Source organism: Allomuricauda sp. R78024 (assembly GCF_044596045.1).
In the GTDB taxonomy this organism is placed as follows: Bacteria; Bacteroidota; Bacteroidia; order Flavobacteriales; family Flavobacteriaceae; genus Flagellimonas.
Genome location: NZ_CP138995.1, coordinates 922741 through 980411 on the forward strand (window position 1 = coordinate 922741; position 57671 = coordinate 980411).

Consider the following 57671-nt stretch of genomic DNA (forward strand, 5'->3'; position numbering starts at 1 on the left):
AGGAAATATAGACTTGGGTATTGCCAAGTTAAAGGATTTAAAACTCGCTCAGGGACCGCAAACTGCTTTTGCTTTAGGGGTAGAATATAGGAGTCCAAAATATTGGTGGATTGGAGCAACTACTAATTATTTAGCGAACAACTTTATAAATATTTCCACAATTACCCGCACGCAAAGTTTTCTGTTAGATTCTGATACTGGAGAGCGTTTTCCAGAAGCTACTGATGAAAATGTGACTCGTATTTTAAAGCAGCAAAAACTAGATGACTTTTATCTATTGAATGTAGTGGGAGGAAAATCATGGATAGTCAATAAAAAATACATTAGTGCATTTGTGAGTGTGAACAATGTCTTTGATCAAGTTTTTAAATCAGGGGGCTACGAGCAGAGCAGAAACGGAAATTATGGGCAGTTAAAACAGGATAATTTGAGTGGAACTCCCTCATTTGCGCCTAAATATTGGTATGGTTACGGAAGAACCTATTTTTTGAATTTGGCAATAAGTTTTTAATTAAGAACAATGGTTAAAAAGTCGATTTATATAGTGATTGTGCTCTGTTTCACATTTCTTTCTTGCGTAAAGAATAGTGATTTTAATGACATAGTAAATGGTTGTATTGATGACTTGGAAGCCAACGCCACTTTTGAGGAAGTGGAAGCTTTATATATAGAAGAGACGGTTCAAATTAAGGAAGATTGGATAATAGAAGGATATGTTATTTCCTCGGACAAAGCTGGAAATTTTTTTGGTGTGCTTCATTTTCAGGATCATCCTACAAATCCGGCACATGGTTTTCAAATAGAAATTGATTTAAGAGATTCACATTTGTTCTTTGAAGCAGGAAGCAGGATTTTGATAAAATTAAAAGGATTGTATTTGGGAAAAAGTGGAGAAGCGTTTAAACTTGGCGGCACCTTTACAGCGTTTGGAAATATCTCCGTAGGACGACTACCGGTATTAAAAATCCCAGAACACATTTTCCTGTTATGTAATAATGCCGATGAAGTGAAACCGGTTTTGGTAGATTTCGAGAATGTGGAAGATTTAAGGACCAATACTTTGGTGAAATTTGAGAAAATGGAGATAGTGGAGGAAGAATTGGGGAATTCTTTTGCAATTGCAAAAGAAGAAACCGAACGAGCTCTTGAAAATTGTGTTGAAAAGAAGATTGTTATTGTGAATAGTGGCTTTTCGGATTTTCAAAAGGAGATTTTACCTGAAGGGAATGGAACAATCACAGGAGTTTTGATAAAAAATGGAGACGAGTTGCAACTGATTGTTCGAGATTTAGAGGATATTAATTTTACGAATGACCGTTGCCCAGAAATCATAACGGAATTCACTTCAACAGCAATTTTTATTTCGGAATTGGCAGACCCAGATAATAACACGAGCGCCCGTTTTGTGGAGCTGTACAATTCAGCATCAGAACCTTTGGATTTAAACAAATGGATATTACGTCGTTATACCAATGATAAAACAGACATTAGCTCTACTATTGATTTATCTGGATTTGTAATTAATGCAGAAAGCACGTTGGTAATATCTCCCAATGCAAACGAGTTTGAACTAATCTATGGCTTTCCTCCTGACTTAGGTGTGTCAACAAACAGTCCTGCAGATTCAAACGGAGATGATAATCTGGAATTAGTGGATCCATTTGCCACTGTGGTCGATGTATTTGGAATTATTGGTGAAGATGGGTCAAACACCAATCACGAATTTGAAGATGGTAGGGCTGTCCGTAATGCTAATATTTTAGAAGGAAACCCTAACTATACCTTTGACGAATGGATTATTCATAATGATACAGGTGATGCCGGAACAACGAACCAGCCTCAAAACGCCCCAGAGGATTTTACTCCGGGGATAAGGGATTAATCTATTTAGAATTTAAAAAGGACGATAGTTAAACTTTTGTCCACCAACAGAAGCATCTGCCATTAAACCTGCTTTTGGCAAAGCAAAAACGGCAACCCCTTCTTTGTATTTGGCATTAAAAGCGATGCCAGATTTTAGTGCTACGGCAGAAGTCTCAGCAGCAAATTGGAACTTTCCTTCTTTAAAGCGCTCTAGGTCCACTTCAGTTTCAAAAAAGATAACTTCAATAATGGCCTGTCCTCCAGCTTGTAGCCCTACATTAAGTTTTTTAAGACCGGCCATACCAACCCTCTCACCTGCTTCATAGACTACACCATTACCGGAAGCACCTCCAATAATAAAACCTCCTTTACCTACATTTGGAAATAGAACATACCCTGCAGAATTCTCAAAGAAACGTTCAAGGCCACTATCTGCACTTAAAAGTGTCTTTTGGGCTTTTTTGGCATCGTTCACTATTTTTCTATCCTTCTTGGTCTGGGCGTTCGCGCTTGCCATCATCAATAACATTCCAACTAACACAAGAGACTTAAGTACTTTCATTTTATATGTTTAAAGTATATTGAGTGTAAAAGTAAAAAAATAGGCCCCTACTGTATGAGAAGAGGCCTATTTTTAGGGATATCTTAAGAACTATACTATTTCCCTTTGGGGAAAAGTTTATTGGCCATTATCTCTTCCATTTGCTTTACATGGCGTTCTGTGTGTCCGGCCATAAAGATGACTACCTGCAACCCATCAACGGTTCCAAAAGGTAGATCACTACAATAACGATTTCTTAGGTCATCCTGCGTGGTATTTACGTATTTAATGTGCTCATCCCTTTTATCCATAAAAGCCTTAACGGTAGCCTCATGAGAACCAAACTTACCACTTGGCTCAAAAGGTTCACCCGTTTTTACTTTATTACTTCGATCCACAATTATTCCCATAAGTTGATCATCTTTAAATTTTAGAGAGTCTTTCAATGCAGGGTTTGGACCGGCAGCAACGGTTTTTTGGATTAATCCACCAAAAGCATTTTCAGAAATAGCAAGGTGCTCCGCGCATTCCGCAATGGACCAAGCTTCTTCTTCTGGTTTAAAATTCAATTGTTCCTCAGTAAGTCCTTCAAGAACTTTAGCCATGTGGTCACGTGTTTCCATTAAGTGTTTAGTGGCCATTTTACGCTCATCATCAGTAAGCTTAAAAGTATCTGTACTAAAGCTAAAAAGCAATAGCGCAATCATTGGTAAAATTAGTTTTTTCATGTGTGATAGGATTTAAAATTAATTATGGGTTTATAGTGTTCTAATGTATAGACGGTTAAAGGTATTGCAATTGGACATGTTTGAAAATTATTTTACAAAAAGATAAACAAGTGCAAATATCAAATATACAGCATATTTATGCCATCATAGGGGGCATATGTGCCAAATGGAAGCGCAATTTATGCTAAAAACACTATTTATACAGGTATTCTCAAGACATAAAGAATACCTATGTTTTAATAGTATTTTAATATGAATTGCCTATAATGGGAGCAACTGTTTTCTTAATTTTATGAAGGCTTAAAAATCATATTTAAACAACAATACTATCATGAGTAAAAATGAAACAAAATCATCAAATGGAGCAAGTGGATGCCCATTTATGGGTGGAGCTTTAAACCAAAGTGCTGGGGGTGGCACATCTAACCGTGATTGGTGGCCAAACCAGTTAAAATTGAACATTCTTCGTCAAAATTCTTCATTGTCCAACCCAATGGAAGAGGATTTCGACTATGCTGAGGAGTTTAAGACTTTGGACCTACAAGCGGTAAAACAAGATTTATATGATTTAATGACCACATCACAGGATTGGTGGCCGGCAGATTATGGTCATTATGGACCTTTCTTTATTCGTATGGCTTGGCATAGTGCTGGTACATATCGTATTCAAGATGGTCGTGGAGGTGCAGGTTCAGGTTCTCAACGTTTTGCGCCCTTAAATAGCTGGCCAGACAACGGAAACTTAGATAAGGCACGTTTATTATTATGGCCTATCAAACAGAAGTACGGAAAAAAACTTTCTTGGGCAGATTTATTGATTCTTGCGGGTAACTGTGCATTAGAATCCATGGGCTTTGAAACATTTGGTTTTGGAGGCGGTAGAGAAGACATCTGGGAGCCAGAACAAGACATATATTGGGGTTCTGAAACAGAATGGATGGGAGATGACAAACGTTACTCTGGAGATAGAGAACTAGAAAACCCTCTTGGAGCCTCTCATATGGGCCTTATCTATGTGAATCCAGAAGGTCCAGGTGGACAACCTGACCCGATTGGTTCAGGGTATGATATTAGAGAAACCTTTGGCCGAATGGCGATGAATGATGAAGAAACAGTAGCCTTGACTGCAGGGGGTCATACCTTTGGAAAAGCTCACGGTGCTGCAGACCCAAATAAATATGTAGGGGCAGAACCTGCAGGTGCTCCTATTGAAGAAATGAGTATGGGTTGGAAGAACTCTTATGGCACAGGTGTTTTAGATGATGCAATCACCAGTGGAATAGAAGGTGCATGGACACCAAACCCAATTAAATGGGATCATGACTATTTTGAAGTGTTGTTGAACTATGATTGGGAATTGACAAAAAGTCCTGCGGGAGCACATCAATGGACGCCAACAGCAGCATCAAAGGCAAAAATGGCACCGAGAGCAGGTGATGCTTCTAAGGAACAGCCCCTGATGATGACAACAGCAGACATGGCGATGAAGATGGATCCTGCATATCTAGCTATCTCCAAACGTTTTCATAAAAACCCAAAAGAGTTTGAAGATGCCTTTGCACGAGCGTGGTTTAAATTAACGCACCGTGATATGGGGCCTATCGCACGCTATTTAGGGTCAGAAGTACCTTCAGAAGAATTGATTTGGCAAGATCCAGTTCCTGTGGTTGCCCATGAATTAGTTAATGATGCCGATATCGCAGCATTGAAAGCCAATATATTAGCTTCAGGACTTTCAGTATCTGAATTGGTATCTACAGCTTGGGCGTCAGCTTCAACTTTCCGTGGATCAGACAAAAGAGGTGGAGCCAATGGCGGACGTATTCGTCTTGCACCGCAGAAAGATTGGGAAGTCAACAACCCAGAGCAATTAGCCAAAGTATTGGATACACTAGGAAGAATTCAAAAAGAATTCAATAGTACTTCTGACAAAGAAGTTTCTATTGCTGACTTGATTGTTCTAGGCGGATCTGCAGGTATTGAACAGGCGGCTAAAAACGCTGGCAAGGATATAACAGTTCCTTTTACTCCAGGTAGAGGAGATTCTTCTCAAGAGCAAACAGATGTAGAATCGTTTGAAGCCCTTAGACCTTTGGCTGATGGATTTAGAAACTATATTACGCCTAACCATGCCACATCTGGAGAAGAATTGTTGGTAGATAGAGCGCAATTGTTAACGCTTACAGTACCAGAAATGACTGTTCTTGTTGGAGGATTGCGAGTGATGGATGTAAATCACAATCAATCTCAACATGGTGTTTTTACTAAACGCGCTGGATCACTGACCAATGACTTTTTTATAAACGTACTTGATTTGAGCACTAAATGGGAAGCCACCTCAGAAGCGGACAATGTATTTGCTGGCCGTGATCGTGCTACCGGAGAAGTAAAATGGGCTGGTACCCGTGCCGACCTTATTTTTGGATCTAATACAGAACTAAGAGCTATAGCTGAGGTTTATGCGTCAGAAGATTCTAAAGAGCGATTCTTAAAGGATTTTGTTGCGGCATGGACCAAGGTAATGAACCTAGATCGTTTTGATTTGGCTTAGTATTGGAATAGTATTGAAAGAAAATTAGAAAAAGAAAATTAATACATAAGACTGCCATAACCACTTACGGTTGTGGCAGTTTTTTTATACCTTTCCATAGCAAATGAACAAGAAAGAAGACTTTTTCAATCAAATAAGAAATGGCAACGTTACAGCGGTTGAAGAACTGTTAGGAACCAATATGGAATTGTTGGAATCGAGAGACGAAAGAGGTTCTACCCCATTAATTCTGGCTACATACTACGAGCATGAAAAAATTACTGAACTATTGCTAAAAAAAGGAGCTAAGATTGATTCCAAAGACGGATCAGGCAATACGGCATTAATGGGTGTATGTTTCAAAGGGTTTACCAGCATAGCAAAATTATTGATTGAAGCAGGGGCCAATGTTAACCAAACCAATGCCATGGGTGCCACCTGTCTTATTTATGCTGCCACATTTAATCGAATTGAGATTGCCCAGTTGCTCTTGGAGAACGGCGTAGATACTTCAACAAAAGATACAAGGGGAAATACAGCCTTGGATCATGCCAAAATGCAGGGCATAAAACCATTAATACAATTACTTGAAACCAAAGGTTAACAAACATATTTAATGGATTCAAAAGAACAACTCAACCTTGTTAAACGAATAAAGGCTATTTCCGAAACAGGTTTGGTGTATGCCACTGATCTATATGCTAGGGAACGATATGAGGAACTAAAGCAGATCAGTCTCAAGTTAATGGCCTACATGGCAGATTCGCCGATAGAAGTTCTACAAGATTTCTTTATGCCGGAAGAAGATTATCCTACTCCCAAAGTAGACGTAAGAGGTTTTGTTTTGAACGATAGAGATGAAATTTTAATGGCCAAGGAAAGTATAGATAGTAAATGGACCATTCCCGGAGGTTGGGCAGATATAGGAAATACACCATCGGAAATCGCCAATAAAGAAATTGAAGAAGAAACGGGAATAAAAACGGAGGTAGTAAGGCTTTTGGCTGTTTATGATAAGCAGGTGCATCCGCATCCTCCAGAGCCGTATTATATCTATAAACTTATTTTCTTGTGTAGAATAACGGGTGGAGGACTAAAAGCAGGTTTTGATATGCTTGGAGCTGACTTTTTTCCTTTGGATAATCTTCCAGAGCTTTCAGAAGATAGAATCTTGGAAAGCCAATTGAAGCATTTGTTCCAATTGACCAAAGCTTCAGAATCTGAGGTATATTTTGATTGAAAAAAATGTCAGGACAACTTAAAATAGCACTTGTACAATCCCACTTACTTTGGGAAAATCCTCAAGCAAATAGAGATGCCTTCTCTGAAAAAATCGACTCCATTACAGAAGAGATAGATTTAATTGTTCTACCAGAGATGTTTTCTACAGGCTTTACCATGAGTCCTGAAAACATTGAAGCCAAGGAAAGTGAGGAGACTTTAGAATGGATGCAACAACAGGCAAAAAAGAAGAATACAGCCATTGTTGGAAGTATGGTTTTTGCAGAAAATGCCAAAAACTTTAATAGACTGTTTTTTGTCTACCCCAATGGAGAATATAAAAGCTATGATAAAAAACATACGTTTACTTTAGCAGGTGAGGATAAAGTATACAAGGCCGGAAATAAAAAATTAATTATTGAATACAAAGGGTATAAAATCTGTCCTTTAGTTTGCTATGATCTTCGGTTTCCTGTATGGGCCAGAAATGTGGAAGATTATGATGTGCTTATTTATGTTGCCAACTGGCCCAAACCACGCATTGCCGCTTGGGATACCTTGTTAAAAGCACGAGCCATAGAAAATATGTCCTATTGTATAGGGGTAAACAGAATTGGTTTGGACGGACTAGGATATGAATATTCTGGGCATTCAGCGGCCTATGATGTGTTAGGACACCAAATAGCGTACTCAGAGAAAGAAGAAATTCTATATGCAACCTTGGATAAAGATCATATACATTCCACTAGAAATAAATTAAAATTCTTGGAAGATAGGGATCAATTTAATCTGTTATGATGAAGGTCTGCTCCAACTCCCAGTTAGCACGTACATCAATAACATCCGGATAGTAACTCACCTTTTCAGGCTGAAGTTTTTTAAGATAGCTCCCGGTATCCCAAACACCATTCCCATTATCATCAAAAATAACACGAATCATATACTTTCCTGGTTCCAAATTATTAAACTCAAGAACCTTGGGCACGGTTGCCAAAAGTTCACGTTGAGTTTCTCCCTGTTCATTGGTTAATTGTGCAATCAAAGGATAACGCACATTACCACTTATATTTACACTTAAGTTTCCAAAATCAGCATAACTGCCCACAGAAAAACTATAATCCAAAGTGTCATTTACCATCCCAAAAAAATCAGTAATTGCTCCTGGGAAAAAAGCAAAACGATATCGTTGATTGGGCTCAACATCAAAATCAAAATCGAACTTGTTGTTTATAGAATCTCGAGTATAAGTATACGGAGCCAATAAAGAGTCATTGAGTACCAGGCCAACTTGGGTGGTATCTAAACGAACCAATGGGGTATTGCCAAGAACACTAAAACTTTCTTCAAAATTAAATTTGCCCCTAACGCTAGAACTAAGTGTTATGGAATCTAGCGGCAGTTTTCTTGTTTTAACAGTGAAAGTGTCAATTCTTTGAAGTTTTTCATTGCTTATTTTGAAAATAATGGAATCCAAGTCTGTTGGAGTAAGCCAATAATGCAATGTATCCTTTTCCCTGTCTTTTAATAGTACTGTTTTTACAGAATCCGGTAGATTGGTCAAAGTCTCAATTTTAATATCTCTGTGGTCTCCCTGAAATCCAAATAAAATGTGGTTTTTGGCCACATAGCTAGGAACGGAAATATTATACCCCGGTTGTTCTAGAAACAGATTCAATAAATAGATAGAATCCGTTGGTATAGTGATTGTATCCTGTAAAAAACCAATTTTATCCTGTCTTTGGTCAAAGATGTTGTTTTTATTTACATCCTTGATCCCTACCATTGCATATTGACCAGCCTTAAGGTTTTTGAGTTCAAAAAACGGAAGACTATCCAGCGTATTTGTAATATAGTTGGGAGGGCTTTTATAAATAGTAGAATCCGTATAGGCCGTGTCTAGCTCATACAGCATTACACTTATAAATTCATCCGCTTTACGGTTAAAAGCATCTTTTACTGCTCCAGATACGGTTAAGGAATCTATATAGGAACCAGTTGAAAAAACATAGGTTAAAAAACTATTGGGATTACCTTCGTTATTATCAACAATACTTTGTCCAAAATTTAGTGTGTACGTCGTATTTTCTTTTAGCGTATCCTTCAGAATAACTTCAATGTACTTACTTGCCCCGCCTAGTGGTCTAACTTCAGGAAGATTTTTTAAAGGAGGTGATACAATAAGCTGGTTTTGAACGTCTTCCAGTTTGATGAATTCATCAAAATACAAGCGTATTTTTTTAGCCTTAAAATTGGTGGAGAAATTCTCAGGCTCGGTACGTAAGAGTTCCGGTGGAGTTTTATCTTCTGGCCCTCCTGTTGGGTTTCCCCTTTTAGCACATTGCCAAAGGGCCAAACCTATTAAGGTAAGAAAGATAAAGCTCAGTAGTTTTTTCAGGTATTGCATGTTAAAAACTAGTCTGGAACAAAGAAACAACTAATTTAAAAATTGAAAACAAGCATTAATAAAATTTAACCTCATGGAACCACAGCAATACTAAGGACAGAAATATCAATATTTCCAATTTGATGAAGTTTTTTTGCACAAGCTTCTATTGTAGCACCTGTGGTGATAACATCATCAACCAATAAAATATGGCTAAAATTAAATTTGGAAGAAGCATTCAACTGAAAAACTTCTTTTGTATTCTCCCAACGTAATTGTCTATCCTTTTTTGTCTGTGTTTTGGTATTAATGATTTTAGTAAGCACATCATCCCTATATTCTGCATGGATAGATGCTGCAATGTTTTTGGCAAACAACGCTACTTGGTTATACCCTCTTTTCTTTATCTTTTTTGGGTGCAACGGTACTGGAATTACAACATCAACATTTTGTAGCACCTTCTCATCTTTTAAAAGGGCACCATACCAATCCCCAAAAAATGCTCCAATTTGCTCCTGATTTCTATATTTTAAATGATGTAAGAGGTTTTTAACAACACCATTTTTGGTAAAAAACACGAAAGAAGCTGCCTTTTTTATAGGAATTCTCCCATAAAATATAAGGTCTACGGTATTCTCATCGGCATAGTTGTAATCGGTGAGTGGTAATTCATGTCGACAAACGGTACACAAAATGCTTTCTCCTCTGGATAATTGTGCATTACAACCAAAACAGACCAATGGCAATAGGATGTTATTAATATCGTTTAGTATCTTAGCCAACCTTTTTATATTCAAATCTTATTACATATTATAGTAGTGTATTAACCCATGGATGCCCAGGATAACAATTTCAACTACAAGATTATTTTTGCAGCACTAGTTGCTGTAATTGTGGGTATTCTCATAGCCTTCTACTACAGTTATGCGCAGTCAAAAAATCAAATGTCTTTTTTAGAGCAGGGAAAATCTCTTTTGGTGAAGGATTTAACGCTCATGAAAGCAGAGGTAGATCGATTGTCTGGACTTAATGAGGTTAATGATATTGAGTTGCAAACTTCAAGATTCAAGGTACAACAATTATTGGATTCCGTAGGCCGTCTGAATTTCAGTATTACTAAATTAAAAGAGACTCGTAAAGAGCTTCGTATGCTTGAGATCAAGTTTGATAGCTTGAAACTAAAGAACAACTTTCTCAGATACAACAACAGCTTATTGGCAAGCAGGTTTGAAGAAACGCGAAAGCAGTTGGAAGATGCAAGGGGAAGAGCAAACAATATGGAACAGGCCGAGTCTTTATTGCGAGAAACCAATAAAGAACTTAGCAGAGAGCTTAAAATTAAAAGCTACTTAAAACTGCAAGATGCTGAGGGCAGTGGGTTTAGATTAAGAGCAGGAAGACCTTTGAAAACCAATAAGGCATCCACAATAGAAAAATTAAGAGGCTGCGTCACCATTTTAAGTGATGAAACTGAAGATGGCGATGTAAAAGTGCTTTATCTACAATTCTTAGGCCCTGACATGGCCGTTATAGAAGATAATGCCAGTACTATTTCGGTTAGTGGTAATACCTACAGCAAAAAAGTAGAAATCGTTTACACGGGAAAAGAGATCAGCGTTTGTGATGCTATTACAGTTCCAGAAGCGTCCTTGCAAGAAGGAATTTACACCCTTAATGTTTTTGAGGACGAAAGACTTCTTGCTTCTACAGAATTTCAGCTGAAATAAACCTCTTCTTTTGGGGTAAAATTCTATTTTTGCCCAATGGCAAATCAGGAAGACATTTTTAAGAAAGTTATCTCTCATGCAAAGGAATATGGATATGTGTTTCAATCCAGTGAGATTTACGATGGACTCAGTGCAGTGTATGACTATGCGCAGAATGGAGCTGAGCTAAAGAAGAATATTCGTGAATATTGGTGGCAGGCCATGGTGCAGCTCAATGACAATATTGTTGGGATTGATGCAGCCATTTTTATGCATCCTACCACCTGGAAGGCATCTGGGCACGTTGATGCTTTTAACGACCCACTTATAGACAACAAAGACTCCAAAAAAAGATATCGCGCAGATGTTTTGGTTGAAGATCATGTAGCCAAGATAGAAGCTAAAATAGATAAGGAAGTTGCTAAAGCGGCCAAACGTTTTGGTGAAAGTTTTGATAAGAAGCAATTTTTAGAGACCAACCAGCGAGTGGTTGACTACAAAACAAAGGGAGATGGAATTCTAAAGCGCTTGGGCAAGTCCTTGGAAAATGAAGACTTAGCTGATGTAAAAGCTCTGATTGAAGAATTGGAAATTGCCTGTCCACTTTCAGGTTCTAAAAACTGGACAGATGTTAAGCAATTTAACTTAATGTTTGGTACTAAGTTGGGGGCTTCTGCAGATAGTGCAATGGACCTTTACCTTCGCCCGGAAACAGCTCAAGGTATTTTTGTCAACTTTTTAAATGTTCAGAAGACAGGCCGAATGAAGATTCCCTTCGGTATCGCCCAAACAGGGAAAGCATTCAGGAATGAGATTGTTGCACGGCAGTTTATTTTCCGTATGAGAGAGTTTGAACAGATGGAAATGCAATTCTTCATCAAACCAGGTACGCAACAGGAATGGTATGAAAAATGGAAAGAAAAGCGAATGAACTGGCACCTATCGTTAGGTATGGGAGAAGATAATTATCGTTTTCATGACCATGAAAAACTAGCACATTATGCGGACGCTGCTGCTGATATTGAGTTTAAGTTCCCTTTCGGATTTAAAGAATTGGAAGGTATTCATTCCCGTACTGATTTTGATTTGAGCCAGCATGAAAAATTTTCAGGCAAAAAACTACAATATTTTGATCCAGAACTTAATGAAAGTTATGTTCCCTATGTCTTGGAAACTTCAATAGGGTTAGATCGTATGTTTTTAGCTGTATTCTCTAACTCTTTAAAAGAAGAAGAACTGGAAAATGGAACAACGAGGACCGTTCTTAAACTTCCAGCAGTATTGGCACCGACTAAAGCAGCAATTCTGCCTCTTCTAAAACGAGATGGCTTACCAGAAGTTGCTCATAAACTTGTTGACGAGCTCAAATGGGATTTTAATGTGGTCTATGATGAAAAAGATGCGGTGGGGCGTCGTTACCGTCGTCAAGATGCGGCTGGTACTCCATTCTGTATTACAGTGGATCATCAAACCTTAGAAGATGATACAGTTACTATCCGTCATAGAGATACTATGGAGCAACAACGTGTGTCATTATCAGAAGTAAAAGAAATTATTACAAAGGAGGTTGATATGCGATACTGGTTACAACGTATTTAATCAAGCGAGTTATCCTGTAAGCTAAAACAAGCCGGTGATTTCACCATCCTCATTAACGTCAATACCTTCAGATGAGGGGCGTGCGGGTAAGCCTGGCATTCGCATGATATCACCTGTAATTGGGACCAAAAAACCGGCACCTACAGCTATTTCAATCTCTCTAACGGTAATAATAAAGTCTTTTGGTCGTCCCAAAAGTTTAGGATTATCCGATAGCGATTTTTGGGTCTTTGCAATACAAACAGGTAAATGGTCTAAGCCCAAATCGGAAATTTTCCGCAAATGTGCTTTCGCTTTTGAAGTATAATCTACATGCTCCGCACCATAGATTTCGGTGGCAATTGTGCTAATTTTATCCATAACACTAGAAGTCCAATCATACAAAGGTTTAAAATCTGAAGCATTGGACTCCACCACATCAATGACATGTTGTGCCAACTCCTCAGCGCCTTCCCCACCTTTGGCCCAAACTTCGGCCAAGGCCACTCGAACACCTTTAGATGAAGCCAGTTCTTTGATAACCTCAATTTCGGCATCCGTATCGGTAACAAACTTGTTAATGGCAATCACAGGAACTATATTGAATTTGGCAATATTTTCCAGATGCTTTTCCAAATTGGGCAGTCCTTTTTTAAGTGCTTCCACATTGGGCTCTGTCAGCGATTTAATATCCGCTCCGCCATGATATTTAAGAGCACGTATGGTAGCAGTAAGCACCACGACTTCGGGTTTTAAACCAGCACTTTGGCATTTAATATCAAAGAATTTTTCAGCGCCTAGGTCAAAGCCAAAACCAGCTTCGGTAACCGTGTAGTCAGAATAGGACATACCCATTCGTGTGGCGATTACGGAGTTGGTTCCTTGCGCAATATTGGCAAACGGCCCTCCATGGATGATTGCAGGATTCCCTTCTATGGTTTGCACCAAATTGGGTTTGATAGCATCTTTAAGCAATGCGGTCATGGCGCCTTCGGCTTTTAAGTCTTTGGCATAAATGGGATTTTTATCAAACGTATAGCCAATAAAAATGTTTCCTAGCCGCTCTTTTAGATCACTTAGGTTTTCAGCCAAACAAAGAATGGCCATGATTTCAGATGCCGCAGTAATATCAAAACCCGTTTCCCTGGGCACACCAGATGCGGTTCCGCCCAAGCCCACAATAACATGTCGTAGAGAACGGTCGTTCATATCCATAACTCGTTTCCAGCCAATGGTCCGTGGATCTAAGCGCAAAGACCTTGTCTTACTTTGAATATTGTTATCAACTACAGCGGACAAGAGGTTATGGGCTTTTTCAATAGCGGCAAAATCACCAGTAAAGTGAAGATTAATATCTTCCATGGGGAGTACTTGCGAATACCCACCACCAGTGGCACCACCTTTTATTCCAAAGACCGGTCCCAAAGAAGGTTCCCGTAAAACCACTGTAGTCTTTTTGTTTAATCGATTTAGGCCCTCGGTCAGTCCAATGGACATAGTTGTTTTTCCTTCTCCCGCTGGTGTTGGGGAAATGGCTGAAACCAGAATAAGATGACTTTTGTCCGCACTCTTTTTGTCGATTGCCTGCAATGGGATCTTGGCCTTATACTTCCCATACATTTCAATGGTGTCCGGATCTACTCCAAATTTTTTTGCAATTGTTGAAATGGGTTGAAGTGTGATGCCTTTGGCAATTTGCAGATCGGTCATTGAAAAGATGTTTTGAGTTAATTCCGAAGGCTTAAAAAAAAACTCCGTTTTATGACATACAATATACTATAATCATGTGATTATTTAATCTCGTTTGTTTCCTCTTTTCTTTTTAAAATAGGTTTTATCCGCTATATAAATGGTTTTCTTAACCTGACAATACACTATGGTTTGATCCTGATTGGTGAGTGAGGTGGTTTTAAGAATTTCCATCTCGTTTTGGAGCGCAATCTGATTTCTAATTTTTTCCAATTCTTCCAAGGTATACGTAAAATGGGCATAGAGATTTTCCTTTGCCGGACGTTTAAAGAACACCTCTGCAGATTTGTCCCAAACCACAAAGTCGGTACCAAGCAAATTGATCAATTGTACCATAGGAATTGGATCCACCGCAGAAAACATACTACCTCCAAAAATAGAATTGACATAGTTCCTGTTCTTGTAAGTAATAGGGAGTTTTATAGTAATACTTAATAAATCTTCTGAAACATGGATTATTCTCCCCGTACTTCTACGGTACATAGGGGATAGGTTGAACCCATATTTAAAGAGCGTATGCTTTTTTATAAACTTGGCGCCTACTTCTGCTAAATTTTGATACAGTGACATACAGTTTTCTAATTAGTGGGTTGAACGCGTATAAAGCGATAATGACCAATAATCTTAAAGTCAAAAAGCATGTCTTCCATAACCTGGCCACTTCCAATATTATGGACGATCAAATTCCGTTTGTTATCGCTTGATTTTTTATTTACAACAATACCAATATGGGTAATGGCACCTCTTAGATTCCAACACACAACGTCTCCCGGAAGATAGTCCTCAGCATTGGTTGATATTGGTTTTTCTGCACCTCTGCGTTTAAAGAAGGTCATTAGATTGGGTACCCTTCTATGGTCAATGTTTTTATCCGTAGTGCCAAGGCCCCAAATTTTTGGATAAAGATTAAAATTGGCCTTCATATCCTCGTGGACCAGTTGTTGGAGGTCAACACCTACTTTTCGATAGGCTCTAATTATAACATCAGTACAGACACCTTTGTTACTTGGGACATCTCCATTGGGATAGTCAATGGAAAAATAACTTGGGTCATAGGTTACGTCCTGTTTTGTTAATTCCAGAGCACTGTCGACCAAATCAACTTCTTCAATTACGGTTTGGGACCAAACAATATTGCAGAGGAATAATAGCAGTATCAAAAGTGTTCTTTTCATAGGCCTTATAAATGCTAAGATAACAAGCAAAGTAGTAAGAGGTTACACTTTAACGTTGGGTTATGAATAGGGGATTGTTTATAAACCCCCTGGTTATGTCATCTACCAACTTGTGATAATTGGTACACCTGCTCTCCCATTCCTCAACCAAATGCTGACATTGGGCTTCATTTTTCTCAGCCATGTCAATATAGCTTTGCATGGTGCTTAATTATAATCCTAATAATGGAAGGTGTTTTATACTGTGATAGGTCAACGCTGCTTTTATGCATTGTTTTAGTTCCGCTTCTGGAAGTTTGTCATCCAACTGAAAAACGATGGCTCGGTTTTTTTCAAAAGTAAACAAGTCCTTAAACACGGTTCTGAACGAGGGCACCAATTGGCTTGTGCATTTAAAATAGAGTGCGTATTGGTTTGGCGCTTTGGATTTCCAATCCATGCGTAGGGTGCTTCCTTTTTTAGCCAAATAACTGGGCTCTCCCCATTTGAGCGTTTCTTCTAAAGACTTGATTTCACCTACTTCCGTTGCCACTTCTAAAACCAAGGCACGTAGACGTTCCATTTGCTTTTGAACGGTATCAGGATAGCGATTAAAAACTGCTTTTACCTCAGGGTTGGATTGTAGTTGTATTGTTTTCATTTTGAATTCACCAAAATACCAATAATTTGTATTGGTACGAAAAGCTACGGCTAAGAATTGCTCTTTTATGTAAAAGGTAATTCTTTTGAAAGCGCAAAATATAGGATGTGGTGACGGTTTTGTGTATGAGAATTTTCCGTAGGAAAATCACATGTGGAAAATTGCAACTATCTTTACCATAGTATTATTCATCTGTTGATATTAATTATCCCTTCGCACAACTTTAGCGAATTGCTGAGGCTTTCTTTTTTGAGCCCTTATTTTGATCAATGAAACTCTAGTGGCCAACTTAATGCCTGATTGCTAGTAAGTAACTATCTAATAGTGATTTTAATCTTACGCATTGCTCATGTCATTACTCTGCAATTCGTTTCAATTCAAAAAAAAAATGGCTTTTTTACAAATGGGAGTTATTGGAACTTCAAAAAAAGAAGATGAAAGGCGCGTGCCTATTCACCCAGAACATTTAAAAAGACTTCCGGAACATATTCGCAGACAACTTATTTTTGAGAGGGGTTATGGCTTACCTTTCAATATACAAGACCAAGAAATTAGCGACTTAACAGGTGGAATAGCTTCACGAAGTGAAATATTATCCGACATTGGTTCCGCCATTATTGCCAAACCCATTTTATCTGATTTAGAAGAGCTAAAAGATGGTGGTACTATTTGGGGGTACCCTCATTGCGCCCAACAAATGCAAATTACACAAACAGCTATAGATAAAAAGTTAACCTTGATTGCTTTTGAAGATATGTATGTGTGGCATCCTAGCGGACAAATGGGAAGGCATACTTTTTATAAAAATAATGAAATGGCCGGTTATAGTGCGGTCATACACGCACTTCAATTAAAAGGAATAGATGGTCATTATGGAAACCAACGAAAGGTGATCATTTTTAGTTTTGGTGCTGTAAGCAGAGGCGCCATTTACGCCTTAAAAGCACATGGCTTTAGAGATATTACAATCTGTATTCAAAGACCGGACCATGAGGTTAGGGAAGAAGTGCTAGATGTACATTATGCTAGGGTTAGAAAAGGAAATGAGAACGAGCCTCGATTGATTGTTGTTGAACATGATGGCACAGAACGGCCGTTATTGGATTTAATACATGAATCTGAAATAATAATTAATGGAACGTATCAGGATACAGATGCCCCAATTGATTATGTAAAAGAAGATGAAAAATCTATGCTTAAACCCGGCACACTAATTATAGATGTGAGTTGTGATGAAGGCATGGGATTTTATTTTGCAAAACCTACCACTTTTAAAAATCCTCTCATAGCAATTGATAAAATTGATTACTATGCAGTAGATCATACACCAAGTTATTTTTGGGAAAGTGCTTCCAGATCCATTTCGGCCGCATTAATTGTGCATCTACCATCTGTGATATCTGGTCGCGAAAGTTGGAATGAAAACAAGACCATTAAAAATGCCATAAATGTTGATAAAGGTGTAATCATAAAAGACACTATTCTTAGGTTCCAGAATCGTAACACGGACTATCCACATAAAGTAAATGAGCTAGTGAACTAAATAGTTTACTTGATTTTAATTTTTTATCAATCACATAAGTCGCAGGAATTACTAGATAAGATGCGACCCGTTTATGTGAAAGCAAAACCAATCTATGATCACAGATATAAATATAAACAAGCCAGAACCTATTGTGTCTGGAAAACAATTAGAACTGTTTGATGGCGCTACAGACCCTAGGCTTGCAATCGAAATATTGGAAGCTGGTAAATCGGTATTAATAGCAGCTTTTTACAACAATGGATCGTTACTTCTTAAGGAGTTGCATAGACATCTTAAAAGAAAGTTACCTAACAAGTCTTTTCAGGAGCAACGTGAGTATCGGTCAGAATATCGTAAGCTGTCAAATCTTATTTTAATAGAAATTGCAGATCATAAATTGACAGTAAAAAAGTCACCTTCTATTGGTTGGTTAGAAAAACTTTATCCAGAAACTGGCGATTTCCTATTGTCCTTTCCTAAAGTTCAAGGCCTAAATAGTTCTTGGCAATGGTACCAAAATGGGATTTCCATTCCGGTATTACGAAATAAAGTACATCCATATTACGGCACTTATTTTCCTACTCGTTTTGATCATTTGAAACTCTTCGACAATTGGTTAAAACGTTATAAAGGACCTAAAAAGTCCGCAATAGATGTTGGGATAGGGAGTGGCGTACTTTCTTTTCAAATGATAAAATATGGGTTTCAGAAGGTTTTTGGCACAGACACAAATCCTAATGCGATTGTTGGACTAACAGAGTATATGGCAGATACCAAGTTGTCTAGAAAGATAGCATTAGATTTAGGACATCTTTTTGGCAAGTGGGAAAAGCAGACCGAATTGATTGTTTTTAATCCACCTTGGTTACCAGAACTCCATCATCTGGATAGAAATGACGAGGCTATTTATTACAATAAAAATCTATTCCCTGATTTCTTTGCAGGAGCAAAAAAAAGGCTGTTGCCTGAAGGAAAACTCGTCATCGTATTCTCTAATTTAGCTCAAATAACTAATTTGACAAAAGACCATCCAATAGAGAAGGAACTAGCTGAAGGTGGGAGATTTCAATTGGAAAAATGCTTTAAAAAAACAGTGAAAGCTGCTTCTGAAAAAACAAAGCGAGATCAACACTGGCGTTCTTCTGAAGAAGTAGAGCTTTGGGTTCTGATTAATAAGTAAGTTCTTCTTATGAAAGACTAGTCATGGTTTTTTATCATCATAAAAACCATGACTAGGGCTTCTATTTCATTTTTTTAATGGGCTCTGCACCTATATCTTCCAAAACAGCATTCACCTTTGGCAAATCTTTCTTTAAAACCCCATTTAGATTGCCAAGATGTTCTTCCAATTCTGCGGAAAGTTCTTTGTAAACTTTATACGCTCCGTTGGTGGGCTTAGCATCACCACTTTCAACACTACGCCTTAAGGATGCCAGTCGGTTATTCAGTTTTATTGGGAAATTCAAAGGATCTTGACCTGACTGATTTTTAACCTGATACAATTCTTCTTCAATTGCAGTGATTTTATTCAAGAAAGGAGTAATGGTCTTTTTGAGAGCTGAACTTGAGATTTTTTCCTTGTTGGTGTTAATTTTATTTTGCATTTCACGAATATGGATAACAGCTTCATTGGCGGAACTGGTCTTCTGCATAATGTTATTGGCCAGCTCAAACTGCTCTTTTAAATCAGCTTCTGTAATCCCTTTAAGATTAGGATCCATCGAAATGGAGAAAGGATACGTTTTCTCATAATCCTTTGTTTTCATTCTGATTTTATAAGTGCCCAAAGGAACTTTGGGACCCCTTTGAGGACGAGCACTCCAAATAATCATTCCTTCAAATTCAGTAGCACCGGGATATCTCAAATCCCAGGTAAAGGTATTAATGCCCTTCGCAGTAGTGGGTTTTGATGAGCCTCCTTTTTGCCACCATGGAATGTTGGGGTCTTCTTCATATTCAGGCTTGCTTCCAGTGAACGTATTGATGAGGTTGTCATTGGCATCCAAAACTTCAAAAGTGATGGTGTCCAATTGCTCTTTAAGATAATATTGGATAGATGCATCTTGGACACCTCTAATGGCATCCGAAGGTTTAAAAAGGACGGCAGCTTGATCTTTCATGTCGTCCTTATATTGCCTCAAGGGATGAATATCATCCAAAATCCAAAATCCACGGCCATGTGAGCCCAAAACCACATCATTGTCTTTAACCACTAAATCGCGGATAGGGGTATCTGGTAACTCTAATTGTAAACTTTTCCAGACGGCACCATCGTTCATAGAAAAATAAACACCATGCTCAGTTGCTAAAAACAGGAGTCCTTGCCTTACGGGATCCTCACGAATCGCTCTAGCAAAATGACCATCTTCAATTCCGTTTATAATTTTTGTCCATGTTTTGCCATAATCATGCGTTTTAAATACATAAGGCTGTCTGTCATCCACCTGATAGCGATTGGCGGCAACAAACAAGGTTCCCGGGCGATGTTTAGATTCATCTATAATACTAACTCTGGAGAATTTTGGTAAATCCTTAGGGGTAATGTCCTGCCAATTTCCACCTCCGTCTCTTGTAATATGTATTTTTCCGTCATCTGATCCGGCCCAAATAGTATTGATGTCATGGAAGGAGGGTGCCAAGGCAAAAACGGTCGCGTAGATTTCAGGGCCGTTCATATCCATGGTGATTATTCCTCCTGTTTTTCCTAAGGTAGTGGGGTCCGCATACGTTAAATCAGGGCTGATTTTCTCCCAAGATTGTCCATCATCCGTTGTTTTCCATACATGTTGTGAACAGGTATACATTACGTTGGAGTCCTGTGGCGCAAACATAATGGGGAAGGTCCATTGCCAACGCTCCGGAAGTGCTTCAGCAGGTTCGCCAGAAAAAAACCGAGGATATACCTGAATATCTCTAGATTGTCCATTGCTACGGTCATAGCGAGTCAATAGTGCGCCTTGGCTTCCCGCATAAAAAATATCCAGATTTTCGGGATGTTGGGTAATCCATCCACTTTCGCCACCGCCAACAGCATAGAACCAGCCATGGTTGGGTCCTCTTGCTTGCATATGGTCCCATCCGTCACTGGGCATAGCCAATGTACTGTTATCTTGTTGCGCACCAGCAACATGATAAGGCACATCGTTGGTTGCCATTACATGATAAAACTGTGTGGTCACGTAATCCTGTTCTGTCCAGCTCTTTCCTCCATTGATACTGACATTTCCACCCCCGTCGTTGGAATTGATCATACGATCAGGATTGCTGGGGTCTATCCATAAATCATGGTTGTCGCCATGTGGTGTTTTTATAATAGTGTCAAAGGTCTTACCACCATCTGTTGATTTATAAAATCTGGTATTGAGACCATACACCGTTTCTTTGTCCAAAGGATCGGCATAAATTCTAGAATAATAAAAGGCACGTTGTCTCAGTTTCCGCTCATCGTTGGTCCGTTCCCAGGTCTTGCCAGCATCATCTGAACGAAAAACCCCTCCTTCATTAGCTTCTACAATGGCCCAAACTCGATTTGAATCTACAGGAGAAACCGTTACTCCAATCTTTCCTATAGGTCCAGCGGGCATTCCAGCATTACCGGTAAGGTCTGTCCAAGTATCACCACCATCTACCGACTTCCATAGCTTACAGTCGCCGCCACCGCCCCACATTTTCCATGCTTTGCGTTGTACTTCCCATGTGCTGGCGTACAAAACTTTTGGATTATTACGGTCGATGATCAAATCTACTGCACCTGCTTTTGGACTTGCATACAATACCTTTTCCCAAGTTTCACCGCCATTTGTGCTTCTAAATACACCACGTTCTTCATTGTCCCCATAAGGATGACCCAAGGCCGCAACGTAGACAATATCTGGATCTGTAGGATGAATTCTGATGCGTGACACAGCTTGTGTTTCTTTTAGGCCTAAATGACTCCATGTTTTTCCACCATCAATCGTTTTATAGACACCATCACCTTGGGTAATGCTTCCGCGCAATTGCACTTCTCCCATACCAATGTAGACGATATCTGGATTGGTTTCGGCAACCGCCACAGCACCGACAGATGAACTGGTTATTTGGCCATCAGTAACGGCTTTCCATTCGTTACCTCCATCCGTGGTTTTCCACAATCCGCCACCGGTAGCACCAAAATAGTATTCGTTGGGTCTGCTTGGACTACCAGCACATCCTAAAGATCGTCCACCGCGATTTGGCCCAAGGTTACGCCACTCCAGTCCTTCATAAAAATTTTTATCAATTGTGGTTGATTCAGCTGTTGCTGTTTTGTCCTGTGCCAAAAGGGTAAAGGCACAACTTAGAAAAGCGAAGAGAAATACAATTTTGAGGTGTTTTTTCATTTTTGAAGGTGTTTTGCGTTGGTTCTGGAGAGCAAAAAAATGTTTCATGTAACGACCTACAAGATAAGATAATCAAGTGAAAAAAGATGAGAGAAGAGACTTTGGTTTTTCCTTAAAATCAAACGGGATTCTATTAATTTTTTCGTTGTGCTTTTATATAAACATCAATAAGGTCTGGGCGGTCATTTACAAAGCGAAGCGTGGTAAGCCCGTCCTCATTTTGAGAAATTATTGCCGGAATGGAAGATGTGGTCAAAAACCAACCCGAAGGGAGCACCACCGTGTTTCTATTTCTGCCAAAACTCCTATCCCACACCAATTGATTTTTATAGACCATGTAACGATTGGCATCAGTGTAGGTTTCAGTAATGCGAAGGCGTTTGGTTTCCCCTTCTTTTAGGGGATCATACCAGATAGCAACGACTTCTGTTTCTGGAGTGATTTCTGAATTGATGGTAATACCGCGTTTTGAAATTGCCTCTCCTTTTAAGGTTTCAACCTTCAATTCTTCCCCAGTATCCAAGATAATAGCAGAGGGTTTAGATGCCTTACTACCAGGTCTAACAACATTTATGTAGCGATCCATACCAAGTCTTGTTTCGGTATAATCGTGATATAACAAAAAGGAATGGGTTTCTGGTTGCTGTAAAAAATAAACGATGTCTCTGTTTTGAAATGCACGCTCGTTAAACTGCCAACCCAAACGTGCTTTAGAGGCATCTCTTCCGCTTCCATTTGTGGGCACATAACTTTCTTCTTGGGGCAATTCTATTTTTGAAGTGAGCTTTGTTGCTTTTATTGTTAGGGGCACTGCCTGCGCACCACGATTTAAGAAACTTACCTTAATACGGGCATCAGCTGTAAGTTGTACTTGTGATGGGTAATTGCAATGTGTTAACTCATAACCCGAAGGTAAAATAATGCTATTGCGTTTGATGCCCAATGATCTTGAAAATACAATGGTATTATCTTCACTAAAATAACTGGCAGGGTCTTTATAGGTTTTGTCAATACGTATTCTTGCCTGTCCGTTGTTAGAAATTGGTCGCGCCAAGGTCACTTGAAGGTAATCGGTATCTTCAGAAGCTCTGGCCAATCCATTTTGTGCAGCGGTTTTCCCATCTACAATTTCCCAGACCAATGTTTTTCCTGAAAAGAGATCCCAAACTTTGTTTACCTTGTGTTCGCTGCCTTTTCTGAGCGTGTTCCAGTAGTATTTTGCGCCAGAAGTTGTTCCACTTACATCATACACAATACGAAAAGATTGGGTGTCTGGTGCTAAAAGTTCGTATTGGGTATAGCTATCTGTCTGCGTTTGTTGTGCCTGTAAACAGAAGGAAAACAATAAGAGAAAAACGAAGTACGCTGTGGTTGATGTCTGTTTTATGCTCATGAATGGTTTTTAGTCTGTGGTTTAATTTTTAATTCTCCAAGGCGGGTTTAACCTGTTTTCTCCAGCATGATATAAGATGATTTGGTTTCCATCAACATCTTTTAATCTTGCTTCTCGCCAAAGCCAAGGCCTATCACTGGGCGGCTCGTCAAAAACGATTTCTTTTTGTGTGAGGGCGGCTATGTATTCATCCAAATTGTCGCACTCAAAATAGACATAAATGCCATCCCCTTTGGGCAATTGCTCCACCAAATGTATAGAAAAAGTGGCATGACCGTCTGGGCACTCAAAACGGGCATAATGGGGTAGGGCCTTTACGATTAGTTTTAACCCCAATTTTTCATAAAAGGGGATTGATTTTGTTAGATTTAAGGAAGGGACGGTTATTTGGTTGAGGTTCATTGTTTGTTTTTTACTGACTCTAGTAATTCCGAGTGGATTCGGATGTAGTCGAATCCGCCGTAATTGCGGTTATACCTTGTTGACAATAGTTTTTTAATTTTCAATTGTAACTGATTCAGTCGATAAGTCAATAATTAAATTATAAATTCCGTTTTTTTGGCTGTCATCAATTTTTCTTTTCCGCTTTTTTATAGAAATCGAGTATTTCGATTCGTCAATAAATATTAGGTTTTCAAAAATCAAATAATCAACTCTTTTATTTTTTAAGTTTTTCCAAATTCTATTGGTCAAATCGTGTTTGTAAACAAGTGACTTTAGTTTTTTTAAATCTTTTTTTGTTTCCATCAGGTCTTTCCTATATTTCCATTCCGAATTTTCGAATCCGCTCTTACTATCAATCAATTCCCAAGTTGCTCTATTATGTGTTTTTACACTGTCAACCAATTTTTGATTTACTCTACAGCCTGCGACAGAAACCTTTTCAATATTCCATTTTTGATTTACGGTTTGTTCCGCAATGTCAATTTCACGATGCGTTCCGTAAGTTAATATTCTATGTTTTCCTTGTTCATTTTCACCTTGTGAAAAGCTTTGAAAATGGGTGAAGAGAATAAGTAATATGATTAAGAATGTGTTTTTCATTAAATTATTGCCAACGGTTCGGCTATGATTTCGGCCTGGGAAATCCGGCAGCATTTTTCAGACAGGAATCAGGCCGTTTTAAAGTTAATGATTTTTGTTTTTTGAAAAATGTAAGGCTGAATTATAGCCATTGTTACAAGCAGCCTTTTATTTATTCCAGTTTTTTTACAACATTGTCCAGATAATCGACTACTAGATTAAAAGTGATTTTATTGTCTGGGAATTCTTTTTGCATGTCCTCCCTAAGTTGGATGAATGGTGTCAGAGCATAGCGGTTGTTCTCAATCCCGTCAACAACAGACAAGTAAAGAATGTAATTTCCATTTTCTTTTTTAACGTAAACGTATTTAGTTACCGCTTGATCAAAATATGTTGTTTTTGTAAGTCCATCGGCAATTTCATTTATCTCCGATACCGTAATGTTATTCTTGTCGAAAGCAATTTCGTGTTTCATGATTCCATAAGTGCGGGTATCTGTCCCGAAATCCCCTGATGAGTCAAGAAAATAGGCATATCCCAAAATCGGCAGGGTAGTAACAACAAGTCCAATTAAAGATACTCCGATTACCCTCCACCAATTATGCACTTTACCTCCTGCACGGAGATGTTCCTTTATTTTGTCTCCCTGAAAATGGATTACCAAGAAGTATGCAATGCCCGTATAAACAAGAGGAATTATTTGATTAGGTATATTGATGTTTTCAGGAATGGCGAAGGCAATAATAAAAACGACTATCGTCGTCAAAACTGCATAAGTCCATGACTTTTTTACCTTATCTAAATCCTTGAAAACTTTGAAGTTCTCAGCTATGAAATAACCAGCCACCAATGGTCCGCCGATAAATGTTCCAACCCAAAAAGCTTTGTCTTTAAATATTTTTTCTTGTGGTACTTGGTTAGTTGTTTGTTCTTCCATTTAAGTTTTGGTTGCTTGTAACGGTATTGTATATGGCACGTTGCCATATTGGTAGTTTTATATTATTCAGCCGTAACTGAGGTTTATTAGTAGGGGAGAGTTTAAAGTTAGCCAAATTTTGGCAATGTGCTATATACGTTGTTAGGCAACGTTTTTTATTCGTAATAGAGATATTCATATTCTATTACTTCTTCTCTTTTCCTATTTGCAAAGCCTTTCGCGTTAGTTATTCGCGTATTGATTTTACGCATTAATAATGTGTCTTTATAAATATACTCATACGTAAATGCTAAATCGTTATTATGATAGAATAACGTCTTAATCAGTCTGCTATCATTGTAATTATGGACTTTTCTTTGAAAATCATCATTTTTTATATCATACTTTTCTATTTCTTCAATGAGTTGACCATTTTCATTGTACATAAAAGTATGAATGCCTTCGTTGAATCGTGTCTTCGTGTAATCGGAAATTAAAAGATTGTCTTCATTGTATTTCTCGACAGTTTTCGAAATCTGAAGACTGTCGATTATTGTCCAAAGTTCTTTAGTCAGATATCCTTTGTCATCTTTATAAGAACGATAGAACTTCTCTTTTTTTCTTTCTAAGTCGATCACTTTACTTAATGTGTCTGAATTTCGTAAACGTGAGTCGATATAGCTTTTTAATGAATCAGAATTGTTGATTCTGTATATCTCTTTGTATATATTACGCGTTCTGGTTTTGGGTTTCGGCACACTTACTGTATAAGTCTCACGAAGATTATTTTCGGAATCATAGTCATAAATTGTCTTATTAAGCGTATAGTTTGAATGTGCGTAATAGCTAGATGTTTTTTTATCATTTGAGTAAAATTCTGCAGTTATCCACGTCATTAAATCATTATTCCAATCCTCAATAATTTGCGTTGTTTTATTAAAAGTCAATCTTCCTTTATTGTCGTAATTTTTTAGTCCGACAATCGTATCGTTTTGAGTTTGAATTTCAGATTTCAATGTTTTGTTTTCTACATCGCAAGAAGTGAATATTAAGATAATTGGTAATAAACATATGGTTTTATGCACGATGTTTTTTTAATGTTGCCTAACGGTTTTGTGTATGGCTCGTTGCGGGAAATCAGCTATGATTTTCCGCCGTAACCGAAAGATAGCAAATTGCAATGAATTCCGACTAGGAATTCAGCCGCAATGAGCTATACACGTTGTTGTAACACGTTTTTTATTCCGTTAAATATTTTATTCAATTCAATTTCTCGTTTTTCAATTCCGCCTATTTTGTCAATTTTCTGCCCGAATATTTTACTCCAAAAATTTCTCTTCGTAAAATCATAGGTGTAGTTAAAATTCGAGTCAAATTCCGCAATGTAAAGTTTGGATTTCAAGACTTTTCCATTCTTAATAAACTGAACTTCTTTTCCTTTAAGTCCTTTTTCGAGTATTGATATAATTCCATTTCGATTCCGTTCATTAAATTCCAATGCTGGATTTCCATAAGTTTTTCCGTCATCACTAAAATCGTGCTGATAGAAATATTCTCCTTCCACATATTTATTATAACCTGGAACTGTCGGATTGAAAATTTGCAAATAAATCAATAAGCCCTCTTTTAAATATCCAACTCTAATTACAGTCAGAGAGTTTTGGTCAGTCGATTTAAATGTCTCGATTTCGGTTTGATTTATTAATTCAGAAGTTGAGTTTTCAAATTGTCCGCTGTCAATTAAAACTTGGTTAATAAACTCTTTCCAATTTCTGAATTTCTGCATTTTCTTGATTTGGTCAAATGTGTTACAACTTGTTTATAAGGATGTAAAATACATCGTTATACCCCTAAATATAGTGGATAATCGCTGTATTTTGTAAGTGATATCTGTGATTTTAAAAGAAAAGGTTATTTCTTTAAAAGCATAGGCCGGTGCCAGAAGGTTAATTTATCCGGCCGTGGGCTTTTCTGTATCCAATATAAAAGCCAATATACTTCTAACATGGATCTTTGTGGTATCAAAAACAGGAACTGTAAAATCATCTTTTCCAATCAACATCGGAATTTCTGTGCAGCCCAATATAATTCCTTCAGCGCCTCTCTCTATTAATTGTTCTGAAAATTGCATGAACTGCTTTTTAGATTTTTCGGTAACAATTCCTTTACCCAACTCTTCTTTTACAATGTGTTGAATGGTATCTATAGCCGTTTTTCCCTCTGGTATGAGAACGGCAATATTGTTTTCTTCCAGTTTTTGTCTGTAAAAATCCATTTCCATCGTGAACTTGGTTCCCAATAGCCCAACCGTACGCAGCTTATCTTTTTTTATGGCATTTGCAGTACTGGAGACAATATGGATGATCGGAACATTAATTCTGGATTGGATTTCATCTGCAAACAAATGTGCGGTATTGGCACATAATGCAATTGCATCTACCCCGCTAGAAACCAAACTTTTGCAGGCATCATAGATGAGGTCAAAAGAATTTGTCCAGCCTTTTCTCTGTATATCAGCAAAATTTAGGGAGTACAGGATACATTCTACAGATTCTAAGCCTCCCAATTTTTGGTTGACGCCCTCATTTATATATTTATAATAATCCAGGGTAGAAGTCCAACTGATTCCCCCAACCAATCCAATTTTCTTCATTCAGTGTTTTATAAGTGATATCTGTGATTTTGATTAGAAAAGATATGCTATTCTTGCACCACCATAAAAGTTTCTGTCATTACCGGGATAAAAATAGCGGGGCAGAGCACCACCAAAACTGGAGGCATTAATCAGCACTGATTGAGCGTAATTCGTATCAAACAAATTGTTTGCTCCAACATTCAATCCTAGCGAAAAATGCGAAGATAAAGTGGTCTGGTAGGCTAGCTTGGCATTAAAGATATTAAAAGATTCACTATCCAAAGTATTGGCATCTGTTAGGGGAATCTTATCCACAAATTGGTGGGTAAGGTTCAGTTGCAGGCCATTGGTATGGCGCAAATCCAGACCAGAGGCAATCCTATTCTTGGGGACACCTGTTAACGGATTCCCGGAAAAATCATTTTCACCATCCACAAAATCCACAAAACTATGGTCGCTCAAGGTATAGCTGAGGTAAGGAGAAAGTACCATCTTTGGAGAAAGCCGCAACGCATATTTGACATCCACCTCTAAACCTTGGTGGCGCGTTTCACCAGCGTTCCTGCCAATAAATTGGTCTTCGCCCACCCGTTGGGCTACCAACAGATCATTAATGTTCATCCTAAATGCCGTGAGATTAAGGGATAATTTCTTTTTTAAAAGTGCAACATAGGCACCCAGCTCATAATTGGTCCCAGTTTCTTGATCAATATCTGGATTGATGACCCCATCCGGAGTCAAGGTTTCTTCTAAACTAGGATTGGAAAAACCACGACTTATATTGGCATACAACTTTCCTTTTGCAAACAGGTATTGGAGTCCCAAACTGGGTGAAAGAATCGTATTAAAATCCCGTTCTGCAGAAGTGTTTTCATCTCCTTGATTGAACAGATCTTGGAAATTATAGTTGGTCTTGTTAAGGTTGAGCCCTATTTGCGCAGAGAACGATGGTGTAAAGGGATATGTGAAAGATCCGAACAAATTTAACTGTCTTCTAAACTCACGGTTTCTGCTCAGGCGATCTCCTTGTAAACTTCCGTTACCATTGTTATCGCGAAACAGGTTCTGAAAAGTGCCCCAGTGGTATTCATCCTTATAAAGTTCTCCTCCCAAAGTGTATTGCGCCTTGCCCAAATTTCCTTCAAATTGGCTGCGCAATCCAAAACCGTTGGTAAATTCATCTAAAATATTAAAGGGGCGTGGCTCGTAGTGGTCCAAATACGAATAAAAAACACTTGTAGTATTCCTTAGGTTCTGATTGAATTCATGAGAATATGATATTCCTGCCAGGGTATATTTGTTTGCTTCAAAACCTTGTGCGGCCAACCAATTTCCCGCAGCTCTAGTAGGGTCTTCATCAAAATCTGTTTGATTAAGGGAACTGGGAATCTGGGCAGTGTAATCTATATAGTTGATCAATAGCCCCAAGCTGCCTTTGGAGCTAATTTTAGCGTTGGTATTCAGTAAAAAACCATCACGGTCAAAGTTGTTGTTTTGTCTGTACCCATCGGTTTCAAAATGATTGTAGCTAAAGGTTAAATCAAAGTTTTGCTGCGAATGTTGAAAGGAAAGATTCTCTTTTAGCATGCCATATGATCCTATGGTAAAACTATTGGCCAGTTTGGTCTCATCAACTTGTGGGCCTTTGGTGTCCAGTAAAATAGCCCCACCCAAATTGGCTCCAAAGGAGGTGGCTTTTGGCCCTTTAATGATTTCAATGGACCCCAGGTTTTCAAAATCGAAGGCCTCAATGGTTGATGATCCCGTGCCATTGGTAACGGGAATACCATTAAAGTACAAACGAAGTTTATCCGTGCCAAAGGGTGTTCGTGCACCCACACCTCTAATGGTAATGCGGTTTGTATTTAAAGCTCCAGAGAGAATATAAACTCCAGCCACCTGATTCATGGCGGAGGCAATATCTATAGGATTGAATTTTTCAAAAGTAGTAGGACCAATAGTTGAGGCAGCTGTAATTCCTGTTGCTTTCTTGGCAATTACATCTTCTATGAGAATGATTTCATCCAATTGGGTAACGGAATCTTTCTTGATTTCCTGTGCAACAAGCTGTGCAGTAAAAAGCAAAGATATGATTGAGAAAAGACCTTTCATGTAGTTATTGAGGTGATGTTAACATAGGATTTAAAATGTAAGCTACTTTTTTAGTCGAATTGTTTTTCCTTTTTTGGCACTTTCTCTTGCTGCATCCAAGATTTCCATCACTACCATATTGTTTTCCAAAGAAGAGAGGTTGTTGGGAGGAAGCGTAATTTTGTTTTTGACCACTGCTGCAAAAACGGAAAAGGGATCGTTCATGGGCGCTTGTCTTTCTTCAAGGGTAAATTGCTCTTCGCTAAAGCCATCATAACCTTCTGCCATACGAATACGTAGAGTGTTACGGTTATCAGCATAAATGGCTCCAGTTAACCCATAGATTTCCATGTCTTTTCTGCCCATGGGCCAGTTCCAAGAAGGCTCTAAAATCGCTTGCGAGTCATCATAAGTAAGGATGATAGTGGCATCATCATCTACCTTGGGATTATTTTCTGCCTGTAGTTGTTGGGTGACCGCAGTAACAGTGTTTGGTTTTTGCCCTTTTTTAAGCCAGGTCATTAAGTTGGCGCCATAGCACCCAAAATCCATGATAGCGCCTCCTCCGTTATCTTTTGGGTCCAACAACCAATCCAAAAATTCACTATTGATTCCCAGTTTGGCGGGCCCGCGATGCCCATCTCTTACTATGACTTTTCTTAAATCCCCTACTTCCCCCTGATCTAATAGTTCTTTTGCCTTATGGTTGGTGGGGTACCATGTGGTTTCATAATTGGTGAGTAAATGAATGTTATGTTTTTCTGCAAGAGTTTTCATTTGCTTGGCATGCTGTAAACTTACTGCCAATGGTTTTTCCACCATGACATGAATACCTTTTGGAGCACAGGCTTCAACTACTTCCAAATGTGCATAGATGGTCCCAAAGGCGGTGACTGCTTCGGGTTTTGTTGCAGCAATCATTTCTTCCAAAGTATTAAAGACCAAATCCATGGAATAACCATATTGTTTTGAATAGCGTTCGGCCAAATCTCGATTAGGTTCCACCATTCCTACAATTTCGATATCGCCAATATCTTCCCGACCTAAAACCCAATGCACATGCGTATGGGTAAGACCCGCTACGCCTATTCTAAGTGGCTTTTCTTGAGCTAGGCTTTTGGGGATATTCATAAGAAGGCAAAAAATAAAAACAACTGCATATCGAAGCATAAAATGATGTTTGAGAGAGAACTATAAAAATAGCAACTAATTCTATAGTTCCTTTAAAAAGGATGCTGTATCCTTTATGGTTGCAAATTCATCTTTAAGATTGGTCAATGCAATATTGTGAATTACTTCTGCACTGTATTTTTCTCCTGCAACTCCAATTTTATTGAAAGAAGCAGTGGCATCAGAAATTAATGTGGCATTAAACCCAAGATTGGAAGCCATTCTGGTTGAGGTAGAAACGCAATGTTCAGTTGTTAGCCCAACAATGACCACATCTGTAATCTTTTTGTCTTTGAGCTGGGACTCTAGATCCGTGCCTATAAATGCACTGTTGACATTTTTCTGTATAATTGGTTCGCCATCTTTGGGTTCAACTAAAGGGTTGAAAGCATTTCCTTTTTTAGTTGGATGCAATGGAGATTCAGGATTTGTGGAACAATGTTGAATATGAAATCTTGGTAGATCTTTTGTTCTGAAGGCTTCCAAGATTTTTTGACAATTGATTTCTGCCTGAGGATTGCTGCGTTCTTCTCCATAATAGTCCACTTCCTGTAAACCCAGTTGGAGATCAATTAATAATAAGGCTGTCATCTATAAAAATTAGACCTTAAAATTAAGGATTAAAACCTGAAGCCTACGGATAAACCCGCTCGATACATAAATGTATCCTGAAAATCTTCTGGGTTGACATTTCTACCAAATCCACCATGAATTTCCAAGGTGAATTTTTGACTTCGGGTTGCCCACTTGTTCCCCAAGCCCAGACCCAATGCTACTGTGCTGTACTCGTTGTCCCTGAATGCCAAAGGATCTCCTGTTTCATCATCTTCTCCGGTATAATAAAGGCCAAAAGCTTCGGCAAAAAAACCACTACGGGGTTGGTATCCAAAATATGCCCTAAAGTTGGCGCCAATTCCAAAATCCCCATTGTAATCCGTAGCATTGTTATCAAAATAGACGGTTCCTCCAAAACTGGTATCCTCACTTAAATAATATTCGTAAGAACCTTCTATAGTACTGGTAGCTATAAAAAGCCCAGCGTTAAATTTTATCTCGTGGTTATTGCTAAATGCCGGATACGCTTGGGCAACCATAAAACAACTAGAAAGCAAAAAGCCCAAAAACAATAAATTCTTCATGATAACGATTTTAAATCCAACAGGAATAATCAATTAGCGTTCCAAAAATCAAATTTAAAACATGTCCATCAAATAGTTCAATTTTAAAGAGCCAAACACATTGGTTATTTTTAGGGAAAATTTAAGGATGAAGATAGTATCGTATAATGTAAATGGAATTAGGGCAGCTTTAAACAAAGGTTTTATAGACTGGTTGCAAGCTGTGGGTCCAGATGTAGTTTGCTTACAGGAAACCAAAGCCATGAAGGAGCAGGTAGATGTGTCTTTGTTTGAGGCTGCGGGCTATAAACATCATTATTGGTTTAGTGCCCAAAAGAAAGGGTATAGCGGTGTTGCCCTATTATGTAAAGAGGAACCAGATCATGTAGAATACGGCACCGGGATTGACTATATGGATTTTGAGGGGCGAAATATACGAGCTGATTTTGGTGATATATCCATAATGAGCATGTACTTGCCATCTGGAACCAATATGGATCGCTTGGAATTTAAGCTTACTTATATGGCAGATTTTCATAAGTACGCCAATGAACTAAGAAATGAGAGGCCTAATTTGATTGTTTGTGGCGATTATAATATTTGTCATGAAGCTATTGATATTCACGACCCGGTCCGCAACAAAAATGTATCAGGCTTTTTACCTGTAGAAAGGGAGTGGATTGGCAACTTTATGGATGGTGGCTTTATCGATAGTTTTAGACATTTCAATGAAGAGCCGCACAATTATACGTGGTGGAGTTATAGGGCAAATTCAAGGGCGAATAATAAGGGTTGGCGTTTGGACTATGGAATGGTAAGCTCATCATTAAAAGATAGACTAAAGCGCTCGGTAATTTTGTCTGATGCAAAGCATAGCGATCATTGCCCAATCCTTTTAGAAGTAGAAAAATAACGTTTGCTTTAAAAGCCAGAAGTAAGGATTAAGTACTTTTGCAAGTCTAAAAAAATAGCTAGATGAAATACACCAGACTTCCACATACCGATATTAAGGTAAGTAAAATCTGTTTGGGGACCATGACATGGGGAAGACAGAATACAGAAGATGAAGGTCATGAACAAATGGACTATGCCTTGGAACAAGGAATCAATTTCTTTGATACAGCTGAACTTTATCCCGTACCTGCCAAGAAAGAACTCTATGCAGTGACTGAAGAATTTATAGGCAACTGGTTTAAGAAAACAGGCAATAGGGACAAAGTGGTCTTGGCATCAAAAATTGCCGGAAGAGGGGATTTTACCAAATTTATTAGAACAACTGGGTTTAGTAAAGAATCCATAATAAAAGCTGTTGAAGGAAGCCTAGAAAGACTTCAAACGGATTACATAGATCTTTACCAATTGCACTGGCCAGAACGGAATACCAATTATTTTGGACAGCGTGGATATAATGCCCATGCTTTGGATGGATGGGAAGATAATATCCATCAAATTCTGGAAACCCTGCGTGATTTAATCTCTGAAGGAAAAATAAGGCAGGTCGGAATTTCCAATGAGACCCCTTGGGGAGCTATGCGTTTTTTGGAAGAAAGCAAGGTGCATAGGAGTTTACCAAGAATGCTGACTATCCAAAACCCATACAATCTCCTAAACCGACTTTTTGAGGTTGGCCTTTCTGAGGTTTCAATGCGAGAAAATATTGGTTTGCTACCATATTCTCCGCTTGGTTTTGGGGTTTTGAGCGGGAAGTATTTGGGGGGATATAAGCCTAGGAAAGGAAGAGTAACTCTTTTCCCCAATTATAACAGATACAGTGGTAGTATTGCTAATTCGGCCACCGAAAAGTATCACAAATTGGCTGAGGACAATGGATTGAGTCTTGCCCAGATGGCTTTAGCTTTTGTAAACTCCAGACCTTTTGTAACCAGTAATATTATTGGTGCTACAACAATGGAGCAGTTAAAGGAAAACATTGGGAGCATAGATGTTGAACTTTCAGATGAGGTCTTGACCGGGATTGAGGCTATTCATAACGAAATTCCAAATCCAGCGCCTTAATTCACCTTATTCTAAAGCGTACGCTCTATATTCATCACCTGAGGCAGTTCCCATTTTACCACCTCCGCATGCGATGACCAAATATTGTATGTCATCAACTTGGTATGTTGCTGGGGTTGCATAACCCCCTGCGGGCAAATCATCTTGCCATAACAATTTGCCTGTTTTCATATTGAAAGCGCGGATTTTCTCATCTTTAGTAGCGGCAATGAACAAAACGCCTCCTGCAGTTATAACGGGACCACCATAATTTTCGATTCCAGAAACAGGAACGTTAGGGTCATTTAATTTTTCTTCATGACCCAAAGGAACCTTCCAAAGGTATTCGCCAGTATTTAAGTTGATGGCATTTAGGGTTCCCCATGGCGGTTTAACTACTGGAAAACCTCTATCATCCTTAAAACGTCCAAAACCAGAAAGGGCATAAGGAACATCCAATGTTATTTTTTCTGCCCTATGGTCAGTTTCTTTTTCAAGTTTGGTTAGAAAAAAAGTTATTTCATTTATTTCTTCTTCAGTTAGGTTAGGCATTGCCGGCATGGCACCTTTCCCCTTTTTCAGTGTGGTCTTAATAGAATCGGAACCCAATCGCAGATTTACATTTTGAAGTTCAGGAATTCCAGCTAACCCTTGAAGGTCTCCACCATGGCAGCGAGCGCAATGTATTTGTGTTAATGATTGGCCTAAATTCTGACTATCTGTGTTATTAGAGTTAAGAGCTTTCATTTTTACGATCCATGCCATTTCATTTGAATTCACATACATAACACTTGTGGTAGGGTCCAAAGCTGCACCTCCCCATTCTGCACCTCCATCTGCCCCTGGGTAAAGAACTACCCCAGTTGTATCAATAGGAACAAATTGACCTTGGGATGTAATTGAGTTAAATTTTTCTAGAACAGTAGGGGAATCATCGCTTCCGGCCTTGTCTACCAAATCATCCACAAAGGCTTTTCGGTTTGGGTCATACAAATCGTTTTCTGCGAGAACTTGTCTTGCGAATGGTTTTGGCTTTAGCGGCAAGGGTTGTGTTTCAAAGGCTTGTTCTCCACTTAATTTTGATTTGGGATATGACTTTTCTTCAATAGGGAATAGTGGCTCGCCTGTTACCCGATCGAATATAAATACGTGTCCACTTTTTGTTACTTGAGCCACCGCGGGAATATCTTTACCATCTCGTTTTATAGTCAATAAGTTTGGAGGGGCAGGTAAATCTCTGTCCCACATATCATGATGCACCATTTGAAAGTGCCACATTCGCTCACCCGTTTTTGCATTAAGGGCCAACAATGAATTGGCAAAAAGATTGGCTCCACTGCGATCACCTCCATACCAATCAAACGCTGCTGATCCTGTGGGAACATAGACGATGCCTCTTTCTGTATCCATTGCCATTCCTGCCCAGCTATTGGCTCCTCCAACACTTTTATAGGCATCTTTGGGCCATGTGTCATAACCAAATTCATCAGGTTGTGGAATGGTATGAAATGTCCATTCAATTTCTCCAGATAGGATATTGTATGCTCTTATGTGCCCTGGTGAAGAACCAGGACCTTCACCAACTCTTGTTCCCTGAATCAAAAGGTTTTTATAGATGGCACCAGGTGTATTTGAAACTACAGATAATTGTTCAGGGTCTCTTCCAAGGCCTTCCCTTAAATCAATGCTGCCTTCATTTCCAAAAGAAGTGATTGGTTTGCCATTCTCAACATCTATTGCAAATAACTTGGAGCCCGAAGTGAAAAATAGACGGCTTCCCTCATTTTTTTCAGATTTCCAAAAAACCAGACCCCTATTAACTCCCAGACCAGAATTATCTTTTAACGAAGGACTAAATTTCCAGATTTCCTTACCTGTTCCAGCATGAATGGCGAAGAGTTCAATTGCAGCATTTACTCCGTAAAGTATATTGCCGACAATTAATGGATTGGTTTGAATTTGTGTAGTTCTTTCTTCTTGAACACCACCGCTTTTATACTTCCAAGCCAATCGCAATCCACTAACGTTCAAAGTATCAATTTTATCCAAGGTGGAATAATGTGACCTTTCAGGGTCTCCAAGGTAATGTTGCCAAGTGGCATAATATTCCTTGTTATTTGAATTATTGGCAGTTTTGGTACAGCTGAGAAAAAGTATACCAATCAAAAAAATACAATAGATCGAAGCTTTCACGAGGATTGTTTTCTAAATATAAAAAGATAAGATATAGAAAACTAGTTGTGGTTAGAATAGTGAGCTTACCACATCTTCAATTTTGGAAACCAACTGTATTTGAATAGAAGTGTTTTTAAGACCAATTTTGTTGCTTTTGGAAACATAAATTTGGGTAAAACCTAGTTTTTCAGCTTCCAGAATACGTTGATCTACGCGCTGTACAGGCCTTATTTCTCCTGCTAATCCCACTTCTGCAGCAAAGCAAGTTCCCTTTTCAATAGGAATGTCCGCATTGCTAGATAAAATTGCAGCCAGCACTGCCAAATCAATAGCTGGGTCATCTACTGAGATGCCGCCTGTAATATTTAAAAAAACATCTTTTGCAGCTAATTTAAATCCGGCTCTTTTTTCAAGAACTGCTAAAAGCATGTTCAAGCGCTTGGCATTGAATCCTGTTGCAGATCGTTGAGGTGTTCCATACACCGCGGTACTCACCAATGCCTGTATTTCAATCAGTAAAGGTCGCATACCTTCTACAGTAGCTGCAATTGCAGTCCCACTTAGGTCTTCTTCGTTTTTGGAAATAAGGACTTCAGATGGGTTGTTCACTTCTCTAAGTCCGCTTCCTTGCATTTCGTAGATACCCAATTCTGCAGTGGAACCAAATCTGTTTTTAAGTGAACGAAGAATTCGGTACACATAATTACGATCACCCTCAAACTGCAATACCGTATCTACCATATGTTCCAAAATTTTGGGCCCGGCTATGGAGCCGTCTTTGGTAATGTGACCAACCAGAATTACTGGGATACTACTTTCCTTGGCAAATTTGATAAGCTCTGCGGTGCTTTCCCTTATTTGTGAAATGCTTCCTGCCGCGGATTCAATATAATCCGTATGTAATGTTTGGATAGAATCGATAACCACTAAGTCTGGTTCTAAAGCAGCTATTTGCTGGAATATATTCTGTGTTTTGGTTTCTGTAAGGATGAAGCAATTTTCACTGTTAGGGTGAATACGATCTGCACGCATTTTTACCTGTTTCTGACTTTCCTCGCCAGAAACGTATAAGGTCTTATAGGCTAGCTTAAGTGCTATTTGCAACAACAAAGTACTTTTTCCAATACCTGGTTCACCTCCCAATAAAATTAGGGAGCCAGGCACAAGTCCTCCGCCTAAAACCCTATTAAATTCTTGGTCTTGAGTATCTAATCTAATTTCCTTTTCGTTGGTTATTTCAGAAACGCGTAAAGGTGTTGAAGCTTTCTTTACTGAATTGGAGTTACTTTTCCAGCTCTTTTTCTCTTCTTTTTGAACCACTTCTTCCACAATGGTGTTCCATTGTTTGCAAGAAGAACATTGTCCAGCCCATTTAGCATGCTGAGCACCACAATTTTGACAAAAGAAAGCTGTTTTGATTTTAGCCATTAACCTTTTTGGTTTTGGCTAAAGATATTGATTTTGATGGATTGTTTGTAAAACCCCTTGTGCTAAAAATTCAGCGATTTAGTAACCAAAGTCGGCTTTTAACGCATCTATTTTTTCAAGTGCCATATCCTTGGTCAAAAAGTCAATTTCTTCCATTTGAAATGCCTTTTCAAATGTTTTGAATGCTTTTTTGGGTTCTCCCAATTCCTCATAGTATTCACCCTCAAAATAGAATCCGAGCATGGTGTCTGGAAATTGTTTCTTACAGAGTTCAGCCAAAGGCTTTAATGATTCAATATCTTCTTTTTTAAGGCAGGCAGCATAGATGGCCATAATGTCATTTAGTTCTACAGGCTTTTTGAAACCCAGGAGATTTTCTATCATATTATATCTGTCTTCCAGATATTTGAAAACAGGTTCATTAGAAGCTAGAATTTCAGTTTTATATTCCTTAGGGCTTATAGGTCTGAATATTTTAAAGACATTGTCAAAAGCTTTGCTTATGCCATAGGCGGCAATGGAGACATGGTCGGCATCATTATATTCATCAAAAAAATAGTGAAGCGTTTCCTTATCTATTGATTTGATTGCATTGTTCATTTGAAGTATTCGCTGTCTATCTTCTGTTTTTTCTTTTTCTAAAATAATATTGTAGAAAATCTCTTGGTTTAAATCTGACAGACGAGAGGGAACTCGACTTTCCATTTCTGTGGCCAATACGGGTGAAATAGACAGGTAAGAGTTAAAAAGTGATTTATCCTTAAAAAGGAAATAGTTGCCAAAATTTGCGGTTATATCGTAACCAGCAAACATTTTAAAGGGAGCAATGCTATAATTAGTTTCTAGGTAGGGAATTAGTTCTGTGCCAAGGAATTCATAAAATTGAGTTCCTTTCTCTGTGGGCAAACCTGTGGTTTGTTCAAAATCACAATCTTCCCATCTAAGGTCATTTTCCGCTTGATCAATTCCTACAATAATAGCTTGTGGCATTCTATGATGCCTGCTATAAAATTTTGCATTGGCCACAACAATATCAAAAAGATACTCCGCATCCAGTACAACGATTAGTGGGTATTTTTTCTCATCAGAATAATCTTCAGGAAAATAATAGGATACCCCTCTTCTTTCCTGAAGCTTGAATGATTCAAAAATCTCTTTTTTTATCTGTGCGCCAAGATTAAAACATAGTAGGCCTATTAGGAGAAATAGACATCTTTTCATTTGGTCAAGTTTTAATGTGGTAGGGGTTTACCGATTTCTATTCAATAACGGTAAGACAATAAAGGATATTGTGCCAAAAACAACCACCATTAGCGTTTGGGCCGTCCACATGATCCAACCATAAGCATCTCCAGAGGTTTTACTTACTCCGTAAACGGATAGTGCTGCAGTAACCACTATTGGGAAAAGTCCCAATCCGCCGTTTGTGGCAGCCATGGCAAAAGCACCTGCCACAAAAGCTACAAGAAATGCACCCAATGGGAGTTCGGTGGTTTCAGGCACGGTAAATTTGATGACCCAAAACATACCAATATAACAGGCCCAAATAAAGAAGGTGTGAAAAATAAAGGCGGCTTTATTCTTCATTTTAAAAATACTAAGCACACCATCTAAAAGCCCGTTTAGAAATGTTTTGATCTTAATGGCAAAATTGGAAGTTGACTTTTTAATTATTCGTATGGCAATATATAGGCCAAGGACTCCAACCAACAAAAGCAATAGGGAGCCTACCAGTCCTATTCCATTTTCCTGAAGAATCCCCAAGATGACATCGGTTTGAAAAAGAAGCGCCGCGGCTATAACCAACAAAAGCATTATCACATCAATAATTCGTTCTGTAACAATGGTGCCAAAGCCTTTTTCAAAAGGTACGCTTTCGTAAGTATTTAATGCAGTTGCCCTTAAAAATTCACCAGACCTAAGTACTAGTGTATTAGCGAAATAGCTTATCAAGATAATAAGAACGTTATTAATAAGCTTTGGTTTGTGGCCTAAAGGGGCTAAAAGGTAGTTCCATCGAATGGCTCTAGAGATATGGCTTAGAATGCCAATAAATATGGATAAAAAGACCCATACCAAGTCTGCGTTTTGGATGGATTCAAGAATCTTTTCCCGGTCCTCTGGTGAAGTTGAAGAAAAGGAGTAAAAAACAAGCCCTGCTCCAATAAGGATGGGAATTGCTATTTTTAGAATCTTTTTGAGAGAACTGTTCAAAATTAGTTCAAAAGGTTGGTCTCTTCATTAGGGAAAACCAATGCTGGATTAAAGGCTTTTGCTTCCTCAATGTCCATCCATGCATAGGTTATAAGTATTAATACATCACCCACTGCAACTTTGCGGGCGGCGGCTCCATTCAGCGTAAGTTCACCAGATCCTCTTGGGCCAGGAATGGCATAGGTTTCTAATCGTTCGCCATTATTGTTGTTCACAATTTGAACTTTTTCCCCCCTAACAATGTTTGCTGCATCCATTACATCTTCATCAATGGTTATACTGCCTATATAATTAAGGTCTGCTCCGGTAACTTTTACCCTGTGAATTTTAGATTTTACAACTTGTACTTGCATGGCGCAAAATTAATTAATTCAATCTTAGATTGTCTATTAAGCGAACGTCATTTGCGTAAACGGCTATAAACGCTCTGTATTTTCTATCTGCCTGCTTTTTAAGCATTGGAGTAAGTGTGTCTTCATCTGCAATTTCAAAATACTCTAATTTCAAAAAGGTATTTTGCTCAAACTGGGATTTAACCCACTCCCTAATATGATAAGCACTTTCCGTGCCAAATTTTGTCTTGGCAGTTAGTAGGGTATTGTAGACAAAACTTGCTTCTTCTCTTGTTTTTTTTGACAAACGCTCATTGCGGGAACTCATGGCCAATCCATTGGATTCTCGCTCTATAGGGCAACCGATAATATGATATGGCAGTTTCTTGGACTCCACCATTTTTCTAATAATCTGTAATTGCTGAAAATCTTTTTCCCCAAAATAGGCCCTGTCTGGGGAAACGGTTTTAAGGAACAATTCTACAATGGTTCCAACACCATCAAAATGTCCTTCTCTAAACTCGCCTTCCATTACCTTGTCCAATCCATCAAATTGGTAGGCCTGTGATTTTATACTGTTGCCATAGATTTCATCAGTAGAGGGGGTAAAAACAACAATATGCTTTGAAACGCTCTTTAATAGATTAAAATCTTGCTCTAGATTTTTTGGATATTTCTCCAAATCATCTTTTTTATCAAATTGTGTGGGGTTCACAAAAATACTTACAACTACCAAATCATTTTCTGAAAGTGCAGTTTTTACCAAAGAGATATGACCCTGGTGCAAAGCTCCCATGGTGGGAACCAAACCAATAGCATGGTTTTTGTTTCTTTCTTCTTGCAAGAAGGAATCAAGTTCCTTTTTTTGTTCAAATATGTGCATGTAGCGGTTCAAAAGCGTGCAAAAATACTATAAATACTGCTAATCGGCATAATTTTTGTATTTTTGCAGCTACGTTTTTCAGATAAGAAAAAGAAAGTGTTTATGAATGGTAAAAAGATATTGTTTGTATCTTCTGAATTAGTGCCTTACCTCCCAGAGAATCCAGTTTCCTTAATGTCTTACGAAGCGCCAAGAATGGTGAACAGTAATGGAGGACAGATACGAATTTTCATGCCAAGATATGGCAATATTAATGAAAGAAGACATCAATTACATGAAGTAATTCGTTTGTCGGGAATGAATTTGGTTATCAATGATATGGATATGCCCCTAATAATTAAGGTGGCATCTATTCCTAAAGAACGAATCCAAGTTTATTTTATTGATAACGAAGAATATTTTAAAAGAAAAGCAACTTTTGAAGACGCTGAGGGAAATTTGTTTTCGGACAACGATGAGCGCGCAATTTTCTTTGCAAAAGGAGTTGTTGAGACAGTCAAAAAACTAAATTGGTCACCAGATATCATTCATGTCCATGGATGGATGGCTTCATTACTTCCACTATACCTTCGGAAATATTATGCTGATGAACCTTTGTTTGCAGACAGCAAAATTGTGACCTCCGTTTACGGTAAAGGTTATGAAGGCGAATTGGATAATGAAATGATGAACAAAATTGCTTTTGATGGCATTCCGGAGGAAAATATTTCTTCACTCTCCGCGCCTGACTATAATAATTTGTTAAAAGTAGCAGTAGATTATTCTGATGCGATTATTTTAGCCTCGGAAGAGATTTCGGATGAACTGAAGAATCACATTGCAAATCTTTCCAAACCTGTACTGCCCTACGTTTCGCTTCAAGAGGCGGAGGACGCGTACACAAATTTCTATAAAGCAGAAGTTTTAAAATAAATTGCATGAAATTTTCTAGGATTATTAAAGTTTCAGCTTTGGTTGGGGCCTTGTTTGTAATAGCAACTTCTTGTGAAGAAGAACAGTTGGGTACTATTGGGGAAGGAGTAGTAGCGGGAGAACCATTTACAACGGGTAGAGAGGTATTTGATGTTTTTGCTTTTAATAAAGGGATAACAGCAGTACAGACCAATCGTTTGCCATTATATCAACTAGGGACTTATAATGATCCGGTTTATGGAAAAAGGAATGCAAGCATTGTATCCCAAGTTACTTTATCGGCGGTAAATCCTACATTTGGAGATTCATCTCAGGCTACTGAAGATGGTGCTGACACGGACAATATTGATAGCACAATTCCAGAAAATGAGACGGTTACAGAAGTATTCTTGTTTTTGCCGTTTCAACAGGCGGCATCTGCATTCAGAGATGCTGATGGGGACGGGGTTGATGATCAATTTGATGCTGATCCCGCTGATCCAAGTTCGGATACGGATGGAGATGGAGTAACAGATAATGATGAGCGTATTATTGGATCAAACCCTTTAGATGACTCTGAAGATGGCACTGGAGATGATTTTTTGTCCAACACTTTTCCAAGAAGATTTGATTTGGACAGTATTTATGGTTTGCAGACCCCTACTGATCTAATGGATCCTGTAATCGAAGGGTCTGTTAATTTAAGAGTTTCTCGGTCTACATTCTTTCTTAGGAATTTGGACCCCAATACAAATTTTGAAGAAGCACAAGAATATTTTTCAAATCAAGACTTTTCGGGTTTTGTGTCCGATGTGTTTTTTGATTCAGATATGGATGGCGCACTTGATTTTAGTAATCAAGAAACCATAATCCCTGTGGCAAAAGTAGATGATCCAGATACAGATGTTGATGAGACCAAACAAGTTGGAGATAGAATACCGCCTGGGCTTCGAATTCCATTGAATACTGCATTTTTTCAGGAAATTTTGGATAAAGAAGGGCAATCAGAATTACTGAGTCAAGCAAATTTTAATGACTATTTCAGGGGAATTAACATTTCAGGAGCAGATATGGAAGAATTGATGTTTCTGCTTGATTTGAGACAGGCTAATATCACCATTACCTATAATTTTCAGGATTATAACACTACAGAGGAGGAGGTAGAAACTGTGGAACGGGATTTTGTTCTAAACCTTCTTGTGGGTACTAATACTGGAGGCCTTATAGGGAATGCTGTGAATACATTAACTGATGCTGTCTTTCCAGGAGAAATATCCGCTGCTTTGGATAATGGCGAAAATGCTTCAAGAATATATGTTAAAGGTGGGCCTGGAACAATTACTGAGATAAGACTTTTTGGAGAGGACGAGGATAGTCAAGTGCGAGGGCAAAACTTTATAGATGAGATAAAGGCTAACAATTGGATTATTAATGAAGCTAATTTAGTTTTTTATGTTGATGAGGAGGCCTTTTCTGGAATAGATGCAGACGAACCCGTTAGATTATATCTCTACAATGAGGAGACAAGTCAACCTATTTACAATCCTTTTAATGAAAATCGAACAACCGATGATCGTGCCAATGAGTCTTTACGCACCTATTTGGGTTATGATGGGATACTTGAAAAGGAGAATGATAAAGGAGTAAAATATACGGTAAGAATAACAGACCATATCAACAATATTATAATTAGAGATTCTACTAACGCCAAATTGGCTTTAACCACAACCTCCAATATAAATATAGTTACCGTAACGGAAGCAATGGGAGCAGAAGGAGTAGTAAACATGCCAATTATGTCTACCGTAAATCCACTAGGAACAGTTCTTTTTGGTGGTCAAGTAGAGGACTCAAATATGGATAAAAGATTGAAACTCGAAATTCTTTATACTGAGGCCAATTAGAAATACCTTTTACAGAGTTTTTTGGTCGTACAGCATATAGAATTGCTAACTTTCCCCCATAGATTTTAACTTTGTGCTTTTAAACTTAATTTTTTAAGACGTTTTTATGTGTGGAATTGTAGGATATATAGGTCATAGGGATGCTTATCCCATCATAATGAAAGGCTTACAACGACTGGAATATCGTGGTTACGATAGTGCGGGGATTGTTTTGTATGATGGCGAGGACACACATCTCTCCAAAACAAAAGGGAAAGTAGATGACCTTAGGAAAAAATCTGAAGCTACTATTTCCACAAGCGGGAAATTAGGTCTTGGACATACTAGATGGGCGACACATGGTGTACCTAATGATATAAACTCCCACCCACACTATTCAAGTTCTGGTGATTTGGTTATCATTCATAATGGAATCATAGAGAATTATGAGTCCATAAAAAAAGCGCTCATAGCCCGTGGGTATTCTTTTGAATCTGACACGGACACTGAGGTTTTGGTAAACCTTATTGAGGAAATCAAGAAAAAAGAAGGAGTCAAACTTGGAAAAGCAGTTCAGATAGCGCTCAATCAAGTAGTTGGGGCCTATGCAATTGCTGTTTTTGATAAAAATAAACCAGACGAGATAGTAGTTGCCAAATTAGGTAGTCCATTGGCTATAGGAATTGGTGAGAATGAATATTTTATTGCTTCGGATGCTTCTCCATTTATAGAATTCACTAACAATGCTGTGTATTTGGAGGATGAAGAAATGGCCATAATCCGTATTGGAAAAGAAATTAAATTGCGTAAAATTAAAGATGATGCAATTGCCTATCCAAATATTCTTGAACTTCAAATGAATCTTGAAGAGATCGAAAAAGGTGGCTATGATCATTTTATGCTTAAGGAAATTTATGAGCAACCAAGAGCAATTTTAGATACGTATAGAGGAAGACTTTTAGCAGATCAAGGCATCGTTAAAATGGCCGGTATTGACCAAAATCTAGAAAAATTTCTGAACGCAAATAGAATCATAATTGTTGCTTGTGGTACTTCATGGCATGCTGGATTGGTTGCAGAATATATTTTTGAAGACTTGGCAAGAATTCCTGTTGAAGTTGAATACGCCTCTGAGTTTCGATACAGGAATCCTGTCATAACAGAAAACGACATTTTAATTGCAATATCCCAGTCAGGGGAGACTGCAGATACTTTGGCTGCTATAAAATTGGCAAAAGAAAAAGGAGCCTTTGTTTTTGGAGTTTGTAACGTAGTGGGATCCTCTATAGCAAGGGAAACACATGCTGGGGCATATACCCATGCAGGTCCGGAAATTGGAGTGGCATCTACCAAAGCTTTTACTACACAAATTACAGTTCTTACGCTAATTGCACTAAAATTGGCAAATGAAAAAGGCATCTTTTCTGAGTCTAAATACCATGAATTTTTAACAGAGCTGGAAAGTATTCCCGCTAAGGTGGAAAGGACATTACAATCTAACGAAATTGTAGAACAGATAGCAGAGATATATAAGGACTCTACTAATTGTCTTTATCTGGGGAGAGGATATAATTTCCCAGTGGCCTTGGAAGGAGCACTTAAGCTAAAGGAAATTAGTTATATTCATGCAGAAGGGTATCCTGCAGCAGAAATGAAACATGGTCCAATTGCATTGATAGATGAACAAATGCCCGTAATTGTTATTGCTACTAAAAAAGGACATTACGAAAAAGTAGTAAGCAATATTCAAGAGATCAAATCGAGGAGCGGTAAGATTATAGCCATAGTTACAGAAGGAGACAAATCGGTTAAAGAATTGGCGGATCATGTAATCGAGGTGCCAGAGACTTCAGAAAGTCTTACACCACTGCTTACAACAATACCACTACAGTTGCTGTCTTATCATATTGCTGTCATGAGAGGTTGTAATGTGGATCAACCCAGAAACCTGGCTAAATCGGTTACTGTTGAGTAACTTTCCAAAATGACAAAAAATCAATAAAAGCACTGATAACAGTGCTTTTTTTTGTTAAAAATGCAGCTAAACCATAGTTTTTATGGCAAAAAAGTATTATGCATGCATAATTTTTTTCAATTTTGTAGAAATCAAATGAAAAAAAATGTATCTTCCGCATCCAATACTTAACATATACTTAAATCAAAATTAACTCTAATTCAAAGCTAATGAGAAGACTAATAATCATTTCCCTCATGCTGTTTGGTGTTATCTCTTATGCGCAGACAACAGTACAGGGAAAAGTAGTTGATGAAAACAATGAGCCTATCCCGGGAGCCAATGTAGTCTTGGTAGGAAAGGCAGAAGGAACCACTACCGATTTTGATGGGAATTTCACTTTTAATACATCAGAACAACCTCCGTTTTCACTTCGTTTCACCAGTATAGGATTTTCTAATTTAATAATGCAAGTCACTTCCAATAATCAGACACTTTCTGTAACATTGAGTGAGGCATCTACGCTTTTGGACGAAATTGTAATCTCGGCTTCCAGAACTCCGGAAAGAATTTTTGAATCTCCCGTTTCAGTTGAAAGATTTGGATTGAAGGAAATCAAGAATACAACCGCTGAATCCTTTTATGGTGGTTTACAAAATTTAAAAGGTGTAGATATCAATACAAACAGTTTAACCTTCCAATCCATAAATACAAGAGGTTTTGCAGCGTTTTCCAACAATAGGTTTTTACAGCTTGTAGATGGTATGGACAACTCCGCTCCAGGTCTAAACTTTGTTTTAGGAAACTTGGTTGGTATGTCCGAACTTGAAGTGCAGAGTGTTGAGATTCTTCCGGGAGCTTCTTCTGCATTATATGGAGCAGGCGCCTTCAACGGTATTTTGTTCATGCAAAGTAAGAGTCCTTTTGATTTTCAAGGAATCAGTGCCTATGGAAAAACAGGATTGACATCGCAAGATGCCGCAGGAGATAATAACTACTATGATTTTGGTATTAGAGTGGCTCATGCATTTAGTGATAAGGTAGCAGTTAAAGCAAATTTGTCCTTTCTAAAGGGTGAGGACTGGCATGCGGTAAATACTACGGATTTAGCTAATTTAGGAGCTGATAGAACAGACCCTAATTACAATGGGCTTAATATTTATGGTGATGAAGTAACCACGCTTTTAAATTTTGATGCTGCTGCTGGATTCCCAACTGGCACAGTTGGTACAGCTAATGTTTCTAGAACTGGCTATGCAGAAAATCAATTGGTGGATTATGATGCGGAAAGTGTTAAATCTGACTTTTCTGTTTTCTATAGACCTTTTGCAGATGATTTTGAAATTATCTACAATGGAAGAGTGGGTAGAGGAAACACTATTTATCAAGGAGCTAATAGGTACTCGGTAAAAAACTTTATCCTACAACAACATAAAATTGAGTTCAGAAACAAGAATTTCTTCTTAAGAGGATATATTACTACAGAGAACTCCGGAGATTCATATGATACCCGTTTTGCGGCAATTAACGTGAATAACAGATGGAAGTCCAATACACAGTGGTTTACAGAATATGCCGGAGCTTATATACCAGCTTTCTTAGGGGGTATTCAGCAGGGAGGTCTTACTAGAGAGCAGTCATCTGTTCAAGCGCATGCAGCGGCTAGACAAGCAGCAGATACGGGAAGACTTGTTCCTGGCACACCTGAATTCCAAAGTGCATTAAATTCTGTTATTAGTGATGGAGATTTGACAACAGGAGCAAAATTTATAGATAATACTAAATTCCGTCATGTAAATGGTAATTATAACATAGCACATCTTATAGACGACTGGGCAGATATTCAAATAGGAGGTTCTTTTAGGGAATATGAATTAAACTCTGGGGGAACAATATTCACCGATCTCGATGGGCCAATTAAATATAATGAGTATGGTGCCTATGTTCAATTGCAAAAGAAGTTCATGGATGATCGAATTAAGTTCACAGGCTCTGCTCGTTATGACAAGAACGAATTCTTTGATGGCTTTTTGTCCCCAAGGCTTGGTTTATCCTATACTGCCGGGGGGAAGAGAAATCATAACATTAGAATTTCAGCTCAGCAAGGATTTAGAAACCCTACAACGCAAGACTTGTTTATTGGTTTAAATGCTGGCTCTGCTATTTTAGTTGGTTCGGCTCCTTCAAATTTGGATAGAGATGTCAGAACATTTGATGTAACTCAAAGTGGTCAAGATTTGATCGGGCAATCCACTGTGGACATTGTGGGACGTGCTGCATATGAAAATGCATACTCATTAAATTCAGTACTAGCAGGAGCGCCTGAAGTTGCAAATACTTCCATAATCAAACCAGAAGAGATTACAGCTTTTGAGGCAGGATATAGAGGGCAAATAGGAAGATTCACGGTAGATTTAAGTGGATACTATAATAGGTACAAAGATTTTATCTCCAACGTAACTGTATTGGTTCCGTTTTATGGAACTGCAGGAGATGGTGGACTTTCATTGCTTGCTTTGCAAAATGGAGATAGACAGCCATATCAAACCTATACCAATGCAGAAGTTGATATTGATTCTTGGGGAGGTACTATTGGAGTAGACACCAAGGTGATGGGCAATTTTGATTTAGGTGTTAATTATACCTATGCAGAATTTGATTTTGATAAAGCAAGGTTCCCTGATTTTGAAACCAATTTCAATACTCCAAAGCATAAAGTGAAAGCTTCTTTTGGAAACACTGCACTTTTTGAAAACTTTGGATTTAATGTAAACTATAGATGGAGTGATAGCTTCTTCTGGGAGGCCACCTTCGCAGATGGAGACGTTCCTGCATATACTGTGTTGGATGCTCAAATTAATTATTCAGTTCCAAGTATAAAATCAATTTTTAAAGCTGGTGGTTCAAACCTTCTTGGAGATGAATATTTTCAAGCTGTTGGTACTGGTAACATAGGTTCAATCTACTATGTGTCTTGGACAATTAACCCATAGCATACGACTTTAAAATACATTCAAAGGCACTGACAAAATCAGTGCCTTTTTTGTTGCTAAAAAAAGGGTTTAGAAGTTTCACTTTAAAAATGGAAAAGTATATCTTTGCAGCCGGAAAAAAAGCTGTTTTTTCTTTCGTATTCAATTAAAAATAAACACAGTAATGTCTAAAGTTACAGGTAAGGTTGCACAAATTATAGGCCCGGTCATTGACGTTGAGTTTGAGTCGGGAACAGAAATCCCAAAGATTTATGATTCTCTTGAAATCAACAAAGCTGATGGTTCCAAGTTAGTACTGGAGGTTCAATCCCATGTTGGTGAAAATACGGTTCGTACCATTTCTATGGATTCAACGGATGGTTTAAGCAGAGGAGTTGATGTCCATGCTACGGGAAGTGCAATTCAAATGCCTATTGGCGAAGATGTTTATGGACGTCTTTTCAATGTGATTGGAGACGCGATTGATGGAATGGAGAACTTACCGAAAAGTGGTGACAATGGACTTCCAATTCACAGAGAAGCTCCAAAATTTGAAGACCTTTCCACTTCTACCGAGGTACTTTTTACAGGGATCAAAGTAATCGATTTGATCGAGCCTTATGCAAAGGGTGGTAAAATTGGATTATTTGGTGGTGCTGGCGTTGGTAAAACTGTATTGATTCAGGAATTGATTAACAACATTGCAAAAGGACACGGTGGTTTATCCGTATTCGCAGGTGTTGGGGAAAGAACAAGAGAAGGAAACGATTTGCTTCGTGAGATGTTGGAATCTGGTATTATTAAATACGGAGATGATTTCTTGCACTCTATGGAAGAAGGTGGATGGGATTTATCCAAAGTAGATAAAAAAGCAATGAAAGAGTCTAAAGCGACTTTCGTTTTTGGACAGATGAATGAGCCTCCTGGAGCACGTGCTCGTGTTGCTTTATCAGGATTGACAATTGCTGAGTATTTCCGTGATGGCGCCGGAGACGGTCAAGGAAAAGATGTACTTTTCTTTGTGGATAATATCTTCCGTTTTACACAAGCGGGGTCAGAAGTATCTGCCCTTCTTGGAAGGATGCCTTCTGCAGTAGGTTACCAACCAACTTTGGCCACAGAGATGGGTGCCATGCAAGAAAGAATTACATCAACAAAAAGAGGTTCCATTACATCTGTACAAGCGGTTTACGTACCTGCGGATGATTTAACGGATCCTGCTCCTGCTACAACCTTTGCTCACTTGGATGCTACTACGGTACTTTCTCGTAAAATTGCTGAGCTAGGTATTTATCCTGCGGTGGATCCATTGGATTCTACTTCAAGAATTTTGACTGCTGAAGTTTTAGGAAAAGAGCATTACGAATGCGCGCAAAACGTAAAAGAGTTGTTACAGCGTTATAAAGAGCTTCAAGATATTATTGCCATCCTTGGTATGGAAGAACTTTCAGAAGAAGATAAACTGGCAGTTGGTAGAGCAAGAAGGGTGCAACGTTTCTTATCTCAACCTTTCCATGTTGCCGAGCAATTTACCGGTATCCCTGGGGTATTGGTGGATATTAAGGATACTATCAAAGGGTTTAACATGATTATGGATGGTGAATTAGATCACTTGCCAGAATCTGCCTTTAACCTAAAGGGAAGTATCCAAGATGCTATAGAAGCTGGAGAAAAAATGTTGGCTGAAGCTTAAGATATGTATTTAGAAATTGTATCACCAGAAGCCACTTTATTTGCAGGTGAAGTAACCTCGGTTACTGTACCAGGTATAAATGGCGAATTTCAAATGTTGCAGAATCACGCACCTATCGTTTCCTTGCTTCAAGAAGGAGATGTTAAGGTTCAGGGGGATATTACCATTGATGAAGATTTTCAAAACAAATTTTCCAAAGGTCCAAATGGAGAGACTGTTCTTTCCATTTCCAGTGGAACAATTGAGATGAAAGACAACAAAGTAATCGTCTTAGCGGATTAAGCTTCACAACAGAATATAAAGAATAAAAAAGCCGCTCATTTGAGCGGCTTTTTTATGTCAAAATAATAAGGGACCACTCTTTCCCTTCAGAACTGTATCTTTTTAGTTCAGTAAAGCCAACAGCCTCATGTGCATGTAAAGAACGTTGATTTTTAGCATCGACTTCGGTTATTATGGTGTCAAAACCCTTTGGAAGTTTTTCTTTCATGGCTTTATATAACCCCCTAGATACACCTTTGCCCCTATATTCTTTTGAAACACAAATTTGACCCATAACCATATAGTTACAGTTGTTTTGTACCACCTTGTTGATTTCATAGAACATGGGTTTTAAAACTTCAATGGAATTGGCAAACCTGGGATGCATGCTTAGCGCATAACCAACAACCTTTCGTTGATCTATGGCAATAATATGAGGACATTCATCATGCATTTCTTTTAAAAATGCTAAAGAATGTTCTACAGTTAAAAAACCTTCATGCTCTTTTTCTTTAGCAGTGAGGTTTTTAGGTAGATTTAGTTGTTGGAGTAAAAGAATTTCCTCAAGCTGCGCAAGCGTTGAAGTCTGTTCATAGACAATCATCTATTCTGTTTTAAGCCACTCTTTTCGTTTTTGCAACATTTCTGCGGAAGGTTTTTGCTCTGTATCTTCTAGTAAACGGATTGAATAGCTAGGATTAGGTTCCAGAATCAAAATAGTGGCCTTCGTATTTCCAAAGCGTGAAAAGTTAACCTCCAAGGAATCACCTATACTAAATTGGTTAAGATAATCATCAAACTGTTGCCCTTCAGAAAAGGGAATGTTATTGATGTTCATAATTACATCTCTTTTGGCCAGTTTAGCTTTGTAAGCAGGACTTCCAATTTTTGGGTTTCTTCTGATACGCCCTTCTTTACCGTCTTCGCTCATAGAAACAGAGGAACCAAAATATGGCCTGTCTTTACTTTGTTGCAGTATTACACCAACAGATTCGAAAAGTGTGGTATAATCCGGCATTCCACTTTGGTACATGTACTTATTGAAAAAGCCATCTCCAAAAGGTTTACCCGCATATTGGTTTAACACCGTATGCAAATTGTCAATGGTATATGGGACTTCTTTTTGTCCATATTGTTGCCAAACCAACTTCATAAAATCATCTAGATTCAGATCTTTTTGCCGGAGGGATAAATCCAAAGCCAACCCCAAAACACTGCCGTATGAATAATAGGATATGAATGTGTTTTCCCGATTCACAGGATCGACTGAAGTAGCAGCATCTACAAAAGGAGCTTGATAGCTCATTTCAATAGGGTTGAAAAACTGTCGTGCCGGAGAATTCCACACATAATTGAAGGTTCCCGCTATACCCTCAACATATTCTTTTGAAGAGATTAACCCAGCCCTACATAAGATTAGATTGGTATAGTAGCTTGTAAAACCTTCTGCAAACCAAAGTTCACCACTCATGTTCGCAGCTTCAAAATCAAAAGGTTCCAAAGTTTTAGGACGTATGCGTTCAACATTCCATGCATGAAAAAATTCATGGGATATCGTTCCAATATTACGTTCCATTCCACCATTTGCCAAACTACGGGTACTTGTCAATATTGTAGAGTTTCTATGCTCCATACCATCGCCGGAAGCATTAGGGATATAGCATGCTAAAAAGGTATAGGTGCCATAGTCAAAATTTGGTAGTTCACCATACACTTCTTTTTCAGCCAAAACTATTTTCTTTACTTTTTCAAAATAGATGTCAGCCTCAGCTTCTGTACCATTATGGTGCAAAGCCAGTTGAATTGTTTTTGAATCCAACTCAAAAGATTTAAGGGTAAAATTACTTAGCTCGGTAGGACTATCCATAAAATAATATAGATTTGGTGCCATATAAGTAGTACCGGATACTAAGGGCAACTGAGTGGCAATTTTCCAATTAAGGTCTTTCCTAACATTAAAAGTCACTTCAATCTTACGTTTGTTAAGTTCTGGAACATACATAAACGTTGCAGGAATGTTCAGATGCGCATGAGTCTCATCAATTTGAGAATAGGTACCGTCCCCACGGTTGGCGAATAAAATGTATTCTATATTTATGGTGCCATCATGTCCCGTAACCTTCCATTCGTAAGGGTCAGGCCTGTATACTTTTAATAAATTGCCCTTACTGTCTGTAGCTTTAAAGCCGTATACATTTTTTGCAAATTCGTGGAGGGCGTATCTTCCAGGGGAAGTCCTGCTCATTCGTAACGAAACGGTATCCATATCCAAATCTGAAAATGTCGCATTGATAGATGCTTCATGGTGAACGGCATTCTCAAATGAAATTTCGTACGTATTGGTTTGAGCCACTACGACCAGAACTGAAAGTAGCGCAAAAAAAGAAAAAAAGGTCTTCATTTTCTTATAAGTTAGTAAGTGACTAAAAATACTATTTAAAAATAGTAAATGCTAAATTTGCGCTATGGAGAAACTGCCAAAAAAGCTACAGTCAAAACTATCTGAAAGGTTGAAGGATGGCTCAATGCGTAGCTTACAGACAAGTGGTGGGTTAATTGATTTTTCTTCAAATGATTATTTAGGCTTTTCAAGCAAAAAGGCTATTCTTGATGCTACTACCGCTAAGCTTAAAGAAAGTAATCTTCAGGAGAACGGCGCTACGGGGTCTCGATTGCTTACCGGGAATCATAGCTTGTACAAGCAGCTTGAAGACTTTTTGGCAGGGTATCATAACTCAGAATCAGCTTTGGTATTTAACTCTGGATATGATGCCAATATTGGATTCTTTTCCTCAGTTCCGCAACGTGGAGATACCATTCTGTATGATGAATTGGTACATGCCAGTATTAGGGATGGAATTAAAATGAGCAATGCGAAGAGTTATAAATTCAAACATAACAATATTGATGACCTTCGTGTTCATATTGAACGTATTCAAAATAGGAACGATTCAGAAATTTACGTTGTCACCGAATCTGTTTTTTCCATGGACGGGGATTCCCCGGATTTAGAAGCACTGACAGATTTTTGCACCAAAAAAGATTGCTATTTGATAGTGGATGAAGCCCATGCAACAGGAATTTATGGAAATGGAAAGGATTTGGTCAGCCAATTGGGATTGGAAGAAAACGTTTTTGCCAGAATCATCACGTTTGGGAAGGCTCTGGGAAACCACGGAGCAGCTGTTTTGGGGAGCAATGATTTAAAGGCCTATTTGGTCAATTTCGCACGAAGCTTAATTTATACTACAGCACTTGCACCACATGCAGTGGCTTCTGTTTTGTCCGCATATCGGTATTTGGAGTCTTATGGTAAGGAAGAAGGTTCAAGACTAAAGGAAAATATCAAGTACTTTAAAGAACAGGTTCAACTTTTAAGCATGGAGGCTAGGTTTATTGAGAGTGACTCGGCAATCCATTGCTTGGTATTACCAGGAAATGAAAAAGTAAAGCAAGTATCAAAATATTTGCAAACTGAAGGCTTTGATGTAAAACCAATTCTCTCTCCTACAGTAAAAATTGGACAAGAACGATTGCGATTTTGTTTGCATTCGTACAACACAAAAGAAGAAATATCGCGAGTTTTGTCAATAATAAGAAATCTTATAAAATAATGGTGCAAGAATTTCATACACTTGGCTCTTTTGAATTCCCTGCGGATGTTCAAATCATTAAGGGAAGACTAGAAGCGGAGGGCATTCCTGTTTTTTTAAAAGACGAGAACACTATTAACTCAGACCCTTTAATTAGTGGCGCCATAGGTGGGGTGAAATTACAGGTTTATTCAACCGATAAGGAACGAGCTAAGGCTATTTATGATGCAATACGTAACTATGCTACAGACAACGAAGGGAATCCTGTTGTCTGTCCCAATTGTAAAGCAACCAAATCTGAGACATATTATTCTAGAAACAGTATATTTTACAAACTCTTTCCCTTTTTTGAGCCTAAAAAATACAAGTGCGCTCAATGTAATTTTATTACCAAACCATTATAATGAAAGTTTTTATTACAGGTATATCTACTGATGTTGGAAAGACCATTGCATCAGCGATAGTAGTTGAAGCCCTTAAAGCGGATTATTGGAAACCGGTACAAGCAGGAGATTTAGAATATTCCGATAGTCATAAGGTTGAAGAACTGATTTCAAACAACAAGACAAAAATCCACAAGAACAGCTGTGCATTGAATACCCCAATGAGCCCACATGCTGCCGCTGAGATAGATGGAATTACCATTGAGATTGATAAAATCAAAGAACCCAATACGGAAAACCATTTGGTTATTGAAGGAGCAGGTGGGTTGTTGGTGCCATTGAATGATTCTGATACCGTTTTTGATTTGATTAAGCCCGACTATAAGGTCATTGTAGTGTCCAGACATTATTTAGGGAGCATCAACCATTCACTTTTGACCATAGAAAAACTTCAAGAAAGAAACCTGAAAATCGGAATCATTTTCAGCGGAAATAAGTACCCTACAACAGAAAGTATCATTTTAAAGAAAACCGATGTTACCTTTCTTGGGCGAATTAATGAGGAGGAAGTTTTTGACAAGGAAGTTGTTAAAAAGTATGCTTTACAATTTAAATCAGCCTTGGAGTCATTATAACCTTTGGTAGATTAAACCCCTATCTATGGTTTTAATTAATTTGTAGTGTTTTTCCAGATAATCATCGATATAGGAATTAAAATCCTCTAATTTTTTATCAAAAATCTTTTTCCCCTTTCTGGCTATTATTGTTTTGGGGCGTATTTCCTCCAAAATGTAATGTAGTTCCTCAATTCCTGTCTCCCTGGGGTTTTTCATAAATGGAAAAAGTTCGTCTCTAGTTATACTACTGGGGTGTGTAGCCGCTTTTGTGGGGGGTGTTTCGTCTAAAACCCAATAACCGATATGATATTCCGTAAAAAAGATGTTCTTCGTTTCTATTTCATTTTCAACAATGTATTTTGGAACATCAATTCCTTCGCCATTATAAAAAGAGCCCTTTTCCATTTTGTTGGAAATAATGTTCACATATTCTACATAAGCTTCCACGGGAAGAAGTACGAAAAGAAAAACAATAATAACAGTGTACTTTTTCTTGATTAATGGAAGCTTGCTTATGGCTATGCCAGCCGCAATAAGAATAAAAGGATACAACTGTATAAGATAATGTCCATTTACCTTTCCAGCTTGCATGAACGAGAGCAAAATGCCAATAGTAATTACCGTTAAAAGTTGCAGTGGTTTAGATTTAAAGTCAATTACTTTTGAGGCAAACCCAGCATACAAAAGCCCAAGAATAACAAAAACGAAAGGAAGCGTTTTAATCACAGAATGCTGTTTTGAACCAGAATAGGCCAGAGGAGCTTCAAAAATGGATTGCCACCAGACAGTAATCTCTCCTTGTAAATAATATGGAACGAGTGTTAAGGCAATAAGAAATGCAAATCCAACACCCATAACAAAAAGCCTTTGGAAACAATGCCAAAATTGCTCTTCTTTAACTGCTTTCCAAACAAAATAGATTCCCAGTGCGAGTAAAGGGTAAGCCATATTCAATTTGGACATTACGGAAAGTCCAAAAAGAATCCCTGCTACAAAATACCAAACATGCTGCTGTTTTGAAAGTAAAATGTACACTCCTATCACAAAGAACATAGTGCAGATATGCTCAGACATTACCCCTTGAAGACTACCGAACATACTTTGAAAAAGAACACAAAAAACTGCACACCAAAAGCTCACTTTTTTAGAAGTGATTTTGGTTCCAATTCCGTATGTGAACAGAGCAGTTACGGCAACAAGAACAACTCCAGCTAAACGAATCGCAATAAAACTTTTCCCAAACACTGAAATAACAATAGCAAAAAATAAAAATGTAATGGGGGGTTTAAGGTCCCAAAGCTGTGTATAGGGTAAATGGCCATTAATCCATGATTGCGCCATAATAATAAATGTACTTTCATCTCGATCAATATAGTCTCTAAAAAAGAATGGGAATCGAACAAAAAAGGCAACTAAAAAAAGAATAAAAAAAACTGTTCTCCAATTTAAGTTTTGGTAGTTGAGCCTAAGAAATGAATTGGTGTTTTTAAGCACTTTAGGGATTAAATTTTTTGTGTTTTAATTGCCATCTTTGCAAGATAGATAAATTGAAGCGTTTGACTAATCCAACAGTATTGGAAAAATTATCGGATAGAGATAAAAAACACCTTTGGCATCCATTGACCCAACATAAGGTTCATTCAGAAATGTTGGCAATCTCTAAGGCAAAGGGAGCGATTCTATATGATGAAGGTGGAAAGGAATACCTAGACGGTATTTCTTCTTGGTACACGTCTATGTATGGGCATTGCAACCCTTATATACTAGAAAAAGTTGGAGCACAGATGCAACAATTAGATCAGGTTGTATTTAGCGGCTTTACACATGAACCTGCGGTAAAACTATCTGAAGAATTGATTAAGGTTCTTCCGGATAATCAAGAAAAGCTCTTCTTCTCTGACAACGGTTCCACCGCCACTGAAATTGGAATTAAGATGGCCCTGCAATACCATTTTAATAAAGGTGAAAAACGAAATGTGTTGTTGGCATTTGAGGAAGGATTTCATGGCGATACTTTTGGTGCGATGTCTGTTTCTGGCCTTTCCGTTTAT

At 38.2% G+C, this 57671-nt stretch carries 52 protein-coding genes (2 of these 52 only partly in view); 22 read left to right on the plus strand and 30 right to left on the minus strand.

What is annotated here, in order from left to right; translation table 11 throughout:
* Together SJY44_RS04110 and SJY44_RS04115 are read left to right on the plus strand one after the other, a co-directional pair.
* Positions 1–511 carry the 3' end of a TonB-dependent receptor gene (locus tag SJY44_RS04110; RefSeq protein ID WP_396591381.1) on the plus strand. 2222 nt of this gene lie to the left of the window's left edge, so 511 of the gene's 2733 nt are visible here — the last part of the coding sequence; the start codon falls outside the window, past its left edge; the stop codon is at positions 509–511.
* Between the two features lie 9 nt (positions 512–520).
* A complete protein-coding gene (locus tag SJY44_RS04115) occupies positions 521–1882 on the plus strand; it encodes a DUF5689 domain-containing protein (RefSeq protein WP_396591382.1) in 1362 nt (453 codons plus the stop codon).
* Between the two features lie 12 nt (positions 1883–1894).
* Here SJY44_RS04115 and SJY44_RS04120 read toward each other — a convergent pair whose 3' ends face one another.
* Both SJY44_RS04120 and SJY44_RS04125 read right to left on the minus strand, forming a co-directional pair.
* Positions 1895–2425, minus strand: coding sequence for a hypothetical protein (locus SJY44_RS04120; protein ID WP_396591383.1), 531 nt, complete (start codon positions 2423–2425; stop codon positions 1895–1897).
* A gap of 95 nt (positions 2426–2520) precedes the next feature.
* Complete coding sequence (locus SJY44_RS04125; RefSeq protein ID WP_396591384.1) at positions 2521–3132, minus strand: DinB family protein; 612 nt, start codon at positions 3130–3132, stop codon at positions 2521–2523.
* A gap of 331 nt (positions 3133–3463) precedes the next feature.
* On the opposite strand from SJY44_RS04125, the gene katG reads away from it, so the two are divergent.
* The 4 genes from katG to SJY44_RS04145 all read left to right on the plus strand — a co-directional run bounded on the left by katG (position 3464) and on the right by SJY44_RS04145 (position 7681).
* Positions 3464–5683, plus strand: a complete 2220-nt coding sequence (katG, locus tag SJY44_RS04130) for a catalase/peroxidase HPI (RefSeq protein ID WP_396591385.1) — start codon at positions 3464–3466, stop codon at positions 5681–5683.
* Between the two features lie 103 nt (positions 5684–5786).
* The gene (locus tag SJY44_RS04135) at positions 5787–6266 is read left to right on the plus strand and encodes an ankyrin repeat domain-containing protein (protein ID WP_396591386.1); all 480 of its coding nucleotides are present in this window, start codon (positions 5787–5789) and stop codon (positions 6264–6266) included.
* A 12-nt stretch (positions 6267–6278) separates the two neighbouring features.
* Positions 6279–6902: an NUDIX hydrolase N-terminal domain-containing protein gene (locus tag SJY44_RS04140; RefSeq protein WP_396591387.1), complete on the plus strand. Its 624-nt coding sequence runs from the start codon at positions 6279–6281 to the stop codon at positions 6900–6902.
* Between the two features lie 5 nt (positions 6903–6907).
* Complete coding sequence (locus SJY44_RS04145; protein WP_396591388.1) at positions 6908–7681, plus strand: amidohydrolase; 774 nt, start codon at positions 6908–6910, stop codon at positions 7679–7681.
* On the opposite strand, the gene SJY44_RS04150 is transcribed toward SJY44_RS04145, so the two are convergent.
* Together SJY44_RS04150 and SJY44_RS04155 are read right to left on the minus strand one after the other, a co-directional pair.
* Positions 7668–9287 carry an Ig-like domain-containing protein gene (locus tag SJY44_RS04150; RefSeq protein WP_396591389.1) on the minus strand — a complete coding sequence of 540 codons (1620 nt, stop codon included), beginning with the start codon at positions 9285–9287 and terminating at the stop codon, positions 7668–7670. The two genes, SJY44_RS04145 and SJY44_RS04150, sit on opposite strands and share 14 nt — an antisense overlap.
* A 71-nt stretch (positions 9288–9358) precedes the next feature.
* Positions 9359–10048 carry a ComF family protein gene (locus tag SJY44_RS04155; protein ID WP_396591390.1) on the minus strand — a complete coding sequence of 230 codons (690 nt, stop codon included), beginning with the start codon at positions 10046–10048 and terminating at the stop codon, positions 9359–9361.
* Positions 10049–10096: 48 nt separating this feature from the next.
* Between SJY44_RS04155 and SJY44_RS04160 the strand changes: the two genes are divergently transcribed.
* Both SJY44_RS04160 and SJY44_RS04165 read left to right on the plus strand, forming a co-directional pair.
* Positions 10097–10993, plus strand: coding sequence for a hypothetical protein (locus tag SJY44_RS04160; RefSeq protein ID WP_298924000.1), 897 nt, complete (start codon positions 10097–10099; stop codon positions 10991–10993).
* A gap of 36 nt (positions 10994–11029) precedes the next feature.
* Positions 11030–12571 carry a glycine--tRNA ligase gene (locus SJY44_RS04165; protein WP_396591391.1) on the plus strand — a complete coding sequence of 514 codons (1542 nt, stop codon included), beginning with the start codon at positions 11030–11032 and terminating at the stop codon, positions 12569–12571.
* Between the two features lie 21 nt (positions 12572–12592).
* Here SJY44_RS04165 and SJY44_RS04170 read toward each other — a convergent pair whose 3' ends face one another.
* The 5 genes from SJY44_RS04170 to SJY44_RS04190 form a co-directional block, all read right to left on the minus strand.
* Entirely contained in the window at positions 12593–14260 is a 1668-nt protein-coding gene (locus SJY44_RS04170) for a formate--tetrahydrofolate ligase (RefSeq protein WP_396591392.1), read from the minus strand.
* 84 nt (positions 14261–14344) lie between these two features.
* On the minus strand, positions 14345–14869 hold the full coding sequence (locus SJY44_RS04175; protein ID WP_396591393.1) for a DUF4442 domain-containing protein: 525 nt from the start codon (positions 14867–14869) through the stop codon (positions 14345–14347).
* Between the two features lie 8 nt (positions 14870–14877).
* The gene (locus SJY44_RS04180) at positions 14878–15474 is read right to left on the minus strand and encodes a DUF1287 domain-containing protein (RefSeq protein WP_396591394.1); all 597 of its coding nucleotides are present in this window, start codon (positions 15472–15474) and stop codon (positions 14878–14880) included.
* 49 nt (positions 15475–15523) lie between these two features.
* Positions 15524–15676, minus strand: coding sequence for a hypothetical protein (locus tag SJY44_RS04185; RefSeq protein WP_299214652.1), 153 nt, complete (start codon positions 15674–15676; stop codon positions 15524–15526).
* 9 nt (positions 15677–15685) lie between these two features.
* Positions 15686–16114 (minus strand): DUF1801 domain-containing protein, encoded by a 429-nt coding sequence (locus SJY44_RS04190; RefSeq protein ID WP_396591395.1) that lies wholly within the window; start codon positions 16112–16114, stop codon positions 15686–15688.
* Between the two features lie 388 nt (positions 16115–16502).
* Between SJY44_RS04190 and SJY44_RS04195 the strand changes: the two genes are divergently transcribed.
* Positions 16503–17657, plus strand: coding sequence for a N(5)-(carboxyethyl)ornithine synthase (locus SJY44_RS04195; protein WP_396591396.1), 1155 nt, complete (start codon positions 16503–16505; stop codon positions 17655–17657).
* 94 nt (positions 17658–17751) lie between these two features.
* The gene (locus SJY44_RS04200; protein ID WP_396591397.1) at positions 17752–18819 is read left to right on the plus strand and encodes a methyltransferase; all 1068 of its coding nucleotides are present in this window, start codon (positions 17752–17754) and stop codon (positions 18817–18819) included.
* 61 nt (positions 18820–18880) lie between these two features.
* Here the strand turns inward: SJY44_RS04200 and SJY44_RS04205 are convergent, their stop codons facing one another.
* The 12 genes from SJY44_RS04205 to SJY44_RS04260 all read right to left on the minus strand — a co-directional run bounded on the left by SJY44_RS04205 (position 18881) and on the right by SJY44_RS04260 (position 32367).
* Complete coding sequence (locus SJY44_RS04205; protein WP_396591398.1) at positions 18881–22000, minus strand: WD40/YVTN/BNR-like repeat-containing protein; 3120 nt, start codon at positions 21998–22000, stop codon at positions 18881–18883.
* Positions 22001–22133: 133 nt separating this feature from the next.
* Positions 22134–23393, minus strand: a complete 1260-nt coding sequence (locus SJY44_RS04210) for a hypothetical protein (RefSeq protein ID WP_396591399.1) — start codon at positions 23391–23393, stop codon at positions 22134–22136.
* Between the two features lie 21 nt (positions 23394–23414).
* Positions 23415–23795, minus strand: coding sequence for a VOC family protein (locus SJY44_RS04215; protein WP_396591400.1), 381 nt, complete (start codon positions 23793–23795; stop codon positions 23415–23417).
* Between the two features lie 93 nt (positions 23796–23888).
* A complete protein-coding gene (locus SJY44_RS04220) occupies positions 23889–24437 on the minus strand; it encodes a hypothetical protein (RefSeq protein WP_396591401.1) in 549 nt (182 codons plus the stop codon).
* Between the two features lie 151 nt (positions 24438–24588).
* On the minus strand, positions 24589–25353 hold the full coding sequence (locus SJY44_RS04225; RefSeq protein WP_396591402.1) for a hypothetical protein: 765 nt from the start codon (positions 25351–25353) through the stop codon (positions 24589–24591).
* 155 nt (positions 25354–25508) lie between these two features.
* Positions 25509–26417 carry a hypothetical protein gene (locus SJY44_RS04230; RefSeq protein WP_396591403.1) on the minus strand — a complete coding sequence of 303 codons (909 nt, stop codon included), beginning with the start codon at positions 26415–26417 and terminating at the stop codon, positions 25509–25511.
* 128 nt (positions 26418–26545) lie between these two features.
* The gene (locus tag SJY44_RS04235) at positions 26546–27118 is read right to left on the minus strand and encodes a hypothetical protein (RefSeq protein WP_396591404.1); all 573 of its coding nucleotides are present in this window, start codon (positions 27116–27118) and stop codon (positions 26546–26548) included.
* Between the two features lie 165 nt (positions 27119–27283).
* The gene (locus tag SJY44_RS04240) at positions 27284–27985 is read right to left on the minus strand and encodes an aspartate/glutamate racemase family protein (RefSeq protein ID WP_396591405.1); all 702 of its coding nucleotides are present in this window, start codon (positions 27983–27985) and stop codon (positions 27284–27286) included.
* 33 nt (positions 27986–28018) lie between these two features.
* Positions 28019–30079, minus strand: coding sequence for a TonB-dependent receptor family protein (locus SJY44_RS04245; protein WP_396591406.1), 2061 nt, complete (start codon positions 30077–30079; stop codon positions 28019–28021).
* A 42-nt stretch (positions 30080–30121) separates the two neighbouring features.
* Positions 30122–31228 carry a Gfo/Idh/MocA family protein gene (locus tag SJY44_RS04250; protein WP_396591407.1) on the minus strand — a complete coding sequence of 369 codons (1107 nt, stop codon included), beginning with the start codon at positions 31226–31228 and terminating at the stop codon, positions 30122–30124.
* A gap of 42 nt (positions 31229–31270) precedes the next feature.
* Positions 31271–31819, minus strand: a complete 549-nt coding sequence (locus tag SJY44_RS04255) for a cysteine hydrolase family protein (RefSeq protein ID WP_396591408.1) — start codon at positions 31817–31819, stop codon at positions 31271–31273.
* A gap of 29 nt (positions 31820–31848) precedes the next feature.
* Complete coding sequence (locus SJY44_RS04260) at positions 31849–32367, minus strand: hypothetical protein (RefSeq protein ID WP_396591409.1); 519 nt, start codon at positions 32365–32367, stop codon at positions 31849–31851.
* Between the two features lie 127 nt (positions 32368–32494).
* Between SJY44_RS04260 and SJY44_RS04265 the strand changes: the two genes are divergently transcribed.
* Both SJY44_RS04265 and SJY44_RS04270 read left to right on the plus strand, forming a co-directional pair.
* Positions 32495–33259 carry an exodeoxyribonuclease III gene (locus SJY44_RS04265; RefSeq protein ID WP_298924043.1) on the plus strand — a complete coding sequence of 255 codons (765 nt, stop codon included), beginning with the start codon at positions 32495–32497 and terminating at the stop codon, positions 33257–33259.
* A 62-nt stretch (positions 33260–33321) separates the two neighbouring features.
* Positions 33322–34362, plus strand: coding sequence for an aldo/keto reductase (locus SJY44_RS04270; RefSeq protein ID WP_396591410.1), 1041 nt, complete (start codon positions 33322–33324; stop codon positions 34360–34362).
* A 6-nt stretch (positions 34363–34368) separates the two neighbouring features.
* Here SJY44_RS04270 and SJY44_RS04275 read toward each other — a convergent pair whose 3' ends face one another.
* From SJY44_RS04275 to panC, 6 genes are all read right to left on the minus strand, one after another.
* Positions 34369–36534, minus strand: a complete 2166-nt coding sequence (locus tag SJY44_RS04275) for a PQQ-binding-like beta-propeller repeat protein (RefSeq protein ID WP_396591411.1) — start codon at positions 36532–36534, stop codon at positions 34369–34371.
* 51 nt (positions 36535–36585) lie between these two features.
* Positions 36586–37944, minus strand: a complete 1359-nt coding sequence (gene radA / locus SJY44_RS04280) for a DNA repair protein RadA (protein ID WP_396591412.1) — start codon at positions 37942–37944, stop codon at positions 36586–36588.
* Positions 37945–38022: 78 nt separating this feature from the next.
* Complete coding sequence (locus SJY44_RS04285; RefSeq protein WP_396591413.1) at positions 38023–39165, minus strand: alpha/beta hydrolase; 1143 nt, start codon at positions 39163–39165, stop codon at positions 38023–38025.
* 27 nt (positions 39166–39192) lie between these two features.
* A complete protein-coding gene (locus tag SJY44_RS04290) occupies positions 39193–40158 on the minus strand; it encodes a YbhN family protein (RefSeq protein WP_396591414.1) in 966 nt (321 codons plus the stop codon).
* 2 nt (positions 40159–40160) lie between these two features.
* A complete protein-coding gene (gene panD / locus SJY44_RS04295) occupies positions 40161–40511 on the minus strand; it encodes an aspartate 1-decarboxylase (protein WP_396591415.1) in 351 nt (116 codons plus the stop codon).
* 13 nt (positions 40512–40524) lie between these two features.
* Positions 40525–41373 (minus strand): pantoate--beta-alanine ligase, encoded by an 849-nt coding sequence (panC, locus tag SJY44_RS04300; RefSeq protein ID WP_396591416.1) that lies wholly within the window; start codon positions 41371–41373, stop codon positions 40525–40527.
* 102 nt (positions 41374–41475) lie between these two features.
* Between panC and SJY44_RS04305 the strand changes: the two genes are divergently transcribed.
* The 6 genes from SJY44_RS04305 to SJY44_RS04330 all read left to right on the plus strand — a co-directional run bounded on the left by SJY44_RS04305 (position 41476) and on the right by SJY44_RS04330 (position 51048).
* Positions 41476–42285 carry a glycogen/starch synthase gene (locus SJY44_RS04305; protein WP_298924060.1) on the plus strand — a complete coding sequence of 270 codons (810 nt, stop codon included), beginning with the start codon at positions 41476–41478 and terminating at the stop codon, positions 42283–42285.
* 5 nt (positions 42286–42290) lie between these two features.
* Positions 42291–44168 (plus strand): DUF4270 family protein, encoded by a 1878-nt coding sequence (locus SJY44_RS04310; protein ID WP_396591417.1) that lies wholly within the window; start codon positions 42291–42293, stop codon positions 44166–44168.
* Between the two features lie 106 nt (positions 44169–44274).
* On the plus strand, positions 44275–46122 hold the full coding sequence (gene glmS, locus SJY44_RS04315; RefSeq protein WP_396591418.1) for a glutamine--fructose-6-phosphate transaminase (isomerizing): 1848 nt from the start codon (positions 44275–44277) through the stop codon (positions 46120–46122).
* Positions 46123–46331: 209 nt separating this feature from the next.
* Positions 46332–49094, plus strand: coding sequence for a TonB-dependent receptor (locus tag SJY44_RS04320; protein WP_396591419.1), 2763 nt, complete (start codon positions 46332–46334; stop codon positions 49092–49094).
* Positions 49095–49257: 163 nt separating this feature from the next.
* Entirely contained in the window at positions 49258–50766 is a 1509-nt protein-coding gene (gene atpD / locus SJY44_RS04325; RefSeq protein ID WP_298924067.1) for a F0F1 ATP synthase subunit beta, read from the plus strand.
* A gap of 3 nt (positions 50767–50769) precedes the next feature.
* Positions 50770–51048, plus strand: coding sequence for a F0F1 ATP synthase subunit epsilon (locus tag SJY44_RS04330; RefSeq protein ID WP_396591420.1), 279 nt, complete (start codon positions 50770–50772; stop codon positions 51046–51048).
* A gap of 52 nt (positions 51049–51100) precedes the next feature.
* Here SJY44_RS04330 and SJY44_RS04335 read toward each other — a convergent pair whose 3' ends face one another.
* Together SJY44_RS04335 and SJY44_RS04340 are read right to left on the minus strand one after the other, a co-directional pair.
* The gene (locus SJY44_RS04335) at positions 51101–51631 is read right to left on the minus strand and encodes a GNAT family N-acetyltransferase (RefSeq protein WP_396591421.1); all 531 of its coding nucleotides are present in this window, start codon (positions 51629–51631) and stop codon (positions 51101–51103) included.
* Positions 51632–53428 (minus strand): M61 family metallopeptidase, encoded by a 1797-nt coding sequence (locus SJY44_RS04340; protein ID WP_396591422.1) that lies wholly within the window; start codon positions 53426–53428, stop codon positions 51632–51634.
* A gap of 64 nt (positions 53429–53492) precedes the next feature.
* On the opposite strand from SJY44_RS04340, the gene SJY44_RS04345 reads away from it, so the two are divergent.
* From SJY44_RS04345 to bioD, 3 genes are read left to right on the plus strand one after another with little or no spacing between them, the layout of a single operon-like run.
* Complete coding sequence (locus tag SJY44_RS04345) at positions 53493–54641, plus strand: aminotransferase class I/II-fold pyridoxal phosphate-dependent enzyme (protein ID WP_396591423.1); 1149 nt, start codon at positions 53493–53495, stop codon at positions 54639–54641.
* On the plus strand, positions 54641–55024 hold the full coding sequence (locus SJY44_RS04350) for a DUF2007 domain-containing protein (RefSeq protein ID WP_396591424.1): 384 nt from the start codon (positions 54641–54643) through the stop codon (positions 55022–55024). Before SJY44_RS04345 ends, SJY44_RS04350 begins: the two co-directional genes overlap by 1 nt.
* Complete coding sequence (gene bioD / locus SJY44_RS04355; RefSeq protein ID WP_396591425.1) at positions 55024–55638, plus strand: dethiobiotin synthase; 615 nt, start codon at positions 55024–55026, stop codon at positions 55636–55638. Before SJY44_RS04350 ends, bioD begins: the two co-directional genes overlap by 1 nt.
* Here the strand turns inward: bioD and SJY44_RS04360 are convergent.
* Positions 55633–56961, minus strand: a complete 1329-nt coding sequence (locus tag SJY44_RS04360; RefSeq protein ID WP_396591426.1) for an ArnT family glycosyltransferase — start codon at positions 56959–56961, stop codon at positions 55633–55635. The genes bioD and SJY44_RS04360 overlap by 6 nt on opposite strands.
* A gap of 206 nt (positions 56962–57167) precedes the next feature.
* Between SJY44_RS04360 and bioA the strand changes: the two genes are divergently transcribed.
* Positions 57168–57671: the beginning of an adenosylmethionine--8-amino-7-oxononanoate transaminase gene (gene bioA / locus SJY44_RS04365; RefSeq protein WP_396591427.1), read on the plus strand. It continues 792 nt past the right edge of the window; 504 of the gene's 1296 nt are visible here — the first part of the coding sequence; it begins with the start codon at positions 57168–57170; the stop codon falls past the right edge of the window.

Coding starts and splice junctions, on each gene's coding strand:
- SJY44_RS04115 (WP_396591382.1), top strand. CDS start 521: ATGGTTAAAAAGTCGATTTATATAGTGATTGTGCTCTGTTTCACATTT.
- SJY44_RS04120 (WP_396591383.1), bottom strand. CDS start 2,425: ATGAAAGTACTTAAGTCTCTTGTGTTAGTTGGAATGTTATTGATGATG.
- SJY44_RS04125 (WP_396591384.1), bottom strand. CDS start 3,132: ATGAAAAAACTAATTTTACCAATGATTGCGCTATTGCTTTTTAGCTTT.
- katG (WP_396591385.1), top strand. CDS start 3,464: ATGAGTAAAAATGAAACAAAATCATCAAATGGAGCAAGTGGATGCCCA.
- SJY44_RS04135 (WP_396591386.1), top strand. CDS start 5,787: ATGAACAAGAAAGAAGACTTTTTCAATCAAATAAGAAATGGCAACGTT.
- SJY44_RS04140 (WP_396591387.1), top strand. CDS start 6,279: ATGGATTCAAAAGAACAACTCAACCTTGTTAAACGAATAAAGGCTATT.
- SJY44_RS04145 (WP_396591388.1), top strand. CDS start 6,908: ATGTCAGGACAACTTAAAATAGCACTTGTACAATCCCACTTACTTTGG.
- SJY44_RS04150 (WP_396591389.1), bottom strand. CDS start 9,287: ATGCAATACCTGAAAAAACTACTGAGCTTTATCTTTCTTACCTTAATA.
- SJY44_RS04160 (WP_298924000.1), top strand. CDS start 10,097: ATGGATGCCCAGGATAACAATTTCAACTACAAGATTATTTTTGCAGCA.
- SJY44_RS04165 (WP_396591391.1), top strand. CDS start 11,030: ATGGCAAATCAGGAAGACATTTTTAAGAAAGTTATCTCTCATGCAAAG.
- SJY44_RS04170 (WP_396591392.1), bottom strand. CDS start 14,260: ATGACCGATCTGCAAATTGCCAAAGGCATCACACTTCAACCCATTTCA.
- SJY44_RS04175 (WP_396591393.1), bottom strand. CDS start 14,869: ATGTCACTGTATCAAAATTTAGCAGAAGTAGGCGCCAAGTTTATAAAA.
- SJY44_RS04180 (WP_396591394.1), bottom strand. CDS start 15,474: ATGAAAAGAACACTTTTGATACTGCTATTATTCCTCTGCAATATTGTT.
- SJY44_RS04185 (WP_299214652.1), bottom strand. CDS start 15,676: ATGCAAAGCTATATTGACATGGCTGAGAAAAATGAAGCCCAATGTCAG.
- SJY44_RS04190 (WP_396591395.1), bottom strand. CDS start 16,114: ATGAAAACAATACAACTACAATCCAACCCTGAGGTAAAAGCAGTTTTT.
- SJY44_RS04195 (WP_396591396.1), top strand. CDS start 16,503: ATGGCTTTTTTACAAATGGGAGTTATTGGAACTTCAAAAAAAGAAGAT.
- SJY44_RS04200 (WP_396591397.1), top strand. CDS start 17,752: ATGATCACAGATATAAATATAAACAAGCCAGAACCTATTGTGTCTGGA.
- SJY44_RS04205 (WP_396591398.1), bottom strand. CDS start 22,000: ATGAAAAAACACCTCAAAATTGTATTTCTCTTCGCTTTTCTAAGTTGT.
- SJY44_RS04210 (WP_396591399.1), bottom strand. CDS start 23,393: ATGAGCATAAAACAGACATCAACCACAGCGTACTTCGTTTTTCTCTTA.
- SJY44_RS04215 (WP_396591400.1), bottom strand. CDS start 23,795: ATGAACCTCAACCAAATAACCGTCCCTTCCTTAAATCTAACAAAATCA.
- SJY44_RS04220 (WP_396591401.1), bottom strand. CDS start 24,437: ATGAAAAACACATTCTTAATCATATTACTTATTCTCTTCACCCATTTT.
- SJY44_RS04225 (WP_396591402.1), bottom strand. CDS start 25,353: ATGGAAGAACAAACAACTAACCAAGTACCACAAGAAAAAATATTTAAA.
- SJY44_RS04235 (WP_396591404.1), bottom strand. CDS start 27,118: ATGCAGAAATTCAGAAATTGGAAAGAGTTTATTAACCAAGTTTTAATT.
- SJY44_RS04240 (WP_396591405.1), bottom strand. CDS start 27,985: ATGAAGAAAATTGGATTGGTTGGGGGAATCAGTTGGACTTCTACCCTG.
- SJY44_RS04245 (WP_396591406.1), bottom strand. CDS start 30,079: ATGAAAGGTCTTTTCTCAATCATATCTTTGCTTTTTACTGCACAGCTT.
- SJY44_RS04250 (WP_396591407.1), bottom strand. CDS start 31,228: ATGCTTCGATATGCAGTTGTTTTTATTTTTTGCCTTCTTATGAATATC.
- SJY44_RS04255 (WP_396591408.1), bottom strand. CDS start 31,819: ATGACAGCCTTATTATTAATTGATCTCCAACTGGGTTTACAGGAAGTG.
- SJY44_RS04260 (WP_396591409.1), bottom strand. CDS start 32,367: ATGAAGAATTTATTGTTTTTGGGCTTTTTGCTTTCTAGTTGTTTTATG.
- SJY44_RS04265 (WP_298924043.1), top strand. CDS start 32,495: ATGAAGATAGTATCGTATAATGTAAATGGAATTAGGGCAGCTTTAAAC.
- SJY44_RS04270 (WP_396591410.1), top strand. CDS start 33,322: ATGAAATACACCAGACTTCCACATACCGATATTAAGGTAAGTAAAATC.
- radA (WP_396591412.1), bottom strand. CDS start 37,944: ATGGCTAAAATCAAAACAGCTTTCTTTTGTCAAAATTGTGGTGCTCAG.
- SJY44_RS04285 (WP_396591413.1), bottom strand. CDS start 39,165: ATGAAAAGATGTCTATTTCTCCTAATAGGCCTACTATGTTTTAATCTT.
- panD (WP_396591415.1), bottom strand. CDS start 40,511: ATGCAAGTACAAGTTGTAAAATCTAAAATTCACAGGGTAAAAGTTACC.
- panC (WP_396591416.1), bottom strand. CDS start 41,373: ATGCACATATTTGAACAAAAAAAGGAACTTGATTCCTTCTTGCAAGAA.
- SJY44_RS04305 (WP_298924060.1), top strand. CDS start 41,476: ATGAATGGTAAAAAGATATTGTTTGTATCTTCTGAATTAGTGCCTTAC.
- SJY44_RS04310 (WP_396591417.1), top strand. CDS start 42,291: ATGAAATTTTCTAGGATTATTAAAGTTTCAGCTTTGGTTGGGGCCTTG.
- glmS (WP_396591418.1), top strand. CDS start 44,275: ATGTGTGGAATTGTAGGATATATAGGTCATAGGGATGCTTATCCCATC.
- SJY44_RS04320 (WP_396591419.1), top strand. CDS start 46,332: ATGAGAAGACTAATAATCATTTCCCTCATGCTGTTTGGTGTTATCTCT.
- atpD (WP_298924067.1), top strand. CDS start 49,258: ATGTCTAAAGTTACAGGTAAGGTTGCACAAATTATAGGCCCGGTCATT.
- SJY44_RS04330 (WP_396591420.1), top strand. CDS start 50,770: ATGTATTTAGAAATTGTATCACCAGAAGCCACTTTATTTGCAGGTGAA.
- SJY44_RS04335 (WP_396591421.1), bottom strand. CDS start 51,631: ATGATTGTCTATGAACAGACTTCAACGCTTGCGCAGCTTGAGGAAATT.
- SJY44_RS04340 (WP_396591422.1), bottom strand. CDS start 53,428: ATGAAGACCTTTTTTTCTTTTTTTGCGCTACTTTCAGTTCTGGTCGTA.
- SJY44_RS04345 (WP_396591423.1), top strand. CDS start 53,493: ATGGAGAAACTGCCAAAAAAGCTACAGTCAAAACTATCTGAAAGGTTG.
- SJY44_RS04350 (WP_396591424.1), top strand. CDS start 54,641: ATGGTGCAAGAATTTCATACACTTGGCTCTTTTGAATTCCCTGCGGAT.
- bioD (WP_396591425.1), top strand. CDS start 55,024: ATGAAAGTTTTTATTACAGGTATATCTACTGATGTTGGAAAGACCATT.
- SJY44_RS04360 (WP_396591426.1), bottom strand. CDS start 56,961: ATGGCGCAATCATGGATTAATGGCCATTTACCCTATACACAGCTTTGG.